This is a genomic window from Nonomuraea fuscirosea (assembly GCF_035917475.1).
Classification (GTDB): Bacteria; Actinomycetota; Actinomycetes; order Streptosporangiales; family Streptosporangiaceae; genus Nonomuraea; species Nonomuraea fuscirosea.
Genome location: NZ_CP109074.1, coordinates 910,373 through 968,043, shown reverse-complemented (window position 1 = coordinate 968,043; position 57,671 = coordinate 910,373). Strand labels below are relative to the sequence as shown.

Annotated in this window: 44 protein-coding genes and 2 pseudogenes (2 of these 46 running past the window's edge); 17 read left to right on the top strand and 29 right to left on the bottom strand. The window is 72.3% G+C overall.

Annotated features, from left to right (window positions below; genetic code table 11):
* Positions 1-779, top strand: the 3' portion of a protein-coding gene (locus OIE67_RS04335; protein ID WP_326636862.1) for a hypothetical protein. 229 nt of this gene lie to the left of the window's left edge; 779 of the gene's 1,008 nt are visible here — the last part of the coding sequence; its start codon lies beyond the left edge, outside the window; it ends in the stop codon at positions 777-779.
* A gap of 47 nt (positions 780-826) precedes the next feature.
* Entirely contained in the window at positions 827-2,104 is a 1,278-nt protein-coding gene (locus tag OIE67_RS04330; RefSeq protein WP_326636860.1) for a maleylpyruvate isomerase family mycothiol-dependent enzyme, read from the top strand.
* Positions 2,105-2,298: 194 nt separating this feature from the next.
* On the opposite strand, the gene OIE67_RS04325 is transcribed toward OIE67_RS04330, so the two are convergent.
* Entirely contained in the window at positions 2,299-3,147 is an 849-nt protein-coding gene (locus OIE67_RS04325; protein WP_326636858.1) for an alpha/beta fold hydrolase, read from the bottom strand.
* A 331-nt stretch (positions 3,148-3,478) separates the two neighbouring features.
* Here OIE67_RS04325 and OIE67_RS04320 point away from each other — a divergent pair, with 331 nt between their 5' ends.
* Entirely contained in the window at positions 3,479-4,636 is a 1,158-nt protein-coding gene (locus OIE67_RS04320; RefSeq protein WP_326645209.1) for a sensor histidine kinase, read from the top strand.
* A complete protein-coding gene (locus tag OIE67_RS04315; RefSeq protein ID WP_106238808.1) occupies positions 4,633-5,292 on the top strand; it encodes a response regulator in 660 nt (219 codons plus the stop codon). Before OIE67_RS04320 ends, OIE67_RS04315 begins: the two co-directional genes overlap by 4 nt.
* Before the next feature lie 18 nt (positions 5,293-5,310).
* Here OIE67_RS04315 and OIE67_RS04310 read toward each other — a convergent pair whose 3' ends face one another.
* Both OIE67_RS04310 and OIE67_RS04305 read right to left on the bottom strand, forming a co-directional pair.
* Positions 5,311-6,111: a hypothetical protein gene (locus OIE67_RS04310; protein WP_326636855.1), complete on the bottom strand. Its 801-nt coding sequence runs from the start codon at positions 6,109-6,111 to the stop codon at positions 5,311-5,313.
* Positions 6,112-6,233: 122 nt separating this feature from the next.
* On the bottom strand, positions 6,234-6,647 hold the full coding sequence (locus OIE67_RS04305; protein ID WP_326636852.1) for an STAS domain-containing protein: 414 nt from the start codon (positions 6,645-6,647) through the stop codon (positions 6,234-6,236).
* Between the two features lie 166 nt (positions 6,648-6,813).
* On the opposite strand from OIE67_RS04305, the gene OIE67_RS04300 reads away from it, so the two are divergent.
* Together OIE67_RS04300 and OIE67_RS04295 are read left to right on the top strand one after the other, a co-directional pair.
* Positions 6,814-7,017, top strand: a complete 204-nt coding sequence (locus tag OIE67_RS04300; RefSeq protein WP_326636850.1) for a hypothetical protein — start codon at positions 6,814-6,816, stop codon at positions 7,015-7,017.
* Positions 7,018-7,035: 18 nt separating this feature from the next.
* Positions 7,036-7,644: a hemerythrin domain-containing protein gene (locus OIE67_RS04295; protein ID WP_106238820.1), complete on the top strand. Its 609-nt coding sequence runs from the start codon at positions 7,036-7,038 to the stop codon at positions 7,642-7,644.
* Between the two features lie 127 nt (positions 7,645-7,771).
* Here OIE67_RS04295 and OIE67_RS04290 read toward each other — a convergent pair whose 3' ends face one another.
* Positions 7,772-8,119: a DUF3040 domain-containing protein gene (locus OIE67_RS04290; protein WP_326645207.1), complete on the bottom strand. Its 348-nt coding sequence runs from the start codon at positions 8,117-8,119 to the stop codon at positions 7,772-7,774.
* 118 nt (positions 8,120-8,237) lie between these two features.
* Positions 8,238-8,642: pseudogene (locus OIE67_RS04285) on the bottom strand (cbb3-type cytochrome c oxidase subunit I); the annotation flags it as partial.
* Between the two features lie 381 nt (positions 8,643-9,023).
* Here OIE67_RS04285 and gdhA point away from each other — a divergent pair.
* Positions 9,024-10,382 (top strand): NADP-specific glutamate dehydrogenase, encoded by a 1,359-nt coding sequence (gene gdhA / locus OIE67_RS04280; RefSeq protein WP_326636847.1) that lies wholly within the window; start codon positions 9,024-9,026, stop codon positions 10,380-10,382.
* A gap of 151 nt (positions 10,383-10,533) precedes the next feature.
* On the opposite strand, the gene OIE67_RS04275 is transcribed toward gdhA, so the two are convergent.
* From OIE67_RS04275 to OIE67_RS04265, 3 genes are all read right to left on the bottom strand, one after another.
* A complete protein-coding gene (locus tag OIE67_RS04275) occupies positions 10,534-13,548 on the bottom strand; it encodes a P-loop NTPase fold protein (RefSeq protein ID WP_326636845.1) in 3,015 nt (1,004 codons plus the stop codon).
* Positions 13,549-13,600: 52 nt separating this feature from the next.
* Entirely contained in the window at positions 13,601-15,124 is a 1,524-nt protein-coding gene (locus OIE67_RS04270; RefSeq protein ID WP_326636843.1) for an MFS transporter, read from the bottom strand.
* A gap of 77 nt (positions 15,125-15,201) precedes the next feature.
* On the bottom strand, positions 15,202-17,103 hold the full coding sequence (locus OIE67_RS04265; protein WP_326636841.1) for a tetratricopeptide repeat protein: 1,902 nt from the start codon (positions 17,101-17,103) through the stop codon (positions 15,202-15,204).
* A gap of 529 nt (positions 17,104-17,632) precedes the next feature.
* Between OIE67_RS04265 and fxsT the strand changes: the two genes are divergently transcribed.
* Positions 17,633-20,137, top strand: coding sequence for an FxSxx-COOH system tetratricopeptide repeat protein (gene fxsT / locus OIE67_RS04260; RefSeq protein ID WP_326636839.1), 2,505 nt, complete (start codon positions 17,633-17,635; stop codon positions 20,135-20,137).
* On the opposite strand, the gene OIE67_RS04255 is transcribed toward fxsT, so the two are convergent.
* The 4 genes from OIE67_RS04255 to OIE67_RS04240 all read right to left on the bottom strand — a co-directional run bounded on the left by OIE67_RS04255 (position 20,125) and on the right by OIE67_RS04240 (position 25,243).
* Positions 20,125-21,453: an HEXXH motif domain-containing protein gene (locus tag OIE67_RS04255; RefSeq protein ID WP_326636838.1), complete on the bottom strand. Its 1,329-nt coding sequence runs from the start codon at positions 21,451-21,453 to the stop codon at positions 20,125-20,127. The two genes, fxsT and OIE67_RS04255, sit on opposite strands and share 13 nt — an antisense overlap.
* A 10-nt stretch (positions 21,454-21,463) precedes the next feature.
* The gene (locus OIE67_RS04250) at positions 21,464-22,618 is read right to left on the bottom strand and encodes an FxsB family cyclophane-forming radical SAM/SPASM peptide maturase (RefSeq protein WP_326645205.1); all 1,155 of its coding nucleotides are present in this window, start codon (positions 22,616-22,618) and stop codon (positions 21,464-21,466) included.
* 235 nt (positions 22,619-22,853) lie between these two features.
* The gene (locus OIE67_RS04245) at positions 22,854-24,287 is read right to left on the bottom strand and encodes an MFS transporter (protein WP_326636836.1); all 1,434 of its coding nucleotides are present in this window, start codon (positions 24,285-24,287) and stop codon (positions 22,854-22,856) included.
* A 230-nt stretch (positions 24,288-24,517) separates the two neighbouring features.
* Positions 24,518-25,243 carry an alpha/beta fold hydrolase gene (locus OIE67_RS04240; RefSeq protein ID WP_106238846.1) on the bottom strand — a complete coding sequence of 242 codons (726 nt, stop codon included), beginning with the start codon at positions 25,241-25,243 and terminating at the stop codon, positions 24,518-24,520.
* Between the two features lie 133 nt (positions 25,244-25,376).
* Here OIE67_RS04240 and OIE67_RS04235 point away from each other — a divergent pair, with 133 nt between their 5' ends.
* Positions 25,377-26,246, top strand: a complete 870-nt coding sequence (locus OIE67_RS04235; RefSeq protein WP_326636833.1) for a helix-turn-helix domain-containing protein — start codon at positions 25,377-25,379, stop codon at positions 26,244-26,246.
* Here OIE67_RS04235 and OIE67_RS04230 read toward each other — a convergent pair.
* The 9 genes and pseudogenes from OIE67_RS04230 to OIE67_RS04190 form a co-directional block, all read right to left on the bottom strand.
* On the bottom strand, positions 26,227-27,087 hold the full coding sequence (locus OIE67_RS04230; protein WP_326636831.1) for a hypothetical protein: 861 nt from the start codon (positions 27,085-27,087) through the stop codon (positions 26,227-26,229). The genes OIE67_RS04235 and OIE67_RS04230 overlap by 20 nt on opposite strands.
* A gap of 21 nt (positions 27,088-27,108) precedes the next feature.
* The gene (locus tag OIE67_RS04225; protein WP_326636829.1) at positions 27,109-27,489 is read right to left on the bottom strand and encodes a peptidase inhibitor family I36 protein; all 381 of its coding nucleotides are present in this window, start codon (positions 27,487-27,489) and stop codon (positions 27,109-27,111) included.
* A 207-nt stretch (positions 27,490-27,696) separates the two neighbouring features.
* On the bottom strand, positions 27,697-28,296 hold the full coding sequence (locus OIE67_RS04220) for a hypothetical protein (RefSeq protein ID WP_326636827.1): 600 nt from the start codon (positions 28,294-28,296) through the stop codon (positions 27,697-27,699).
* 6 nt (positions 28,297-28,302) lie between these two features.
* On the bottom strand, positions 28,303-29,154 hold the full coding sequence (locus tag OIE67_RS04215; RefSeq protein ID WP_181307368.1) for a carbohydrate ABC transporter permease: 852 nt from the start codon (positions 29,152-29,154) through the stop codon (positions 28,303-28,305).
* Entirely contained in the window at positions 29,151-30,110 is a 960-nt protein-coding gene (locus OIE67_RS04210) for a carbohydrate ABC transporter permease (protein WP_106238859.1), read from the bottom strand. Before OIE67_RS04210 ends, OIE67_RS04215 begins: the two co-directional genes overlap by 4 nt.
* A complete protein-coding gene (locus tag OIE67_RS04205; protein WP_326636822.1) occupies positions 30,110-31,438 on the bottom strand; it encodes an ABC transporter substrate-binding protein in 1,329 nt (442 codons plus the stop codon). The genes OIE67_RS04210 and OIE67_RS04205 overlap by 1 nt, the downstream gene beginning before the upstream one ends.
* 98 nt (positions 31,439-31,536) lie before the next feature.
* Positions 31,537-31,926 (bottom strand): annotated as a pseudogene (locus OIE67_RS04200) (cupin domain-containing protein); the annotation flags it as partial.
* Entirely contained in the window at positions 31,920-32,840 is a 921-nt protein-coding gene (locus OIE67_RS04195; RefSeq protein ID WP_326636820.1) for a DUF6807 domain-containing protein, read from the bottom strand. The pseudogene OIE67_RS04200 and the gene OIE67_RS04195, both read right to left, overlap by 7 nt.
* Positions 32,837-33,985 carry a Gfo/Idh/MocA family protein gene (locus tag OIE67_RS04190; protein WP_326636817.1) on the bottom strand — a complete coding sequence of 383 codons (1,149 nt, stop codon included), beginning with the start codon at positions 33,983-33,985 and terminating at the stop codon, positions 32,837-32,839. The genes OIE67_RS04195 and OIE67_RS04190 overlap by 4 nt, the downstream gene beginning before the upstream one ends.
* A 335-nt stretch (positions 33,986-34,320) precedes the next feature.
* Between OIE67_RS04190 and OIE67_RS04185 the strand changes: the two genes are divergently transcribed.
* Positions 34,321-35,340, top strand: coding sequence for a LacI family DNA-binding transcriptional regulator (locus tag OIE67_RS04185; RefSeq protein ID WP_326636816.1), 1,020 nt, complete (start codon positions 34,321-34,323; stop codon positions 35,338-35,340).
* A 53-nt stretch (positions 35,341-35,393) separates the two neighbouring features.
* On the opposite strand, the gene OIE67_RS04180 is transcribed toward OIE67_RS04185, so the two are convergent.
* Together OIE67_RS04180 and OIE67_RS04175 are read right to left on the bottom strand one after the other, a co-directional pair.
* Positions 35,394-36,401 carry an alpha/beta hydrolase gene (locus OIE67_RS04180; protein WP_326636814.1) on the bottom strand — a complete coding sequence of 336 codons (1,008 nt, stop codon included), beginning with the start codon at positions 36,399-36,401 and terminating at the stop codon, positions 35,394-35,396.
* Positions 36,402-36,478: 77 nt separating this feature from the next.
* Complete coding sequence (locus tag OIE67_RS04175) at positions 36,479-36,796, bottom strand: putative quinol monooxygenase (protein ID WP_106238874.1); 318 nt, start codon at positions 36,794-36,796, stop codon at positions 36,479-36,481.
* Between the two features lie 157 nt (positions 36,797-36,953).
* Here OIE67_RS04175 and OIE67_RS04170 point away from each other — a divergent pair, with 157 nt between their 5' ends.
* The 3 genes from OIE67_RS04170 to OIE67_RS04160 all read left to right on the top strand — a co-directional run bounded on the left by OIE67_RS04170 (position 36,954) and on the right by OIE67_RS04160 (position 41,330).
* Positions 36,954-37,847 carry an AraC family transcriptional regulator gene (locus OIE67_RS04170; RefSeq protein ID WP_326636810.1) on the top strand — a complete coding sequence of 298 codons (894 nt, stop codon included), beginning with the start codon at positions 36,954-36,956 and terminating at the stop codon, positions 37,845-37,847.
* A gap of 118 nt (positions 37,848-37,965) precedes the next feature.
* A complete protein-coding gene (locus OIE67_RS04165) occupies positions 37,966-39,054 on the top strand; it encodes a LacI family DNA-binding transcriptional regulator (protein WP_326636808.1) in 1,089 nt (362 codons plus the stop codon).
* Between the two features lie 68 nt (positions 39,055-39,122).
* The gene (locus tag OIE67_RS04160; protein WP_326636807.1) at positions 39,123-41,330 is read left to right on the top strand and encodes a glycosyl hydrolase family 28-related protein; all 2,208 of its coding nucleotides are present in this window, start codon (positions 39,123-39,125) and stop codon (positions 41,328-41,330) included.
* A gap of 36 nt (positions 41,331-41,366) precedes the next feature.
* On the opposite strand, the gene OIE67_RS04155 is transcribed toward OIE67_RS04160, so the two are convergent.
* From OIE67_RS04155 to OIE67_RS04140, 4 genes are all read right to left on the bottom strand, one after another.
* Positions 41,367-42,809, bottom strand: a complete 1,443-nt coding sequence (locus tag OIE67_RS04155; protein WP_326636805.1) for a sulfatase family protein — start codon at positions 42,807-42,809, stop codon at positions 41,367-41,369.
* Positions 42,810-42,882: 73 nt separating this feature from the next.
* Positions 42,883-43,725: a carbohydrate ABC transporter permease gene (locus tag OIE67_RS04150; RefSeq protein ID WP_326636803.1), complete on the bottom strand. Its 843-nt coding sequence runs from the start codon at positions 43,723-43,725 to the stop codon at positions 42,883-42,885.
* Positions 43,722-44,678: a carbohydrate ABC transporter permease gene (locus OIE67_RS04145; protein ID WP_326636801.1), complete on the bottom strand. Its 957-nt coding sequence runs from the start codon at positions 44,676-44,678 to the stop codon at positions 43,722-43,724. The genes OIE67_RS04150 and OIE67_RS04145 overlap by 4 nt, the downstream gene beginning before the upstream one ends.
* Before the next feature lie 8 nt (positions 44,679-44,686).
* The gene (locus OIE67_RS04140) at positions 44,687-46,171 is read right to left on the bottom strand and encodes an ABC transporter substrate-binding protein (protein ID WP_326636799.1); all 1,485 of its coding nucleotides are present in this window, start codon (positions 46,169-46,171) and stop codon (positions 44,687-44,689) included.
* A 253-nt stretch (positions 46,172-46,424) separates the two neighbouring features.
* On the opposite strand from OIE67_RS04140, the gene OIE67_RS04135 reads away from it, so the two are divergent.
* A complete protein-coding gene (locus OIE67_RS04135) occupies positions 46,425-47,435 on the top strand; it encodes a LacI family DNA-binding transcriptional regulator (RefSeq protein ID WP_326636797.1) in 1,011 nt (336 codons plus the stop codon).
* 17 nt (positions 47,436-47,452) lie between these two features.
* Here the strand turns inward: OIE67_RS04135 and OIE67_RS04130 are convergent, their stop codons facing one another.
* Positions 47,453-48,673 (bottom strand): FAD-dependent monooxygenase, encoded by a 1,221-nt coding sequence (locus OIE67_RS04130; RefSeq protein WP_326636795.1) that lies wholly within the window; start codon positions 48,671-48,673, stop codon positions 47,453-47,455.
* A 164-nt stretch (positions 48,674-48,837) separates the two neighbouring features.
* Positions 48,838-51,867, bottom strand: a complete 3,030-nt coding sequence (locus OIE67_RS04125) for an AfsR/SARP family transcriptional regulator (RefSeq protein WP_326636793.1) — start codon at positions 51,865-51,867, stop codon at positions 48,838-48,840.
* 152 nt (positions 51,868-52,019) lie between these two features.
* Between OIE67_RS04125 and OIE67_RS04120 the strand changes: the two genes are divergently transcribed.
* The 3 genes in view from OIE67_RS04120 to OIE67_RS04110 are tightly spaced (at most 46 nt apart) and all read left to right on the top strand, a layout consistent with a single transcriptional unit that may run on beyond the window.
* Complete coding sequence (locus OIE67_RS04120; RefSeq protein ID WP_326636791.1) at positions 52,020-53,348, top strand: SWIM zinc finger family protein; 1,329 nt, start codon at positions 52,020-52,022, stop codon at positions 53,346-53,348.
* Complete coding sequence (locus OIE67_RS04115) at positions 53,345-56,590, top strand: DUF7824 domain-containing protein (RefSeq protein ID WP_326636790.1); 3,246 nt, start codon at positions 53,345-53,347, stop codon at positions 56,588-56,590. The genes OIE67_RS04120 and OIE67_RS04115 overlap by 4 nt, the downstream gene beginning before the upstream one ends.
* Before the next feature lie 46 nt (positions 56,591-56,636).
* Positions 56,637-57,671: the 5' portion of a hypothetical protein gene (locus OIE67_RS04110; protein ID WP_326636789.1), read on the top strand. It continues 1,971 nt past the right edge of the window; the window shows 1,035 of its 3,006 coding nt (coding positions 1-1,035); the start codon lies at positions 56,637-56,639; its stop codon lies beyond the right edge, outside the window.

The window sequence follows — 57,671 nt, the reverse complement described above, 5'->3', positions numbered from 1 at the left end:
ACCGGACCGGGGCCCGCGTCCTCGTCCAGGCGGTGCCGTCCTCGCCCGGCGTGCGGCGGCAGGCCGCCGACGAGGCCCTGCTCGCGCTGCGGCGCGGGGTGCACGTGGTCACGGCCACGAAGAGCCACCTGCTCACCCACTGGCGCGAGCTCGGCGAAACGGCCCGCGCGCACGACGCCATGATCCGGATCTCCGGCGCGACCGGAGCCGCCCTTCCGGCCGGTGACCTGGCCAGGACGGGGCTGCGCGGCCTGGGCTGCGCGACGATCAGGGCCTGCCCGAACGGCACCGTCACGTACGTCCTCGACCGCCTCGCCGCCGGCGACCCGCTGCCGGACGCGATCCGCGAGGCGCAGCGCCGCGGCATCGCCGAGGCGGACCCCACCGCCGACCTGTCCGGCGCCGACTCCGCCACGAAGGTACGGCTGCTGGCGGCGCTGGCCTGGGGCTGGGACCCGGCGTCGGTGCGGGTGGCGGCGCAGGCCGTGGACGGGTCCGGCGCCGCCGCCGCGCTGGACGCGCTCTCCAGGGGGCGCCGGCTGCGCGCCGTGGCGAGCGCCCGCGCCGACCGGCCGCTGCTCGTCGAGGTACGGCTGGAGGAGACGGAGCCGGGTGATCCCCTGTACGCGCTCTCCGGGCCGGAGAAGGCGGTCGTGTTCGGCTGTCAGGAGGCCGGGGACGTGGTGGTGAGCGGCGGGCGGTCGAGTCCGCTGGGGGCGGCGCTGGCCCTCGTCAAGGACACCATCGACGTCACGGCCCCGCGCCTCGGCTTCTTCTAGCCCCGCCCGGCTTCTTCTCGTACGCACGACTTCTCTGACACGCAGGAGTGACCCGTGAGACTACCCCCCCCATCAGCCCGAGCGAGCTCTCCGACGGGAGCGTGCTGCCGGCGCGGGTGCGCGAGGTCGCCGTCCTCACCACGGGGGCCGGGCACGGCGCCGCGTACGAGCTCTACTCCCACAGCCGGGTCGCGGCGGCGGTCGGGCTGCCGGACGACGTGGTCGCGGACCTGGTCGCCGGACGGCGGCCGGCGGGGCTGAGCAGGCAGGAGGCGGTCGCGTACGACGTGGCGGCGGGCCTGCACGACGGCGGGCCGCTGCCCGCGACGCTCTACCGGGCCGCGGTCGGGGCGTTCGGGGAGACCGGCATGGCGGAGCTCGTCTTCCTCATCGCCCAGTACGCCGGGATCTCGCTGCTAGCGGGAGTAGGGGGACCGACCTTCTGGTACGTCGCCGGTCAGCACGAACGGCCGGGCCGCCGCGGTCGCGTCCGGTCACGCGGCGATACGATACGTCGATTCCACCACTGGAGGCGATGTGTCGATCCACGCCGAGCCCGGCCGTTCGGAAGTGATCCTGTGACGGGTACGAAGCGCACCCGCGCCGACAGCATGCGCTGGCTGGCCGAGGGCACAACGATCTTCTTCGACGCCCTGGCCACGATGCCGGACGAGCGGCTGGACGGGCCGTCGGCGCTGGACGGCTGGAGCGGCAGGCACCTGCTGGCCCACGTGGCCGCGAACGCCGACGCGCTGCTCAACCTGGCGTACTGGGCGCGTACGGGCGAGGAGCGGCCGATGTACGCCTCCCGCGAGCAGCGCGACGCCGACATCGAGGCGGGCGCGAAACTGCCGGCGGCGGAGCTGCGGGCCTGGGCCGTACGGGCGTCCGGCGCCCTTGCGGCGCGGCTGGCCGAGCTGGACGAGCAGCAGTGGAGCCGGGAGGTGCGCACCTCCCGGGGGAAGGCCATCCCCGCGAGCGAGGTCCCTTGGATGCGCGCACGCGAGTTCATGGTGCACGCCGTGGATCTCGACGCCGGGGTGACCTTCGACGATCTTCCGGCCGGGTTCCTGGCCGCGCTGGTCGACGACATCTCCGCGAGCCGATCCGGCGCCGGCGGCCCGACGCTGACCCTCACGGCCACCGATCACGACGGCACGTGGACGATCGCCGGCTCGGACACTCCCACCGTCGCAGGCTCAGGCGCCCCCGTCGAGGTCACCGGCACCCTCGCCGGCCTGGCCGCCTACCTCTCCGGGCGTCGAGCGCACGGTGTCACCGGCTCCGACGGCGGTCCGGCTCCCCAGCTTCCTGGCTGGCTCTGAGGCGACGCAGGCCTGCCCTTAGCGGCCGGGCGGGAAGTCCGCGCCCCGCGCGACCGCCTCCTGACCGCCGGCGAGCACGCCCTGCTCCGCGAACTGCTGGACCGCCTGGCCGGCGGCAAGCCCTGACGGCGGGCCGGGGCTGCCATCAAGCCGGCGCTGACGGCGGACCGGCGCTGACAACGGCCCGCGCGCGGCTAGTCCCCCTTCACCGAGCAGACAGCCGCGCCGATCACGGGCGTGACCGCCTCCGGATGCGAGACCAGCGTGAGATGCGACCCGCCGGCGAACTTGGTGACCTTCGAGCCGGCCCGCTTCGCCATGGACAGCTGCGACTCGATCGTGATGATCTTGTCGCCGGTGCTGGCGAAGTACCAGGACGGGATCTTCTTCCACGCCGCGGCCCGTGACGGCGTCTGGAACGCGGCCGTCGAGGCGGCCCGCTGCGTGGCCCACAGCCGCTCGGCGACGTCCCTGGGCAGGTCCGAGGCGAAGGAGCGGACGAAGGCGTCCCGCTTGAGGTACAGGTCGCTGGCCCCCACGGGCGCGTTCGCGTAAGAGGCCTTGTCGTACAGGGTGTCGGGGGCGCCGCCGAGCGCGGAGCCGGACCCGCTGAGCTGGGCGGTGGTCTCGCCCGTGTCCGGTGCGGCCGCGTCCACGTACACCAGCGCCTTGACGTTGGGGGCGCCCGCGGCGGCGTTCGTGATGACGGAGCCGCCGTAGGAGTGCCCCACGAGGACGACCGGGCCGGAGACGGTCTTCAGGAACGCCGCGACGGTGGCGGCGTCGCTGTCGAGGTTGCGCAGCGGGTTCCCGATGGCGCGCGCGGTGTAACCGGCCTTGCGCAGGGCGTCCACCTCTCCGTCCCAGCTGGACGCGTCCGCCCACGCGCCGTGCACCAGGACGACCGTCGGTTTGGCGGAGCCCGCTGGACACGGCAGCGGGCTGCGCGCCCGCGCGGCGGCCGGATGTGTCACGGCCGGCGCGACCGCCACGGTCAGCGTGGCCAGGATCGCCATCGTCTTTCCCGCTGTTGTACGGCTCATCTCGTCTCCCCCATCGGCGCTCGTCCCCCTGTCGCGCGCTGACCAGGGACTTCTTCTTTCCAGGAAGCCGCGCCCCTAACTCGGCGGACGCGTCCCCCGTGCGAGCTACCGCGGAATGTCCACCGCGCGGTGACGATTCGCGAGCTGCGATTTCCTACCGTTCTCGGCAGGACCGCGGCGCTCCGGCCGCGGCCAGTGCGAGGGAGTCGTCATGCGGCTGTTGGAGCAACTCGTGGCCGGCGCGGCGGCCACCCCTCACCGGCGGCAGGGCCGTGAGCACGGTCCCTCGCCGCGGTGGTCGCCGGTCCCGCCCGGCCGCTACGCTCTTGCGGTGATCGCATTCCGGCGGATCGCCGACCTGTGGCAGCGGCTTGACGTCGTGCTCCGCGACCTTTCCTTCGCGCTGCTGCTGGGCGTCGCCGCGCTCGTCCCGGCGCTGCACGGCCAGGGGACGCAGGTCGGTGACCTGCCGGCCCGTCCGTTCGACGCGCTGGCGTACCTGGTGATCGCCCTGGAGTGTCTCCCGCTCGCCGTGCGCCGGCGCCGGCCGGCCGTGGCCCTCGTCCTGGTGTCGCTCGGCTTCGTCCTCGACGGGCTCCTCGCCTACCGCACGTTCGCCAGCATCGCGCTGCCGATCGCGCTCATCAGCGCGGGCGCCCATCTCGAACGGGGCCGGCGCCTCACCGCCGTCCTGCTCTCGCTGGCGTACGTGCCGCTGGCGATCGCGCTCAACCGGCTCGGCTCGGCTGAACGGCTCGACGGGTACGTGGTCTTCTACCTGATCCTGGTGCTCGCGTGGGGCGTCGGCGCCTGGCTGCGCAACACCAGGGCCGCCGAGGCCGAACGCCGCCGTCACGTCGCCGAGGCCACCCGTACCGCCGAACGCACCCGCATCGCCCGCGAACTGCACGACGTCGTGACCCACCACGTGACCGCGATGGTCGTCCAGACCGAGGCCGCCCGCTACCTGACCGCCGCGCCCGACCGGCTCGACTCCACGCTCAGCGCCGTCACCGACACCGGCCGGCGGGCCATCACCGACCTGCGCCACATGCTCGACCTGCTCGATCCCGGCCACCACCCGGAGGCCAGGGCGTCCTCGACGGCCGGCGACCTGCACGCGCTCGTGGAGCAGACCCGCCAGGCCGGGCAGCCGGTCGAGTTCACCGAGGAGGGGACGGCCGCGGATCCGGCCGGGAGCGCGGAGTTCGTCACCTACCGGGTCGTCCAGGAGTCTCTGACGAATGCCCTCAAATATGCCCACGGCGCCCCTACTGTGGTCCGCGTGCGCTACGGCAAGAAGGAGATCAGCGTGGAGGTCAGTACCGAGGGTTCCGGCTCGCGAGCCGGCTCTCCCGGCGGGAGCGGGCGCGGCCTGACCGGGCTGCGCGACCGGGTCGACGCCCTCGGCGGCGAGTTCAGCGCGGACGAGCAGGCGGGCGGCGGCTTCGTGGTGCGCGCCCTCGTTCCGGTGGGGAGCCCGTCGTGACCGCGCCCATCAGGGTCCTGATCTGCGACGACCAGACGCTGATCCGCACCGGGCTGGCGACCATCATCGACGCGCAGCCTGATCTTGAGGTGGTCGGCGAGTGCGGCGACGGGCGCGCCGCGGTCGAGCTCGCCCAGCGCCTCAAACCCGACATGGTGGTCATGGACGTGCGGATGCCGGTGCTCGACGGCATCGAGGCGACCCGCCTGCTGGCCGGCGCCGGCGTGGCGGACCCGGTCAAGGTGCTCGTGGTGACGACGTTCAACCTGGACGAGTACGTGTACGAGGCGCTGCGCGCGGGCGCCAGCGGCTTCCTGCTCAAGGACGCCCCGCCGGCCCAGTTGCTGCACGGCATCCGCACCGTCGCGACGGGGGCCGCGCTGCTGGCGCCCGAGGTGACGAGGAAGCTCGTCGGCAGGTACGCCTCGCGGATCCGTCCCACGGAGGACACCCCGGACAACGTCGCGCTCACGCCGCGCGAGCTGGAGGTGCTCCGGCTCATCGCCGACGGGCAGTCCAACAGCGAGATAGCCGCGACCCTGGTGATCAGCCAGGAGACGGTCAAGACGTACGTGTCGCGCATCCTGACCAAGCTCGACCTGCGCGACCGCGTACAGGCGGTGGTGTACGCCTACCGCAACGGCCTGGTCACCTGAAGCGCCGGCGCCACGCGATCACCCGCGCCTCGGACCCGACGCGGTCACCCTTGTCTCAGGCTCGGCACGATCATCCGGGCGGCCGGACGGACGGTCGTGGGCGGCCGCTCGGGGCGCGGCCCGCTCCGGCAGGTCGGGCACCCGCTGGGCGGCCGTGTAGGCGGCGCCGCGGACCTCGTTCAGCCAGCCCGCCGGCCGCAGCCCGCGAATGGGATGCTGGAGCGGGTCGAACCGCATCGGGCGCTCCGCGTCCGCCCGCGCCGGCGCGGACAGCCGCACCTGGCCGAACAGCCGCCACGGCCCCGCGGGCGCGGCGACCAGCAGTTCGAGCACGACCGGATCGAACTCGACGGCCAGGGCGAGCGCGTCGAACGTGGCGGGCAGCGACGCCGGCGTGTGCAGCAACGCGCCCAGCAGCAGCCGCCGCTCCCCCGCCTGGTACGGGAACAGGCTGGAGTACATCCCCGTCCACCGGGCCGCCGGCCGGAGCACGCGCCGGCTGATCCGGTTACGGCCGGTGCTGGCCAGCAGCAGGTCGGCGACGGTGTCGTCCTGCTGCTCCCAGCGGAGCGCGATGCCGAGGACGTCGGGCAGCGGCGCGGGCACCCCGACGGAGCGGGACAGGCGGGCGACGCCACGCAGGTCCATCGCCTGGTCGAGGAACGGAGTCCCCCACGGGCGCGGGGCCCCGTGCAGCCGCAGGCGCGCGTCCAGCACGAGCCCGGACGGGTGCAGCGGCCGTCCGTGCCGCAGTCGCGCCGCCGTGCCGAAGGCCGCGGCCAGCGCCGACCTCGCAAGGGATGTGCCCGGCTGCCTCATCGGCCCGCTCCTCACCGTCGGTGACCTGCCTGCGGCTCCTGGTGCTACCCCGGGACGGCGAGCGGAATCACGCCGGGCCGGCCGCGCCGGAAGCCTGTCGTCAGGTCAGGGGCGGTCTAGGGTCAACGGGTCGTCGTGGCCTGGCCGGCCGGTCCGAGATCCTGATCGGCCGGTCCGAGGGCCTGGTCGGCCGGTCCGAGGCCCTGGCCGACCGTCCCAAGTGTCTGGTCGGCCGGTCCGAGGGCCTGGTCGGGCAGGACGGTCCGCAGCACCAGCGCCGCCGGCGCGCTGGGGCCGATCAGGGTGAGGCTCCCGCCGAGCGAGCGGGCCAGCCGGCGGGCGGACAGGAGGGCGGAGGCGCCGCTCGAGTCCATGAAGGTGACCCGCCGCAGATCCACGCTCAGCCTGGGGCCGCGCTGGCTGATCACCGTGGCGAGAAATTCGTACAGATCGTCGGCGACGAGCAGATCGGCCTCTCCACCGATGGAGACGACGGGAGCGCCGGCGGACATGCTGACGCTGAGATCCAGTCTCATGAGGGTTCCTCGCTGGTGCAGGCTCACCGCTCGGTGCGCTGAGTCCACTCACGTACCCCCAGCCGATCGTCTCAATCGCCTGCTCACATTTCCCAGACGGCAGAAGTGAGGCCCCGCCGCCGCGCCCACGTCACGCCCGTGCCCCGCGCGGCTGGTGGTGCTGGGGGTGGCCGTCGCCGTGCACGCCGGGCTGTCCCAGCTCATGTACGCCGGGATCGGGGTGGACCTGCCCGTCCCCGTGGAGCAGCGCCGGGGCGCGGCCGAGATCATGTACTACGGCGGCGATCTGGCCGAGCTGATGCTCGCGGTGGCTCTCGTCCTCGGCTGGAAGCCCGCGGGCAGGGCACGACGGGCGCTTGCCGCTGGGTGAACGGGGTAGCGGGCGGCCATGGCAGACGACGTGATCACGCTCATCCTGGCCGACCACCGCAAGGTCGAGGAACTGTTCGCCAGGCTGACCACCGGCAAGGGTGACCGGCGGGCCATCGTGGGCGCGCTGCACGCCCTGATCACCGCCCACGCGCGGGCCGAGGAGGACGTGGTGTATCCGCTCCTCGACGCCCATCACGGTCTGGAGGAGCACAAGGAGGCCGAGGTGCTGCTGGACGCGCTGCGCCGGGCCGAGCCGGACAGCACGGAGTTCACCGGTGCCCGTACCCTGCTGGCGCTCACCATCGCTCATCACGTACAGGAGGAGGAGAGCACGCTCCTGCCGCTGCTGGCCCGCACGACGGACGACCGGCGGCTGCGCGACCTGGGCAAGACGTTCCGGCAGCGCCGGCAGCAGGAGCTGCGCGCGCTGACCGCCCCCAGGAAGGGGCGCGGCGCCGGCCCGTCCTCCCGCGCCAAGGCGCGCGGCGGCCGTGCGGCCTCCGGAGCGGGGCAGGGCCTCACCAAGACGGAGCTGTACGAGCGGGCCCGCGCCGCCGACATCCCTGGCCGGTCGCGCATGAGCAAGAACGAACTGGAGAAGGCCCTGGCGAAGGCCCGTACCTGACCTCCGGCCCGCATCCGGCCATGACTGAGTCGGTGCTCGCGGGTAGTGAGGATGGTCCACCCGTTCAAGGAGAGCTCATGGGCACCCCGCGTACCCCCGCCGCCCGCACCCCCTGCGGCTGGCCGCGTCACATCGGCGGGACGACGATGCCCGCGGTGAGGCCGGGCGCGGGGACGGGAGGCACCGCCGGGGCGCCGGCGTGGCCGGCCAGCAGGACCAGGAGTATCGGCAGCGTGGCCAGGAAGATGACCACCAGCAGCACGTACCAGATCTCACGCCCGCTGGTGCCGGCGTCGGAACGCCCATCGGAGCTTTCCTCGTAGCGCCCGCCGGAGCGCCCGCCGGAGCGTCGCGTCTCCCTCCTGCGGCAGGCGGCGTCGAACGACTCGACGCGGCGGACGAACGCACGGTCCTCGCGGCGGAGATCCCGCTCGATCTCGCCCAAGATGCGGCGTTCCCGGTCCGACAGCTCCATCGCCGTCACCGCGTCAGGTTCCGGAGAGCATGGAGGGGTGTCATGGCGCCTTCTCGTCCACGCCGCCCTCGTCCTCGTCGCGGTCAGGGCGGTCGCTATCGCGCGCATGCACACGACAGCTGACCGCGTTCAGCCGGGGGAAGGCCACGTCCGGCGCGCCGATCCGCAACGGCATGATCACGTTGGCGAACCCGGCGAACAGCGGCGTCGCGAAGAGCAACATCATGATCGTGCCGTGCATGGTGAACAGCTGGTCGTAGGCCTCCTGGGTCACCACCTGCATGCCTGGCTGGGCCGGCTCCGCCCGGATGACCAGCGCCATCACCCCGGCCAGCGCGAAAAGGAGGAACGAGGTGATGAGGTACATGTACCCGATCCCCTTGTGGCCGGTGGACGACAGCCAGGCCGCGATCACCGTCCCCTTGCGCCGTGATCGCACCGGGGCCAGAGGGCGGGTCAGGCGCTCACCACCGGGCTTGATCGTCGTCACATCGTGCTCCGTACACCGTCGCGCAGCGGACATCGGACAAGAGTGATCACACGCACCACCTGCCGGTCTGACAGCCGACCGTCGTCCTCTACCCCTGCCGGCCGCGTCAACACTTATGGGTGGCTTGCGGGCCGGTGTCCGATCACCATCCGGTACTCCGCGCCGCTACGCGAGGCCCAGCCGGCTGCCCGCCAGCATGGCCCTGCTCATCGCGGCGGTCGCGGCGAGACCGCCCACCGCCCCCTTCAGCAGATCGCGCATCATGCGAGGTGGTTGCCCTCCAGATCCGCCCGGAAACGCGGGCGCCGCTGGCAGCGCTGATGGGGACGAGGTGCCGCCCGCCCGATCCACTCCCCCCGGGGCGCGTACTTCTCACAACACACCAAACCGTAAAGTGAGGGCCATTACGCCAACATGTGGGGAGAAAGCATCTTGCACGAAAAGCTGTCGTCGATCTACGACAACGTCCTGCGCCGCAACCCTGGAGAGGCCGAGTTCCACCAGGCGGTCCGCGAGGTGCTCGAAAGCGTCGGCCCGGCTCTCGGCAAACATCCCGAGTACGCCGAATCGAAGATCATCGAACGCATCTGCGAGCCGGAACGGCAGATCATCTTCCGGGTGCCCTGGATGGACGACCGCGGCGAGGTGCAGATCAACCGCGGCTTCCGGGTCGAGTTCAACAGCGCGCTCGGCCCGTACAAGGGCGGGCTGCGCTTCCACCCATCGGTCTACCTGGGCATCGTCAAGTTCCTCGGCTTCGAGCAGATCTTCAAGAACGGCCTGACGGGCCTGCCCATCGGCGGCGGCAAGGGCGGCTCCGACTTCGACCCCAAGGGCCGCTCCGACCGCGAGGTGATGGCGTTCTGCCAGAGCTTCATGACGGAGCTCTACCGGCACATCGGCGAGTACACCGACGTGCCCGCCGGTGACGTCGGCGTCGGCGGCCGCGAGATCGGTTACCTTTTCGGCCAGTACAAGCGCATCACGAACCGGTACGAGTCCGGCGTGATCACCGGCAAGGGCCTCGCGTACGGCGGCGCGCAGGTGCGGACCGAGGCCACCGGCTACGGATGCACCTTCTTCGTGGAGGAGATGCTCAAGGCCCGCGGCACGTCGTTCGACGGCAAGCGCACCGTGGTGTCCGGCTCCGGCAACGTGGCGATCTACACCATCGAGAAGATCGAGCAGCTCGGCGGCGTCGTGGTCGCCTGCTCGGACTCCTCCGGCTACGTGCTCGACGAGAAGGGCATCGACCTCGACCTGCTCAAGCAGATCAAGCAGAACGAACGCGGCCGCCTGAACACCTACGCCGACCGCCGCGGCGGGCACGTCACCTTCGTCCCCGATCGCAGCGTGTGGGAGGTCCCCTGCGAGGTGGCGATGCCGTCCGCCACGCAGAACGAGATCACCGGCCGCGACGCCGCGTTCATGGTCGGCAACGGCTGCGTCGCGGTCGGCGAGGGCGCCAACATGCCGACCACGCCTGAGGGCATCAAGGTGTTCCTGGAGGCGGGCGTCGCGTTCGGGCCGGGCAAGGCGGCCAACGCGGGCGGGGTCGCGACCAGCGCGCTGGAGATGCAGCAGAACGCCAGCCGCGACTCGTGGACGTTCGAGTTCTCCGAGCACCGCCTCCAGGAGATCATGCGCGACATCCACGGCCGCTGCCTGCAGACCGCCGAGGAGTACGGCATGCCCGGCAACTACGTGGCCGGCGCCAACATCGACGGCTTCCGCCGCGTCGCGGACGCCATGCTGTCCCTGGGCCTGGTCTGACCGACCCCCTCGCGCCCCACCCACCGGCGCCAGACCGGGTCAACGCCGCCCCGCTCTGGCCGCCCACCTTCGTTGAGCGTCGCCCCGCGCCGGCCGCTCCGGCCCCTTCATTCCGTGGCCCCTGGATCTGGATGGCTGGGCGAAGCCCCGTTCAGCGCCGTCCCGCCAGGTGCTCGCGTACCTGCCGGTGCACGAAGTGAAAGACGTGCGGCTCGCACTGCCGCAACAGACCCGCCCCTACCGCGGCTTGGAGCAGCGGTGACACGTCCATCGGGCGGACGCCCGCGCGCCGCAGCGTCGCCCTGACGTCCGGATCGTCACCCGGGAACGTCTCCGTCCGCCGCCTGGTCATCTCGGCGGCGATCTCCCTCAACCCTTCGGCCACCGCCACGGCGTCGAACCCGGCCGCCGCCGTCGCGGCGAGCGTCCGCTCGGCGTACCAGGGCACGAAGCGGACGGGCTCTCGTGGCAGATCATCGATCCACTCCGGCGCGCCGGTGAGCACCGCCAGCAGCGCGGGCGAACCCAGCAACTCGGAGGTCAGCCCGAGCAGGCGATCCGGCTCGACCTGGCGGCCGGAGAGCAGCGTCTCCACCCACCCGCGCGCCTCGGACGCCACCACGCCGATCACCTCCACCGCCTCGAACCCCGGCACCGAGGCAGCCCGGCCGGTCAGGATCACGTCGTGTTCCGTGCGCCCCGCCCACTCCAGGAAGCCGTCACGAATCTCCGGGACCAGCGTCTCCAGCCCGTCGAGCACCAGGACGAACCGCCGCCGCACCAGCATGGCGTTGGCGTTGACGAGCGACAGCCCGTACTCGGCCGCCAGCGCGTGGGCGAGCGCCCGCTCGTAGGGGGAATGCCCGGCCGGGTACGCCGTGGGCTGCCCCGCCCGCGGCGGCGGCACGTGGGCCATGTGCTCGGGCTTCAGCTGCGCGAACGGCAGGAACACGGGCACGTGACCGTCCCGGCTCTCCGACAGGCGGCGCGCCAGCCTGGCCGCCAGGACGCTCTTGCCCGTCCCCGCCGCGCCGGTCAGCAGCAGCTTGCCGGTCCGCGCGCTGAGGATCTCGTCCAGCCCACGCGCGCGCGGCGCGTCCTCGCCGCCGAAGCGCACCACCGGATCGATCAACGCGCCGTCGTCGCCGACCCTGCGGTTCAGCTGCTCGCGTACGAGCCCGGCCAGGTCGTCCAGCGGGCCCCGCAGCGGAAGCTCCTCCTGCCTGCTGATCCAGGGCGTGACCACCGGCCCCCCGTCGTCCTGCGACTCCGCGACCAGCACGTCGCTGGGCTGCGGGGAGTCGCGTACCAGGTCGATGTAGGAGCCGGCGTCGTGCGGCACCTGTTCCCCGAGCCCGCGCAGCTGGCCCGCGATGACGGCGACCGTCACGTCCGCGGGCTCCTCCGCCGACTCGGCCAGCCGGCGCAGCAGCGACGGCTCCTCGGTGAGCCGCGCGTACGTCTCCGGCGCCCGGTCCCGCAGCAGCAGCACGGCCGCCAGAATCGAGACGTCGTAGCGGCCGCGGGACGTCCCCGTGGTGACGCCGCCATGCCGATCCCAGACGTGGCGCTGCCCGTCATCCCCGACGCGGTCCCTCACCTCCCTGGCGACGCGGTCCTGGAGGATGAGGACGTTGACGAAGCGCTTGATCGAACGTGGGTTGCGCGGCAGCGCGCACTTCAGCATCCCGCTCGCCGGTGCGATCTCCTTGCCCGCGAGCAGGCGGTCCAGGTAGAGCTCGAAGTCCGCCTCGGCCATCCGCGGCATCTCGAAGGGAAACTGGATGATCTTGTCCAGGTAGTCCCCGACCGGCTCCTCCCCGTACTTCTCCCGTACGGCCGCGATCAGCGGACCCTTGGCCACGCCCAGCACGAACACGCAGTTGTGCCGGTTGAAGTGCAGCTTCAGCGACTCCAGCAGGCCGGTGATCCGGTCGGCGTCACAGCGATCCAGATCGTCGACGAACACGACCAGCCGCTCCCTGCCCTTCGCGGCCAGCGCGGCGTCGATGAGGGAGCCGAGGTACTCGTCCAGCCGCGTGCGCTCGGAACGGATGTGAAAGTGCTGATCGTCGTAGTCCTCGATCGACTTGCGCACGTCGGACAGACTGACCCTGAGCGTGCCCGACAACACGAGCGAGCCGAGCACGTCGGAGATCGTCCGCAGCGTCCTGCGCACGTTCTCCCTGTTCCGCAGACCGAGGTCGTTGACGATGGCGTGCAGCAGCGGCAGCACCGGGTTGTCCTCATGCTGGTGCCGCCAGGGATCGAACCACACATAGGCACACTTGGGGTCCTGCTCGTCGAGCTGTTCGAGCTGCCTGCGCAGTTGCAGCAACATCGAGGTCTTGCCGGTGCCCCACTCGCCGAACACGCCGACCACCATCGGCGGCGTCGCCTCGCGGGCCAGCGCGGCGAGCTGGCGCACGTAGGCGGCGCGGTTGAGCTCGTCGTCCCGTACGGGCTCGTCGCTGTGCGTGAAACCCTCCGACGCGGCGGGCACGCGGCTGGAGGGCGACGGCGACATTCCCTCCTCGGCGACCTCCGCCTCCGTCGCCTCCACCTGCTCCTCTGTCTCCTGCGGCTGAGGCTGGGCGTGCCGGCGACGGCGCCACGAGAGCGGGGCCGACACGATGATCACGAGCAGCAGGAAGCCGCCGGCGTACGGCAGGAACGGGTAGCGCTCCAGGAGCGACGGCTGCGCCGTGACGGCCACCCGCAATCGGTCGACACCGGCCGCCGAGACGAGGACCAGCTGCCCCGCCCCGGCGTGCGGGCGCGTGCCGCGAATCACCGTGAACGTCACCGCGCCTCCGGCCGGGACGCGTGCCCTGTTCCCGCCCTTGAACGCGATGGCGTCGGCGATCGGCCCCGCGACCCGCACCTCGACGTCGGCGGCCGGTCCCGGGTTGACCACGACGACCGGCCAGGTGCCGGTGGGCAGGCGTTCCAGCGCGATGGAGAGCCGGTCCTCGTCCAGGAACTCAGGCGACGCCACGGCCTCCCGGACGGAGGCGACCCGCAGCGGCCCGGCCGGCACGACGGAGACAGCCATCGGCGGCGCGGCCCGCGCCGGGTACCCGGCCGCGATGAGCCCAGCGGCGATCACCGCGGTGAGGCCGACCCTGGCGGATGAGCGCGGCAGCGGACCAAGTCTCCTCGCCATGCTCCGATTGCAACCCAAAGTGGCGCTCCCCGCACCATTCGTCACCAATCGGTTATGTGACGACAGCCTGCGAAGCGGAGATCTGCGGCGCGGCGACGTGCGGGCCGGCCACGTGCCGACCGGCAACGTGCGGGTCGACGACGTGCGGGTCGGTGTCGTCGTCGCCGTTCGGGGAGTCGTCCATTCGCCGCACGACCACCTCGGTCCTGTCCAGCGCGATCTGCGCCGTGCGTACGGCGGCCTCCGCGTGGCGCAGGGCGGTCTCCGTCTCCCGCATGGCGGCCTCCAGCCTCGGCACGGACACCAGGGCGCTCCTGAGCCTCGGCACCGTGGTCATCGCCAGGGCCAGCCCGCCCATCGGGACGCAGAGGATGAACAGCGCGACCCAGGACTCGACCCGCCCGACCAGCAGGCCCGCCAGCAGCGGCCCGAGCGCGACGGCGCTGTAGCTGCCCAGCCGGGACACCGCGGCCACGCGGGCGGCCCGGTCGAGCGGAGCCTGGCTGAGCACGGTGCGCATGGTGACGTTGCTCAGCCCTCCGGCCAGCCCGATGATGAGCAACGCGACCGCGAACGACCACGACGCCTGAAGGAAGAGCAGCGGGATCGCCAGCGCGATCGTGCAGGCCCACAGGTGCACCAGCATCACGGGGCGGTGCCGGAACCGCCGGTCGGTCCGGCCGCGGCGGAGCGACGTGATCGCCCCGATGACGCCGCCGACACCGGACGCGGCCAGGATGGTGCCGGCGAGGGCGGAGGGCAGGTTGTCGTCCGTCGCCTCCGACAGGAACACCACGATCATGCCCTGGACCATGAAGTTGATGTACGCGGTAATGACCGTGGCAGAACAGAGGAATCGATTCCTCCGCAATTCGGTCAGACCGCCGCGCATCTCCCCAAATATCGCACCGAGCGGCTTTCCTCTCCCTGTGATATCGCGAGGCACCCGGCTCAGACTCGCGGCGGCTCCGAAAAGCATGGCCGCATTCGTGATAAAAGAGACAATAGGGCTCACTCCGTAGAGCAAGCCCCCCAAGGGACGCCCCGCCAGAACCATGCCGTGTACGGACGCCTCATGCAGCGCCAAGGCGTTCTCCACCTTGTCCGGCTTGACCGTGGACGGGATGAGCACCGTCTCCGCGACCGACGAGTGCACGGAGAGCGTTCCCTCAAGCAGAGCGACGATCAGCAGCCATCTCAGCTCCAGCACCCCGGCGACCTGCGCGACCACGATGCCCATGACGAGCGTGCCGCGAAGGAACTCGCTCCACACCATGACCCGGCGCGGGCCGATCCTGTCGATCCACGCCCCGGCCGGGATGTACCACAACAGGCCGGGAACGGTCGAGGCGAACATGACCCAGGCGATCGAGGTGGCCGACTGCGTGAGACCGTACGCCAGCAGCGGGTAGGTCACGCCGATGGTGCGGCTGCCCAGCATCGAAAGGGTCGATCCCGCCCAGGACCACAGAAAGGGCGAATTACCCTTAAAAACACTCACGAAGTCCGCTCCACGCCCGTGACCGCTTAAACGCGAAAACGGACGTTGGCGGCCTCTGATTCCCAAATGGCACATCGGTTGAGAGCCGAGGCTCGATATGATAATAGAGCAACACCAGTAACGCCTGTGACAAACTCCGGCCTATTTTTCGATCAGGCTGTGCCAATGAGCCGGTCAGCTGCCGCAGTCAGCTGCGGCGGGAGCGGCCGCCTGCCCCTGCTGTCCCGCGCCCGGCAGGCCAGCCGCGACGCCTCGGAGTCCCGCCCGGCCTCCTTCATCACCCTGGCCGCCCGCAACAGGGTCGCCGCGTCGCTGTCCACGTCGAGCCGGGGCACCGCCTCGACCGCCTTGCGCACGTCGCCGCTCAGCGCCAGCGCCAGCGCGTAGGCGGCCTGGGTGGAGGGCTGCTCGTGCGGCTCGACCTTGCGCAGGTCCTTCAGGGCGCGCTCGGGCCTGGCCAGGTCGGACAGGATCTCGCCTCTGGCCCGCAGGATCTCGGGCCGCTCGCCGCTCTGCCGCATCGCGCTGTCGAGGACGTCCACCGCCCCGCTCTCCCTGCCGACGTACCACAGCGCCCAGGCCAGCTCGGTCCTGATGGCCGGCTCCCTGCTGCGCCTGGCCGCCGACTCCAGCTGGCTGACGGCGTCCTGGTAGGCGCCGCGGTCGAGCAGGATCGTGCCGATGGCGGTCAGGTGGGTGGCGACGATCTGCTCGGATCCCGGCGTCGCGTCGTAGTGGCGGGCCGCCGCCCGGTAGTGCTCCAGCGCGGAGTCGACGTCGTCGCGCAGGTACGCCAGGTCCCCCAGCAGCGACTCGGCCCTGGCCCGCGTCCTGTTGTCGGGCCGCTGGCCGATCTCGTCGCGGGCGTACCGCTCGGCGATGTCGAACCAGCCCTTGTGCAGCGCGGCGGCGGCCACGGCCAGCCGGTCGGCCACCATCGCGGCAGGGACACCGGCGGCGCGCCGCAGAAAGGGCTCCACCAGCCGTCTGGGCATCTCGTAGCGGCACTTCTCGCTGGCGCGCAGCACATGGCGTTCGGTCAAGGCCTGGGCGACCGGCTGCGGCAACTCCTCGCAGGTGTCGTCCTGGCGGGCGATCGGACGTAACAACGCGACCAGTTTGTCCACGTCGCCACGGAAATGGTCGCGGGCCACCTCGTGGACCATCCGATGGGTGAACGAACCCAGCACGTCATCGACGTCCACCAGGTCACCGGCGCCGATGGGCGCGGAGCGGTCGCGGACGGAGTCCCACAGCGCGGTGCAGGCCAGTTGCAGGTGCAGCGGCTCGACGGTGACCGCGGGCTCCGCTCCTTCGCCCCGCAGCCGCTCGGCGAAGGTCTCGTCCGCGCCCGGCTCGAACACGTGGCCCGCCGCTTCGAGCGGACGGCGGCACGCCTCCAGCGCGGCCTCGCGACTGAGCGGGCCCAGCCGGAAGGAGGCACCCCTGGCCAGGTGGGATCGCAGGCCGTCGTGCCGGCGTAGCGATTCGAGCTGCTCGTCCCCGACCACGACGAGCAGCCGGAGCGGCAGATCCTCCTCGGTGGCGGAGAGCGCGTCACTGAGCTGGTCGAGCAGCTGGGCATGGCCGCGCGACGGCCGGCGGAAGGCGGTGAAGACCTCGTCGGCCTGGTCGAGCACGGCCATGATCGGACGGTGGTCCGGGCTCCAGTGGTGCCAGCGCAGGTAGGAGGAGATGGTCAGGCCGGCGAACCGGATCGGGTTCTCGTACGGCGACCAGGCGGCCAGCAGCGCGAAGGCGTGCGGGTCGCCGCCCTCGGGGATGACGGCCGCCGGCACGAAGGGCGGCGGCCGCACCCCGCCCACGGACAGCACGTCGTATCGCGACAGGTCGAGCCTGGGCAGCACGCCTGCCGCGACCAGCGACGTCTTCCCGACCCCAGGGGGGCCGTGCAGGACGGTGAGGCGATGGTTCTGCCAGCGTTCGGTGAGTTCGCGGATCTCGTCATCTCGCCCATGAAATCTGGCGACGTCTTCGCGGCGGAATGGTTGCAACCCGACGAACGGGGCCAGGCCCTTGCCGCTGGAAGTCATGCCACGCTCCGCCGCCTAGTGTCGGGACCGAACAATTCGTTCACCGTCGCATCACCGGATTAGCAGGGGCATCGTCGCCCGGTTGCGGACAGATAAACCTGACCTCACCGTACCGTGCATCCGCCGGCGCCGTCTGTGTCCATGGACATTGATATGCAGGGCGAGCCGCACCGGCACTTTTCCGAACCTCAGATCAGGTCGCCGACGTGAAACCCGCGACCGTCGCGCTCGTGCTGGAGATCCGCTCCAGTGCTCGCGTAAGCACAGGTAGATCGAGATTCCTGAGGTCCTCCAGGGTCGTTTCGTCCACGTCGAGAACGCCGGTCGCACCTTCGCCGCCCATACAGCCTCCCGTCACCGATTTACGGCCGCCCGTAAATCGGGATTAAATCAAAGACGCTTCAGATAACGCCTTAATAGTGATTCTGTGGCTACCCTTCGCCAGAATCAATCGTAGGATCGGAATTCAGTGGGACAAAGAAGGCGAGGCGACGTGAACGAGCAGGCCGTTCCTCCGACGGTGCCCCGGATGCCGCCCATCTGGGGCCGGAAGATCCCAGGTCGCAACAGACACTTCACCGGGCGTGAACCCCTGCTCAACGGGCTGCGAAAAAGCCTGACGGAGACCAACACGGCCGCCGTCGTGCCCCTGCCACAGGCTCTGCAAGGGCTGGGTGGTGTCGGCAAGACGCAGCTCGCCATCGAGTACGCCTGGGCCTACCGCGGCTACTACGACCTGGTCTGGTGGGTCGCGGCCGACCAGCCGCTGCTGATTCCCAGCGCATTGGCGGGGCTGACCGAAGACCTCAAGCTGCCCTCCGCGGGCAGCATGGGCATCGAGGAGGCGGCCGACTCCGTACGCGACGCGTTGCAACGCGGCGACCCGGTGGACCGGTGGCTGCTGATCTTCGACAACGCGGACGATCCCGAGGAGATCCGGCCCTTCATCCCGCACGGCAGCCAGGACGGCCACGTTCTCATCACCTCCAGGAACAGCAGGTGGAGCGGCGTCGCCGAGACCGTGTCCGTCGACGTCTTCTCGACCACCGAGAGCGTCGCCTTCCTGCGCAAGCGCCTGCGCCGCGAGGTGCCCGAGAGTGAGGCCGTGCACCTGGCGCACGAGCTCGGCAATCTCCCGCTGGCGCTGGAGCAGGCCGCCGCCGTCCAGGACACGACCGGCATGGCCACCGACGAATACGTCCGGCTGCTCGCCGAGCAGACAGGAGATCTGCTCCAGCTCGGCAAGTCCACCGAATACCCGCACACGATGACCGCCGCGTGGCAGCTGTCGGTGCACCAGGTCGAGAGCCGGATGCCCGAGGCGGCCGAGGTGCTGCGCTGCCTGGCCTTCTTCGGCCCCGACCCGATCCCGCGCTTCGTCTTCCAGCGCGGCAGGGACAGCGGCGCCGAACGCATGGGGACGGTGCTGTCCAACCCGCTCACCCGCAGTCAGGCCTTCGCCGAGCTGGCCCGCTTCTCCCTGCTGCGGATCGAGCCCGACACCGGCACGGTGCAGGTGCACCGGCTGGTGCAGGCGCTGCTGCGCGACTCGCTCACGCCCGAGGAGCAGGAGGAGTTCCGGCACGAGGTGCATCTGCTGCTGGCCGCCGGCGCCCCCACCGACCCTGAGGACATCTCCACCCAGGAGGAATACACCTTCCTGCTGCCCCATGTGCGCCCGTCCGGCCTCACCCGGTGCCACGACGAGCGCGTGCAGGAGTTCGCCCTCAACGTCGTCCGCCACCTCTACCGCGTGGCCAACTGGCGATCCGCGCGGTCGCTGGCGGAGGAGTTCCGCCAGAGCTGGACCGCGACCTCGGGCGACCGCAGTCCCTTCGTCCTGCGGTTGCGCCGGCACCTGGGCAACGTGCTGTGGCAGCTCGGCGCGAACAAGGAGTCGTTCGACCTCAACGACGAGACCTTCGACCTCATGCGCGAGGTGTTCGGGAACGAGCACGAGGAGACCCTGCGCATGGCCCTCACCTACGCCGCCAACCTGCGCGCCCAGGGCCGCTTCCAGGACGCCATGGAACAGGACGCCGCGTCGCTGGCCGCGCTCGAGGCCAGATACGGGGTGAAGGATCAGACGACCCTGCGCGCCATCAACAACCTGGCGCTCGACCACACCCTGCTCAGCCGCTATGACACCGCCCTGGAACTGCAGCAGCTCGCCTATGTGGAGCAGAGCAGCGCGCGGCACGGGGTCAACAAGTGGGACGTGCAGTCGTTCTGGAACAGCCTGGCCCGGGTGGTGCGTCTGTCCGGCCATCACGAGCAGGCGTGCGACGTGGGCGAGGAGGCGTACGCCTACGGCCTGCGGGAGCTCAAGATCGAGCATCCGCTCACCCTGGCCACCGCCCGCGACCTGTCGATCGCCAAGCGGCGCATGGGATATCTCGACGATGCGTACGAGCTCGTCCAGGACGCCCACACCAGGCTGAACAAGCTCTACGGCCCCGACTACCCCGAGACCATGGCCGCCGCGGTCGCGCTGAGCAACACCTTGCGCCAACTGAACCGCCTGGAGGAGTCCATGGCGCTGGCCAGGGACGTTCACCAGCGATACAAGCAGACCTACGGTGACAGGCATCCGTTCACCTACGGCTGCCAGCTCAACCTCGCCCTGCTCTACCGGCTGCGCGGGGACGCGAAGAAGGCCAGAGAACTGGACGAACAGACCTATGAGGGCATGCTCGACCAGTTCGGCGCGGCGCATGTCTACACCTTCAGCAGCACCATCAACCTGGCCGGCGACCTGGCGGAGCTCGGCGAGCAGGAGCGGGCCTGCGAGCTGAGCCGGCGAACGCTGACCGGCGTGCGCGACTTCGTCGGGCCCGCCAACGGCCTGTCGCTCTCGGCCGCGATCAACCTCTCCATCGACCTGCGCGCCATCGGGCAGATCGACGAGGCCACGGAGCTGTACGACCAGACCATGGCGGCGTACGAGACCATCCTGTCGCCCACCCACCCGGAACGCCTGCACGCCGCCGAGGGCAAGCGCTTCAACTGGGACTTCGACTCCTACAGCCTGTGAGCGGGAGCGCTCCCGTTCGCGGCCTGCCAGGTTCGCAGGTGTGCCTCGGCCTCCTGCCGCGCGATCTCGCGTGCGGCGGGAGGCACCGGCTCCGACAGCCATGGGGTCAGGGTGCGCCGCATCGCTCCGACGAAGTGTTCGCCCTCCGTGGTGAGCAGGCCGCTGTCGAGCAGGGTGCCGGTCACCTGGTGCGCGGCCTCCCGCCAGTGGGCGAACTCGATGTGCGGCCGCAGGTCGGCCTCGTGCGCCCGCTGCCGTCGCCAGAACCCGGCCACGCCCAGGTAGGCGTAGGCGCCCTGGATCAAGCCTGACAGGGGGCGCGGGTCGGGGCGCCAGGGCGCGTAGTAGCGGTCCGGCTCGTCGCTGTCGTCCGGCTCAAGCAGCGTCACCACGTCCTGGATCGCGTTGAGCTTGCCGTGCTGGACCTCGTGCGCGAACGTCGAGGCCAGCCAGCGGCCGTCGGGAGGCGTGGACATGCCGATCGTCCCGAACAGGTCGCCCGATGAGGCGCTGTTCATCCCCTGGGCCGGTCCTTTGATCGGGGTGAGGACCGTGACGAGGGCCTGGGTCTCCTCGGCGATCGTCCAGTGGTGGGCGCGCAGCATCGTCCAGGCCGCGTCCAGGCTGGCCCGCCACGTCCGTAGCTCCGGCTCGCCCAGGCGTCCGCCGACCTCGGCGGTGTCGCTCCAGCGGAAGGCGTCGAGGTCGTCCACGAGCACGCGCAGGCCGGCGTCGGCGGTCTGCAGGCGGCGGAGCGGACGCCAGCCGCGCTGTTCGCCCGCGCCGGGACGCAGGCAGAGCTCCCCGGCCTCCACCCGGCCGTCGGCGCGTACGACGAGGTCCGCGAGCCCGTCGTCCTGGCCGCCGCCCAGGTCGATCCGGCCCAGGGACGGCAGCATGATCGTGCCGCCGGAGACGGGGACCTGGACCTCGCACGGCATGCCCGACTTGAGCGCCGCGGCGGCGGCCACCGCGCCGAGCCGGGCCGGATCGCACTGCCCGTCCGGTGGCGGGCCGCCTTCTTCCAGTGAACGGACGGTGCGGGCGGCCCAGGCGCCCACCGCCGGATGCGCCAGCGTGCCGCGTACCGCCGCCGGGCTCTTCTTCTCGATCTCGGCGAGTACGTCGTAGGCGTGTTCGGCGGCCCGCGCGTGCGGATGGCCGGCCTCGGCGGCCATCCGCATCGTGCCCACCACGTTCAGCAGGCGCTTGCTGCGCTGCGGGGCGGCCAGGTGGCGTACGGCGTCCGCACCGCCGCCCCCCGAGGCCAGCCGGGACAGGGCATGGCCGGGCAGGCGGTGATCGCTGGGGAGCATGCGGGTCCTTTCAGCGAGAAGCGCGGCGGAGGTCGCCGACGAGGCGGTTGTGGATGTGCCCGATCAGCCGGTAGAGGTCCGGGCAGTACACGGACGGGTTGAGGAAGCCCGTGCCGGGCCGGTAACGGTGGGGGTAGAGGCCCGCCCCGCAGACGCGGCCGAACCGGCAGTCGCGGCAGGTGTCGCTCAGCGCGTCGGCGCCCAGTTGCCTGGCCACCATTCCGGGGTGGGTGAGGGCCAGGTCGAAGGGGTGGTCGACCACGTTCAGGCCGGTGACGGGCGCGCCGTGCCGGACGACCTTGAGCGAGTCGGTCTGTTCGATCGTGCCGTCGGTCTCGATGACCACCAGCGTGGACGGCGTCAGCCCGACCGCCTCACTGGCCGACGCGCCGCCCAGCATCAGGGTGACGATCTCCTGAAAGAGGCGGACGACCGTTTCACCGCTGCGTCCGTACCAGTGGTCGAAAACGGCGATCAGCCAGTCGCCATAGGGCGTATTCGACGGGTCGGATGATCGATACGGCGGTGGCGATTCCCAGGTGCCGTGCGGCAGCAGGAAATCCACCATCGGCGGCTCGAATTGCACCAGCGACTCATATGTTTCGACAGGGTCGTTCGCCAGGTCCACCGTGCACAACAGGCCGGTGTAGAGCGGACGGAACTCCGGGCCGCGCAGCAGGGCCAGCGCGTCGGCGACGGCGTCGTAACTGCTGCGGCCGTCGACGTAGCGGCGGTTGCGGTCGTTGGCCCCTCTACCGCCGTCGAGGCTGATGCCCACCCGCACGTCGAGCTCGCGGAACGTGCGCAGCGCGGCCTCGTCCAGGAGCACCCCGTTGGTCTGGACGACGGCGTCGACGTGCAGGCCGCCCGGCGCCGCCGCGCGTAACGTCTCCACGACCTTGCGCAGGTAGGCGTGGCCCGCCAGCAGCGGCTCGCCGCCGTGCAGGATCAGCCGGACCGAGCGCAGGTTGTGGGCGGTGGCGTGCTCGGCGATGCGGCCGGCGACGGCCGTGACCAGGTCGGGGGCCATGACCATGGGTTTGGAGCGCCAGCTCTGGTCGGCGAGCGTGTAGACGTAGCAGTAGTCGCAGGCGAGGTTGCAGCGGCTGTGCACCTTGAGCAGGAACTGCCGGAAGGGGCGGGGACGCCAGCCGTCCTTCAGCATTCGGGCCACGTCGAGAGTGTCGGGCCACTCTCCCGCTGGATCCTCCCCCTGATACGTCAATCCTGTTACACCCCGCACCGCCGGAAATATCCGAGTGAATGACGATGCTATCCGAGACGCCATGCGATGGGGAGAACCAGTTTGCTACCCCTGGCAAATTCCCGCATATTCAGTGACCGGTTTGCGCGGCATTTATTTCCTGTTTTCGGTCGGCACCGGGAACGCGTCCGTCGGCTCAGCCGCGGGCGGTGACCCCGCTCCTGGCCCGGGGACGGTGGCCGGTTACCTCGTGGCCGGCGTCGGGGCGTAGGCGCAGCATCAGCAGGGCGCCGGCCAGTGCGATCGCGCCGGTCAGCACGAACGCGAGCGAGAAGTCCCCCTGCGTGAGCGGGGTCGTGGCCGGGCCGTGCGAGACCTGGAGGATGATCGCGGCGGCGGCCACGCCTAGCGCCACCGAGATCTGCTGGGTCATGCTGAAGAACGTCGAGGCCGCCGCCCGGTCGGCGGGGCCGATGTCGGCGAACGACAGCGTGTTGATGCCGGTGAACTCGATCGACCGGGTGACGCCGGCGGCGAAGGCCACCAGGGCGACCACGGCGAAGCCGGTGCCGGCGTCCACCAGGCCGAGCGCACCGATCGACAGGGCCACCGCCACGCCGTTGCCGGCCAGCACCGTACGGAAGCCGAGCCGGCGCATCAGCGGCGTGGTCACCGTCTTCACGACCAGGTTGCCCAGGAAGTACACCAGCACGACCTGCCCCGCCTCCAGCGGTGTCAGCCGCCACGCCTCCTGCAGCATGAGCGGGAGCAGGAACGGGGTCGCGCTGATCGCCAGCCGGATGAGGTTGCCCGCGTGCAGGGTGGTGGCGGCGAACGTGGGCACCCGCAGCGGTCCCAGCGCGATCAGTGGGTGGGCGGTTCGGCGGAACCACCACACGGCGGCCACGCCCACCAGGCAGCCGATGGCGAGCAGGGCGAGGTCCAGACCGAGCGCCGAAGGCTGCGCCAGCTCGGACAGGCCGTAGATCGTCAGGCTGAGCGCGGTGACGATCAGGACCGTGCCCACGCGGTCCAGCGGCTTGGGGTCCGGCTCGCGCACATCCGGGATGTACGCCAGCACCAGCGCGATTCCGGCCAGGGCGAACGGCACGTTGAGCAGGAAGATCCACGGCCAGCCGTACCAGGTGGTCAGCGCGCCGCCGACGACCGGGGCGATGACCGGCGCGATCAGGGCCGGCCAGGTGATCAGTGCCGTGGCGCGGAGCAGGTCCTGTTTGCCGGCGTTCTTGAGCACGATGATGCGGCCGACCGGCATCATCAGGGCGCCGCCGATGCCCTGGATCACGCGGGCTAGGACGAACTGCCACAACTCCGTACAGGCCGCGCAGCCGATCGAGGCCAGGCCGAAGATCACGATGGCGAGGGCGAACACCCGCTTGGCGCCGTACCGGTCCGACAGCCAGCCGCCGAGCGGGATGAAGGCCGCGCCGGCGACGACGTACGCCGTGATGCCGACGTTCACGCTGACGACGTCCACGCCGAAAGTCTGCGCCAGTTGCGGGAGCGAGGTGTTGATGATCGTGATGTCGAGGTTCTGCATGAAGAAGGCCACGGCCACGATCAGTGCCACCCGCCGGGGTGCGGATCCTTCGGTGGTGTCGGCCGTCATGCGAGTGGAGCGTGAGGGGCGTGCGTCATGTTCTCTCCGGGGGTTCCGGCTGTGCCGGCCTCGCGTCGGGGTCACGAGGCTCATCAGGCCGGATCGGCTGTTCGCCGACCATGGTCACACATGGGCGAGGGGCGGTTGGGCAGCGGGTGTGCGGGCGCGGGTCCGCCGTGGAGACCGGCCGCGCGGCGGGCGTCCGGGAGCCGGCCCGCCGCGGGGACCGCCCCCTCGGGTCAGGCGAGTTTGAGCAGGAGGTCGGTGAGTTCGGCCGGCATGGTGATCATGCAGTCGTGGCCGGTCGGCAGTTCCCAGACCTGGGCGGGGCGGCCGTTCGGCTGCACCTCGGGGACGGGACGGCGGACGACGCCCTCCGGCTTGCCGACGGTGCAGTGGATGTGGGTACGGGGGATCGCCCGCGCGGCCGGGCCGCCCAGCCGGACCGGCTGCTGGAGGCAGCGCACCGGCTGATCCGACAGCATCGTGCGCAGCCAGGCGACGTCCGCCGGGTCGGTGACCCCGAACAGGCCCGCGGGCGGCGGCAGCTCGGGCATCGGCGGCACCCGCCAGCCGTCGCCGGACGCCGCGGCGAGCTCGATCAGTTGCCGCGTCACGGGCATGACGTCCTCCGCGCTCTCCCCGTCCTCCGGGACCATCGCGTCGAGGTAGACCAGCTCCGCGATCCGGTCGGGGACCTGCCCGGCCACGGACGAGATGACCAGCCCGGCGTAACTGTGCCCGACCAGCACCACCTCGGTGAGATCTTCCTCGGTGATCAGCCGGACGACGTCGGCGACATGCGTGTCCAGGCCCACCTCGGGGCCGAGCAGGTGCGCCTGGTCGCCGTAGCCGGTCAGTGAAGGCGCGAACGCCCGGTGCCCGGCCGCCTCCAGCAGCGGGACCACCCGCTTCCAGCACTCCCCGCTGTGCCAGGCGCCGTGTACCAGCAGATATGTCGACATGATGAGCTCTCCTCGCCTTGTGAATCCTTCGCCGGCCACGCTGCCCGCCGGGCCGGGGCACAGCCAGGGCCGCCGCGATCCTGGGGGTGACAGGACCAGGCACGTACGCGGCCCCGGCACATACCGTGGAGGGATGAGCGAGCGATCGAACCCGCTGGGCGACTACGTACGGGCCCGGCGCGAGCTCGTCACCCCCGAGCAGGCCGGCATCCCCGTCCTGGGCGTGCGGCGGGTGCCGGGCCTGCGCAGGGAGGAGGTGGCGATGCTGGCCGGCATCAGCGCCGACTACTACCTGCGCCTGGAGCAGGGCCGCGACCGCAACCCGTCCGTGCAGGTGCTCGAATCCCTGGCCCGCGTGCTGCGGCTGGACGACGCCGCGACGGCGTACCTGCTGAGCCTCGCCGCCGCCGAACCCCGGCGGCGGCGCCGGCGCCGGCCGCGCAAGGAGAGCGTGCCTCCCGGCGTCGCCCAGCTCGTCACCACGCTCGCGCTGCCCGCGTACGTCGAGGGCCGCTACCTCGACGTCCTGGCCGCCAACGCGCTCGCGACCGCTCTGTCACCGCGCCTCGTGCCGGGGGCGAACCGGCTGCGGGACGCGTTCCTCGACCCGGCCGAGCAAGCCCTCTACCCGGAGTGGGAGAGCGCCGGCGCGGGCATGGTCGCCGGCTTCCGCGCGTCCGTCGGCACCGACACCGACGACCCGAGGTTCATCGAGCTGGTCGGTGAGCTCTCCCTGGCCAGCCCCCGGTTCAGCCGGCTCTGGGCCCGCCACGACGTGAACGCGTGCGAGGGCGAGCCCAAGCGGATCGACCATCCCCAGCTCGGCGTGCTCCGGCTGAACCGGGAGCGGCTGGGCGTCGGCGGCGGGCGTACGCTCGTCATCTACCACCCGGACCCCGGCAGCGACGACGCCGAGAAACTGACCCTCCTCGCCGCCGCCACCCAACCGTCACAAGATCGTGAACCGAGCCGGCCGTCGCCGGTCACCGTGCCGCGGCGATGATCGTGCGGGCGGTCTCCAGCTGCCGGTCCTTGGCCGCCTTCAGCGCCTCGAACGCCTCCCGATGGGCGCGGACGGCGTCCTCCTGAAGGCGTCGCTCGGCCGCTGCCCAGACCGCGACGAGACCGGTCCTCGCCTTGCACCGCTCATCCGCCCGCGCCGCCCGGATCTCCTCCTCCGTGGCCGGGCCGCCGTCCAGCCACCGCTGGTCGGCGACGGCGGAAAGGGGGTCGTCGTAGCGCCACCCCTCGGCCCGCATGCACGCGCTCCACGCCCGGAAGACCCGCACGACCTCCGCCTCACGCCGCGACTGCTCGAACGTCCGGGTGATGAGCTGGTTGAACAGCGCTGAGTCCACCTTCGGCGCCCCCTGCCCGATGCGCGCCCGCGCCCGCGGCAGGCAGCCGCCGCGCTCGTCGTACGCGGCCCGCCGCTGCTGCTCCGACAGGCTCGCGGTACGGCTCTCGCCCGCCGCGCTCCGCCGGGCCACGGAGGGGCGGTCGGGGGCGACGTGGTAGCCGTACCGGCGGGCGACCTCCGGTTCGACGACGCCGTAGCGGCGGCGGTTCGGCGGCTCCAGGTCCTCCTCGGCCGACGGCGGCAGCGTCTCCCAGGCCAGGCCCCTGCTCCGCATGCAGTCGCCGACGAGGAGGTCCTCGGCGCGTTCGATGACCGAGAGGTCGGCGGGGGTGAAGTTGTAGCGGTCGAACGGCAACGAGATCGCCCGCGCCTGCTCACCCGGAGGCGGCACCGGGGGCGGCGGCGACGCGCAGGCCGCGGCCAGCGGCAGCGCGGCCAGGAGCGCCGCGACCCTGCGACGCCGCCGGGCGGACATCTCGCTCACCGAACCCTGTGACCCCGGACGTTACGGGCTGACCCGCTTGACGGAGCTCGTCTTGTTGTCGAAGCCGTTGTTCGTCAGGTCGCTGTCGGACGATCCCGGCGCGGCCGCGTAGCCGTAGGAGCCCGAGCAGTTGGCGTTGTTGTAGAACTGGATCCGGCCGGCCGACGGGTTGCGCATGGAGCTGGCCTTGTTGTTCAGCGTGGTCACGTTGGCGCAGGTGTTGTTGCTGGTGAAGAGGAACTCCTGCTCGGCGCCGGCGTAGTCGTCGTGCTCGTACAGGCAGAAGCTGAGCCCGCACGAACTGGCCAGCCGGGCGTCGGCCTGCGCGGTGGCGCCCACCGTCATCAGGCTGGTCAATGCCAGCGCCACGACACCCGCCCGGCGCACCGACGTTCTCTTCATAAACGACCCCGTTCTCCGCTGGGTTGCGATTCGTCAAGATCATGACAGGTGATCCCAGCCTGCGCCAGGGGTCCTGGTCCCACCGGCGGCGCGGGCCTGTCGCCGCCGCCGTCCCTCACCGCACCGCCGGGGCCGGGCTCACGGCCGGACGAACTTGAGCGAGCTCGTCTTGTTGTCGAAGCCGAGCCGGAGGACGGCGGGAAGGGGTCAGCTCCGGGATGGTGGGGAGGAGCGCAGGTCCACCGCCGTGGCGGCGAAGGCCAGCGGCCCCGGCAGCAGCGGGATGAGCATGGGGATCGACCAGGCGAGCAGCGCGGCCAGCAGCACGGCGCAGGCCAGCAGGAGGGTGCCGCGCGGGTCGACGGCCGTGCGGCGCAGCGCCTCGCGCGCCGAGAGCGCGTACGGCTCCGCGAGCGCGGTGGCGCGCAGCCCGACGACCGCGCCGCCCAGGGCGAGCAGGGCCAGGGCGGACGCCATCACGCCCGCCCCCGGCAGCCCGGCACGTACGAGAGCGGCGTCCACCAGCAGGACCACGACGACCACCGGCAGCGCGAGCCCGGCGGCCAGGCCGCGCGCGGACAGGCGGGCGCGCAGGTGGCCGAAGTACGCGCCGGCCGTGACGTGCCCGCCCTCGGCGGACCGCCGGAGCGAGGCCGAGGCGGCGGCGAACGCGGCCGGAAGCGTGACGACCGGGAGGCTGGCGACGGCGGTCAGCAGGCCGACGAGCAGCATGTCCGCGAAGAGCGTGAAGCCGGGGCCGAACAGCTCCCCCGGCTCACGGCGGGGCGCGGAGGGCAGGCGCGGCACGCCGGCTCAGCCCTTCAGCCCGGAGGTGGCCATGCCCTGCACCAGGTAGCGCTGGAACACGAAGAAGAACAGCACGATCGGCAGCACGGAGATCACCGACATGGCGAACATGGGCCCGTACGCCGAGGTGCTGGACTGGTCGACGAAGCTGCGCAGGGCCAGGGTGACGGTGAACTTCTCCGGCGCGAACAGGTAGATCATCTGGGTCAGGAAGTCGTTCCAGGCCCAGAGGAACGTGAAGATCGCCGTCGTGATCAGCGCCGGCCGGCTCAGCGGCAGCGTGATCGACCAGTACGTACGGAACGGCCCGCAACCGTCGATCCGGGCCGACTCCTCCAGCTCACGCGGCAGCCCGCGCATGAACTGCACGATGAGGAAGACGAAGAACGCCTCGGTGGCCAGGAACTTCGGCAGGATCAGCGGCCAGTACGTGTCCACCAGGCCGAGCCGGTTGAAGATGATGTACTGCGGGATCAGCACCACGTGGTGCGGCAGCATCAGCGTGGCCACCATGAAGGCGAACATCACCTTCCGCATCCGGAAACGCAGCCGGGCGAAGGCGTAGGCGGCCAGCGAGCAGGAGAGCACGTTCCCGATGACGGCGCCGCCCGCGATCAGCAGCGTGTTGCCGAACAGCCGGGTGATCGAGACGCCGGACACCCCTTCCAGGGCGGTCGTGTAGTTCGACCACTCCAGGTGGCTGGGCCACAGGTCGAGGCTGGTCACCACCTCGTCGGCCGGCTTCAGCGACGTGGCCAGCAGCCAGACCAGCGGATACAGCAGGATCAGCAGGCTGACGACCGCGATGGCGTGCGGCAGCCACTTCCTCCTGGCCACCCCGAACGTAGCGGCGTTCATCGTCCCTCCTCGTCGGCGTAGAAGACCCAGGACCGCGACGTGCGGAACAGGATCACGGTGACCACGCCGATGGCGATCAGCAGCAGCCAGGCCATCGCCGCCGCGTACCCCATGTGCGAGGCGGTGAAGCCGCGCTCGTACAGGTAGAGCGTGTAGAACATGGTGGAGTCGGCCGGGCCGCCCTTGCCGCCGCTGATGGCGAAGGCGGGGGTGAAGACCTGGAACGACTGGATGATCTCCAGCACCAGGTTGAAGAAGACGACCGGCGACAACATCGGCACGGTGACGGAGACGAACTTGCGCCAGGCGCCGGCGCCGTCGAGGGAGGCGGCCTCGTACAGGTCGGGTGAGATCTGCTGCAAGCCCGCCAGGAAGATCACCATCGGCGCCCCGAACTGCCACACCGCGAGCAGGACGACCGCGAACACCGCCAGGTTCGGGTTGCCGACCCAGCCGCCGGTGTCGATGCCGATCGAGCCCAGGACGTCGGGCACCGAGCCGCCGTCGTTGAACAGCGCCCGCCACACCAGGGCGATCGACATGCTCGCCCCGAGCAGGGAGGGCGCGTAGAACGCCGAACGGTAGAAGCCGCGGCCCCTGCTGCTGAGGTTCTTCAGCAGCATCGCCGCGCCCAGCGCGAGGGCCAGCTTCAGCGGGACGGCCACGACGACGTACAGCATGGTCGTGCCGACCGAGCGCCAGTAGCGGGGGTCCCCGGCCAGCATCTCGGCGTAGTTGCGCAGGCCCACCCACTGCGGCGGGTCGAACAGGTTGTAGTCCGTGAACGACAGGTACAGCGACACGGCCATCGGCAGCAGGGTCAGCACGCCCGCGCCGAGCATCCAGGGCGACAGGAACACGTAGGCGGGCCACTGCTTCTCGCGCACCCGGCGGCGGCCCTCCGTCACCGTACCCCGTGGGGCGCGCGCGGGCGCGCTGGTCGACAAGGTGCTCATTACCTCAGCTCCCGGTTGGCCTCGTCGATGAGCTCGCGCGCCGCCTGCCTGGGGGTGGCCAGCTCGAACATGACCCGCTGGTACACGCGGGTGAAGGCGGTCTGGATGGCGACGTCGCCGCTGGGCGGCGCGGTGGGCGGCGCGTCCAGGCCGTACTGCTCCATCTTCTGCGCGTACTGGTAGATCTCCACCTCAGGGCCTTCGAGGGTCTTGGCCACGTTGGCGGCGATCAGCCGGTTCGGCGGGGTCGATCGGGTGAATCCCTGGATGTCGCCCGCCCGTGGGTCGTTGATCAGGAAGTCGATCAGCTGGGCCGCCTCCTTGGGGTGCGCGGTGTGCGCGCCGATGGCGAGGAGCATGCTGGGCTTGAAGTACGAGCCCGCGCGCCCGCCGGTCGTCGGCACCGGCATGAAGTGGATCTGGTCGCCGAGCAGCGTCGTGTAGCCGGGGAAGGGCGCGTCCCAGGTGAAGTCGGCGGCCGTCAGCCCGCGGCCCATGGGGCTGGTCTCGGTGCTGCCGGCCTGCGCGGTGTCCGCCGCCGACGCGACCGCGCCCTCCCTGCGCATCCGGTCGAAGTAGGTCCAGAACTCGGTGAGGTCGTCCTCGGTGAACCCGAGCCGGCTCTGGTCGGCGTAGAGCTGCCCGCCCCGGCTGCGCAGCCAGGTCTCGAAGATGTCCTCGTTGCCGCCGCCGTCGTTGGCGCCCGTGACCGGCCTCCCGTCGGGGCCCTTCAGCCCGAGGGCGGCGATGGCCTTGTTGGCCTGCTCGAAGTCCTCCCAGGTCCAGCTCGGCCGCGGCGCGGAGACGCCGGCCTTCTGGTAGAGGGCGGAGTCGTAGGCGTAGCCGGTGATGCCGCGGCCCTGCGGGACGGCGTACTGCCTGCCCTGGAAGGTCCCGGTGCGCAGGAAGCCGCGGTCGATCTCGGAGGTGCGGATGGTCCCGTCACCGACGAAGGAGTCGAGCCGCAGGAGCGCGCCGCCGTCGGCGTACTGGGTGATCTGCCGGTAGTCGACCTGGGCCACGTCCGGGATGCCGCCGCCGGCCGCCTGGGTGGCCAATTTCTGCACGTACGCCCCGAACTCGCCGTTCGAGGTGCGGACGGTGATGCCGGGGTGCTCGCGTTCGAAGAGGCGGACGGCCTCCTGGGTGCGCGCGGCCCGGTCGTCGTTGCCCCACCAGCTGAAGGTGAGGGTCACGCCCCGGGACGACGACGCTCCTGCGCCCTCCGTGGAGCAGCCGGTGAGCGTGGACGCGAACGCGGTGCCGAGCGCGGCCAGGACGGCGCGGCGGCTGGGGGGCGGGCGCAGGCAGCCGGGTGGCTCGGGCATGGGGCCTCTCCTGGTCGGATCGTGAAGGGGGGACACGGGCGGCGCTCTCAGATGCCCGGGTAGACGTCCAGGCGGCCGCACATGCCGAAGCGCCCGCGCGCGGCGGGGATGCGGACGGCGGCTGCGTACGTCTCCGGGTCCGCGAGCAGGTCCTGCGGCAGGGTGAGCACCGCGTCCCCCGCCTCGGGCAGGCCGCTGTTCTGCATGACGACGACGATCTCCAGGCCGCCCTCGTTGATCAGGCGATGGATGGTGCCGGGCGTGAACCAGGCCACGACGCCCGGCTCCAATGGCGTCTCCCGGTAGCCGGAGGTGGTCAGGGTCTGCACGGCTCCCCTGCCGGCCGTCACCACGTACCCCTCGCTGCAGGTGAGGTGGAGGTGCGGCGTGCCGCCGCCGGCCCGGCCGTCCACGGCGGGCCAGTCGTAGACGCGCAGCCTGGACACGCCGACCGCCCCGGGGAACCCGTCGTAGGCCGCGCTCACCAGGCGTGCCCCGCGAGGTGCGCGGCGACCTGGTCGCGGTCCCACGCGCCGTCGGCGACGACGACGCGGTAGGCGCGGGCGAGCGTGTCGCCGGGTTCGAGGACCAGCTCCTCGTGGAACGCCCACGAGGGCGCGACGGCGGCGAACGGGTCGCTGCGCACGAACCAGTGCGCCGGGTGCGTGCCCTGCTCGCCCGTGTGGTCGTTGGACGGGGCGTGCTCGAAGACGACCGTGGCGTGCCCGTCGCGTCCGTCGTGCTCGCCCACGTACGCCAGCCAGGGCGCCTGGCTGCCCATCAGGTCGCCGCCGTCCGCCTCGGCGGTGAACACCCGGCCGCCGCGGAAGGCGCGCGGCCCGCGCCAGAACAGCCCGGTGTAGCCGGCCGCCGGGCGGCCATGGGTGGTGGGGCTGCCGAAGCGCAGCGGCTCGGCCCGCCGGTTGGTCACCGCCGACGTCCAGGTCAGCGACCAGCTGCCGCTCTCCTGGTCGACGCGGGCCTCGATGCGGCGCTCCTCCTCGGCCCACAGCTCGCCCCCGTACGGGTGCCAGGTGAGCCGCTCCCGTATGACAGCGCTGTCAACATGGGCGTGCACGTCCTCGAACGCCACGTGGGCCATCGAGCCGACCCGCTCGGGCAGCCGCAGGTAGCCCTCACCGTGCACGTAGGTGTTGCCGCCCCACAGGTTCTGGCCGGACAGGTGGGAGGCCGTCAGCTGCAGGCCCTTGTGCCAGCGGTGGTCGTTGGGGCGGTAGTCGGTGACGAGCCCGCCCGACAGCGTCCTGATCGGATGCAGGTACGGCTTGGGCGCCTCCCACGCGGCCTCGGGCCGGTAGACGTAGGCGAACAGCTCCGTCCCCGTCGCCTCGTACGCCACCGTGATCCGGTCGCCGTGGGCGTGGGTCAGTGCCAGGGTCATGCGTGTTCCTCTTCCTCGCGCGGAGCGGCCGGCGCCCACCCGGGGGCGCCGCCGTGCAATGCGGTGTAGTAGGGGTCGCCGGGGCCGATCTCGCCGGCCAGGACGGGAGCGTCGGTGAACGCCGACTTGTACAGGGCGGTGATGAACTCCAGCGTCTGACGGCCGCCCGCGCCGCTGGTCGGGTGGCGCCGCCCGGCCCTGATGTCGGCGACGAGGGCGCGCAGCTGGGCCAGGTGCGAGCTCGGCTCGTCGGCCCCGAAGTCCTGCCAGGCGGCAACGGTCTCCTCGGGTACGCCGGGGGCGGGGGTGATGCGCCAGTTCGCGTTGCGGTAGCCGTACAGGTGGGTCAGCTCGATCGTGGCCAGCTCGCAGTCGATGCGGATGCGGCTGACCTCGTCGGGGCTCAGCACGCTGTTGACCACCGTGGCCAGGGCGCCGCCGGCGAAGCGGACCTGCGCGGTGGAGACGTCCTCGGTCTCCACGTCGTGCACGAGCCTGGCCGCCATGCCGCGCACCTCGGCCCACGGGCCGAGCAGGTCGAGCAGCAGGTCCATCTGGTGGATGCCGTGCCCCATGGCTGGGCCGCCGCCCTCGGTGGCCCAGCGCCCGCGCCACGGCACGGCGTAGTAGGCGCGATCGCGGTACCACGTGGTCTGGCAGTGGGCGACCAGCGACCGGCCGAACGCCTGCGACCGCAGCAGCCGGCGCACGTGGTGCGCGCCGGAGCCGAAGCGGTGCTGGAAGACGATGGACGCGTACGGCTCCGCGTCGCCGCCCGGCTCCGCCGCGCTGATGGCGTCGAAGTCGGCCAGCGACGGGCACGGCGGCTTCTCGCACCACACCCAGGCGCCGGCCCGCAGCGCGGCCACGGACTGCTCCCGGTGCACGGCGGGCGGCGTGGCCAGCACCACCAGGTCGGGGCGTACATCGGCGAGCATCGCGTCGAGGTCGGTGAAGGCGCCGGGGATGCCGTGCTCGGCGGCCACGGCGCGCGCCGCCGCCTCGTCGATGTCCGCCACGGCGACGACCTCGACCTCGCCCTGGGCGGCCAGCTTCGCGAGGGCGGGCAGGTGGCTGGCGCGGGCGATCCCTCCCGTGCCGGCCACGGCCGTGCGCAGCGGGAGGTTCGAGCCAAGCGGAGACATGCGGACCCTCTCGTGGGGGCAGGGGGAACGGAGCGCGACCGGTCGGGCTGTGACGCGGACCCCGGCCCCGCACCCGCTCCCGCGGGCACGCGGACCCGTCCGCAGGTATGTGCCGGGCCGCCTCCTCATCAGCTGTTCCAACGTTGTAACAGCCGCTTTCACCGCGGGTCAACCCTTCGGTGGGAAAATGAGACGGCGCCGCCTGGGCCGCCGCGCCTTCGTAGCGCCAGGCCCTCCGGCCTGCCCAGAAACCCACGAACCCCCTGTCCGGCCGGGCATAATGCAGGCAGACAGAGGGTGAGGGCCGGGCAGTGGCGGCAGTGACGCTGAAGGACGTGGCGGATCGCGCGGGCGTGTCGATCAAAACCGTTTCCAACGTTGTACGCGGGGTACCGAAGGTGTCGGCGGCGACGCGGGACCGGGTGACCCGTGCCGTGCACGAGCTCGGCTACCGGCCCAACCCGTCGGCGCGCCGGCTCCGTACCGGTCGCAGCGGGCTGATCGCGCTCGCCGTCCCCAACCTGACGACGCCCTACTTCGCGGAGCTGGCCCAGCACGTCCGCGCGGAGGCCGCCCGGCTCGGCCTCACCGTGCTCATCGAGGAGACGATGGGCGACGCGAAGGAGGAGTTGCGCCTGGCCACCGGCGTCGGGGCCGACCTGCTCGACGGCGTGATCCTCTCCCCGCTGCACGTCTCGCTCGACGAGCTGGCCCCCGTCACCCACGAGATCCCCCTCGTGCTGCTCGGCGAGCGCGGCTACGAGCGCGACCGGATCACCGCCGACCACGTCATGATCGACAACGTCGCGGCGGCGCGTGACGTGACCGCGCACCTGGCCGGGCTGGGCCGGACCAGGATCGCCGCCATCGGGGTGACGATCACGCCGTCCGCCTCCGCCCGGCAGCGCCTGGAAGGCTTCCACCAGGCCCTGCACCAGGCCGGGCTCACGTACGATCCGCGCCTCGCGCCCGCGATCAGGCGGTTCGACCGCCCCGACGGCCTGCTCGCCATGCGCGACCTGCTCTCCCTGCCGGCCGGGGTCCGCCCCGACGCGGTCTTCTGCTTCAGCGACCTGCTGGCGATCGGGGCGCAGCGGGCCCTGTACGAGGCGGGCGTGGACTGCCCTGGGGAGGTGGCGGTGGCGGGCATCGACGGGTCGCAGGAGGCGCTCTACAGCACGCCGTCGCTGACCACGGTGATCCCCGACAAGGCCGCCATCGCCTCGCTGGCGGTCAGGTGCCTGGCCGATCGCATCGGGTCGGCGGGGCCGCTGCCGTTCGAGGTGCATCTGGCGCCGTACCGGCTGGTCGCACGGGAGTCGACGGAGGGCGTGCGCCGACCGCTGCCCGTGTGACCGGGGGCTGGGGCGCGGGCTTCCCCGGGCGGCCCTCAGCTGTCCGGCGGTCCTCAGGTGCGGGCGTGCTCGGGGCGGGTGAGCGTGCGGGTGAGCCAGTCGGTACGGGTGCGGCGGGCGGCGGTGGACAGGCCGGCCTCGGGGAAGAGGGCGTCGAAGCCGTGGAAACCGCCCGCCCAGACGTGCAGCTCGGCCTGGCCGCCCGCGGCCCAGATGCGGGTGGCGTACGCCACGTCCTCGTCACGGAAGACCTCGGCCGAGCCGGCGTCGACGTACGTGGTGGGCAGGCCGGACAGGTCGTCGGCCCTGGCGGGTGAGGCGTAGGCGGGCACCTGGTCGTCGGGCAGGTCCCCGAGCAGGGCCTTCCAGGCGAACGCGTTGCTCTCGCGGGTCCACACGCCGGGCTCGCCGGCGTACTGGCGGCTGGAGGCGGTGGTGTTGCGGTGGTCGAGCATGGGGCAGATCAGCACCTGGGCCGCGAGCGCCGGCGCGCCGCGGTCGCGGGCCATGAGCGTGACGCCCGCGGCCAGGCCGCCGCCGGCGCTGGTGCCCGCGACGACGATCCGGTCGGGGTCGATGCCGAGGTCGGCGGCGTGCTCGGCCAGCCACAGCAGGCCGTGGTAACAGTCCTCGACGGGGGTGGTGCCGCCGGTCTCCGGGGCGAGCCGGTAGCCGACGGTGACCACGACGGCGCCGAGCCGGTCGAGCCATTCGAGGGGGATGTCGAGCTGCGAGAACCGGTCGCCCATGATCATTCCGCCGCCGTGGATCCAGTAGACGCACGGCGCTCCGGCTCGATTTCCGGGCTCCGCTTCAGGACGGTCGCCGGGGTCGGTGCCGGCGGCGGCCGTGGGGGTGAGGATCGTCATCGGGATCGGCGCGCCGCCGGAGCCGGGGACGGTGACCTCGCGCCGGTCGACGGCCCGGCCGGCCAGCAGCGGTTCGACCGGCACCGAGGTCATGCGGCGCAGCTCGGTGAGGATCTGCGGGGTGATCTCCTGGACCAGCGGCATGCCGGCGAGCAGGGAGTTCAGCTCGGGGTCGAGAGCGGGTCGGGACATGAGGGTTCCTTTCTGCGGGGGAAAGCGGGGAAGTGCTCAGGTCTGAGGTGGGGCGGGGCTCTGCGCCGGGGGCGGCGTCAGAAGGCGGCCTTGCCGCCGACCGGCACGTAGTCCGTGTACGGGGACTGCGCGGCGACCAGTTCCTGGACCCGCGCGACGAGGTCCTGGGCGGCCTGGCCGGCGAAGAGCCGGTGGTGCTCCTCCTCGCTGGTCCAGCCCTCGGTGACGTGGACGACGTCGGGGTCGGAGGCCGACCGGCTGACGAGGTAGACCAGGCAGTGCTCGCTCGCGGCGGGGTTGCCCTCGTCCAGGCCGGTCAGCAACAGCTCGGCCAGCCGCTCCCCCATGCCGGGCCTGGCGGTCATGGCGGCGTTGAACCCGTATCCGATCTTCACGGCGATGCTCCTTTGCGGATGTACGTTCCTCCAGCCGGGTGATGCTCGCCCCCCAGCCGGCTGACTCCATTCCACCGCTTGAGCTGGCCAGAGGGTAGAACGAACCTCCTCGCTTCTTGCCTGATCCTCCACCTCAAAGGTGTGATGGAATCCGAGCATGGGATTCGACGAGCTCCGCGCGGCGCTGGCCCGGCACCTCCGGCCCGACGAGGCCACCGACATCGACGGCCTGCACATCGCGCGGGCCGATCGTGCGGGCCCGCCGTCGCCCTCGATGTCCGGCACGGTGCTGGCGGTCCTCGCCCAGGGCGCCAAACGGCTCATGGTGGGCGACCGCGCCCTCGAATACCGTCCTGGCAGCTACCTGGTGGCCTCCGTGGACCTGCCCGTGACCGGCTCCTTCGTGGACGTGACCCCGGAGCACCCGGCGCTGGGGCTGGCGCTGGTCCTGGAGCCGCGGGCCATCGCCGACCTGCTCCTGCACGCGGGCGCCCGCGACCTGCCCCACCCTCGGGCGGGGGCGCTGCCGGGCATCGCCGTGGCCGGCATGACGGCCGAACTGCTCGACGCGCTGATCCGCCTGGTGCACCTGCTGGACCACCCGCGCGACCGGGAGGTGCTGGCGCCGCTGGTCAAGCGCGAGATCCTCTGGCGGCTGATCACCGGGGAGCAGGGCGACGCCGTACGCCAGCTCGGTCTGGCCGACAGCAGTCTCAGCCACGTCTCCAGGGCCGTCCGGTGGATCCAGGACCACTACGCCGAGCCGTTCCGCGTCGAGGAGCTGGCCCGGCTGACCGGCATGAGCCCGTCGGCGTTCTACCGGCACTTCCAGACCGTCACCGCGCTGAGCCCGATCCAGTTCCAGAAGCAGATCCGCCTCCAGCGGGCCCGGCTGCTGCTCGCCACCCGCGCCCACGACGTCACCGCCGTCGCGCACCGCGTCGGCTACGACAGCCCCTCCCAGTTCAGCCGCGAATACCGGCGTCAGTACGGCGTCCCGCCCAGCCACGACGCCGCCCGCCTCCATCCCGCCGCCACCTCCGCGCCGTGACGCGGTCGCCATGAAGTGATCATGGTAATGCGGATTATTACTGGGGTTTCACTCTTGACGCCACGGCCGGTGAGGTCGCAGACTCCGTGCTGTCGCCCTTGATCGAGGAGAGGGAGCCGTGGCGAGACGTCTCACGCAGCAGGACATCGCCCGCATGGCGGGAGTGAGCCAGACGACCGTGTCGCTGGTGCTCAACAACCGCGCGGAAGGTGCTGTGCGCATCTCTCCCGAGACCAGGGAGCGCGTGATCCGGGTGATCAAGGAGACCGGCTACATCGCCGACCCGGCCGCGCGCCGGCTGGCCGAGGGCCGCAACCGCATCCTCGGCGTCTTCACCTACGAGGCGGTCTTCCCGGCCACCAGTGCCGACTTCTACCATCCGTTCCTGGTCGGCATCGAGGAGTGCACCGAGGAGGCCGGCTGCGACCTGCTGCTGTTCACCAGCGCTCGGGCCTCGGGCGGGCGGCGGCGGATCTTCGACCAGGACAGCCGGGTGCGGCTGGCCGACGGGTGCGTGCTGCTCGGCCACACGGTCGACCGTGACGACCTGGCCCGGCTCATCACCGACCAGATCCCGTTCGTGTCGGTGGGCCGCCGCGACGACGCGGGCGGGCCGGTGCCGTACGTGGGCGCCGACTACGCCTCCGCCGCCGGCGCCCTGGTCCGGCGCGCGGTGGCGCTCGGGCACCGCAGGCTCGTCTACGTCGGGGCCGGAGCGGGCGCGGAGTCCTGGGTCGACCGCCACCGCGGCTTCCTGGACGCGGTGACGACCCTCGGCGTCGAGGGCGTCATGGTGAACGCCACCCCGGGCGCGGACCCGCCACCCGGCACACCTGGCGTGGGCCCGCCCGGCGTTCAGGGCGGCGCGCCCGGCGTGGACGCGGTGCTCGGGACCGGGGCCACGGTCGCGTTCTTCGAGGAGCAGGCGGACGCCGTCGCGTTCGTGGCGGCGGCCCGGCACCGGATCTCCATCCCGGCAGACCTGTCCGTGGTCACGCTCGGCTCGGCCACCCGGCCGGTCCGCTCCGACATCGACTTCACCGGATTCCGCATCCCCCGGCGCGAGATGGGCCGCAGGGCCGTCGAGCTGCTGACCGGGGTGATCGAGAGCGGCGGCACCCCCCAGGAGCTGCTGCCCTGCGACCTCATCGAGGGCTCCACGCTCGCCGCCGTGACCGGTGGCGGGCCCCGGCCTCCCGCGTCCTGATCGTCTTCGTTCTCACCCGGCCGCGGCACATCTGAGCAGCGGGCCGGGCCGCAAGGGGTGAACCAGCCATGTACTCTCGTCGCGCCTTCGTCACGCTCGCCGCCGGCACGGCCGCCTTACCGCTGCTGCCGGGAACGGCCGCATCCGCCGCAACCGTCACGTCGGCCACGCCGGTCACGCCCGCCGACCACCTGGACCCGACGGCGTTCACCTCGGTCCTCACCGCGCTCCCGCCCGACCCGTACGCCGTCGTGCTCGGCGGGCCGGGCTTCGAGGCCCCGGCCGACGGCGCGGGGGACGCCACGGCGGCGCTGCAGGCGGCCGTGGACGAGGCGTCGCGGCGCGGGATCGCGAACGGGCTCGGCGACATCCTCGGCGGCGCCCGCGACTTCCCGCCCGGCGACGGCGGCGGCGTGGTGCTCGTCCCCGAGGGCACGTACCGGCTGTCGGCCCCCGTGAACGTGCACGACTCCGTCCGCGTGATCGGCTTCGGCCGCAAGCGGCCCCGCTTCGTCCTCGGGGCGAACTCCCCCGGCTACGCATCCGGCACGCCGCGCGACGTGTTCGCCTTCCGCCGGCGCCCGGTCGGCGGCCCCGTCACGTACGCGAACAACGACACCTTCGGCTCCGCGCTGGTGAACCTGGACATCACCATCGAGCCGGGCAACCCGGACGCGATCGCCGTGCGGTTCGGCGGCGCGCAGCTCTGCCTGCTCCAGGACCTCGACATCGACGCCGGTCAGGGCCGTGCGGGCATCGACCACAACGCCAACCTGATCCACCGGGTACGGGTGCGCGGCGGCGAGGTCGGCCTGAACGCCTTCGCCGCCTCGGCCGGCTGGCAGACGACGCTGCTCGACTGCCGGTTCGAGGGCCAGCGCCGGGCCGCGGTGCTGCTGAACAACGACGCCAAGCTCGTCGTCGTCAGGGCGATCGTCGCGCGCACCCCGCGGGCGTTCGAGTCGGCGCCCGGCCAGTGGCAGCATCTCTACGTCCAGGACTCCCACTTCCAGGACGTCGGCGACGTCGCCGTGGTGCTCAACGACAGCGCGTCGATCCCCGGCGCGGACGACGACCGGATCCGCCGCAGCAACCAGCTGACCCTGCTCAACTGCACCACCTCGGCCACCGGGGACCTGCTCCTGCTGGCCGGCAGCGGCGCGCGCACCGCCGCCGGGCGGCCGTCGGCGCTGGTCCGCGAGCTGACGTACGGGCTGCGGGTCGAACGCGCGCTGAGCGGCAGGGAGACCAGACGCGAGGGCGTGCACGCCGACCTCACGGCGGGCGCCCCCGTGGCCAGGGTCCGGGCGAACCTGCGCCCCGACACCCCGCCGCCGCCACCGGTCCGGACGTGGGTGAGCGTCGCCGACGTCGCGGCCGGGATGGGCCGCACCATCGGCGCGGGCGAGGACGACCTGGCCGTCTTCCAGGCGGCCGTGGACCGGCACGACACGGTGTTCGTCCCGATCGGCCGGTACGTGCTGTCCGGCACGCTCAAGCTGCGGCGTACGTCCAGCCTGATCGGCCTGCACCCCCGGCAGACCTGGCTGCTCGCCGCCGACGGCCACCCGAACTTCACCGACCCCGCCGCGCCGCGAGCGCTGGTGTCCACCCCGCGCGGCGGCCGGAACGTCGTCACGGGCCTCGGCCTGGACACCGCCCGGCAGACGGCCGGCGCGGTCAACCTCCTCTGGCGCTCCGGCGCGGACTCCTACCTGGCGGACGTCACCACCCAGTTCGTCAAGTGGCATCCGGCCGACGCCCCGTCGGGCGACCCCGGCTACACCTACAGGGGCGCGCACAAGTACGGCATCTGGGTGAGCGGCGGCGGCGGCACGTTCGCCAACGTGTGGAGCATGAACGGCTGGGCCGAGAACGGCCTGCTCGTCGAGGACACCGACGTCCCCGCCCGCCTGTACGAGATCTCCGTCGAGCACCACGAGACCCGCGAGGTGGTGCTGCGCGGGGTGTCGGGATGGCGGTTCCTCGGGCTGCAGACGGAGGACCACATCTACGGCTGGCGCTCGCAGGCGGTCGAGATCGAGCGCGGCCGGGACATCCTGCTGGCCAACTCGGTCCTCTTCCGCGTGGCCACCGTCCTCGGCCCGCACCCGTACGGGGTGAGCGTGCGCGACAGCCGCCGGGTGACCCTGCGCGGCAACCGCGGCTACCGCGACAAGACGCCCGAGTTCACCCAGTGGGGCGCCGCGGTGTTCGACCACCGCAGCGGGCGCGGCGTCCCCGAGATCGAGTTCACCCTGATCGGCATCGCGTGACCGACCCCGCGGCCGAGCAGCCGGCGACCTACGTCCTCACCAGTCCCCGAGCCGGGGCTGGCTGCGGTCCTCGGTGGCGACCAGGACGTCGAGCAGAGACTCCTGGAGTTCGGCGCGCACGGCGGCGTGGGCCGGGTCGTCCCACAGGTTGTCCAGCTCCGCCGGGTCGCGGTCCAGGTCGTACAGCTCGCCGGTGCGGGCCCGGGTGGTGGAGGGGGCGCCGTGGTAGACGACGATCTTCCAGTGGTCCCGCCTGAGCATCGTGGTGTGCACGGGCTCCGGGTACGGGTGGCCGCTGTTGCGGTATTCGCACAGGGCCCAGCCCCTGACCGGCGCGTCCTGCTCGCCGCGGGCCAGTGGCAGCAGGTCCAGCCCCTGCCCGCGCGGCAGGGGCGGCGCGCCGGCCGCGGCGAGGAACGTGGACGCCAGGTCGATCCACTGGACGAGCTCCGCCCGCCGTTCCCCGGCGGGCAGCCCGGCCGGCCAGCGCATGAGGAGCGGGACCCGGACGGCGCACTCGTACATCATCGGGCCCTTGAGCATGAGCTGGTGGTCGCCGAGCATCTCGCCGTGGTCGCTGGTGAAGACGACCAGGGTGTTCTCGGCCAGGCCCGTCTCGTCGAGGGCGGCGAGGATGCGGCCCACCTCGTCGTCCACGAGACTCACCATCGCGTAGTAGTTGACCTTGACGTCGTGCAGCTCGGACTCGGTGTACTCGACGTAGCCGCGGGCGTGGCCGGCGTACGAGCGGTGCGAGGCCTCGGTGAGCACGGGGGGCTTGCCGGCGAGTTCCTGGTCGCGGGTGACCGGACGCCGCAGCGGCTTGTCCCGGTAGGCGTCGGCGTACTCCTTCGGCGCGCCGAAGCCGTGGTGCGGGTCGAAGAAGTTGGCCACGAAGAAGAACGGCTTGCCGGGATCGCGGGAGCGCCGCAGGTAGTCGATGGTCTCGTTCCCGATCCACCGGCTGTAGTGGAACTCGGTGGGCATCGCGTCGAAGCCGGTGCCCGCGCCGGCCTGGACGGCGGACTCGTACAGGTCGGGCCGGACGGCGCGCAGCCACCGGTGGTAGGCGTTCTCGGACGATCCCGGGTAGGGGTCGTGGGCCCACCGGAACACGCGGAAGCCGTCGTCGAGCCGCGGTTCGAGCCGGCCGCCCGAGCAGGCTCCGCCGACGTGGAACTTGCCGACCAGGCCGCAGTCGTAGCCGTGGTCGGCCAGATCGCGTGAGAACAGCCGCTCGTGGGCGGGCAGGCCGACGCCGTTCGCCCAGGCGCCGTGCGCGTGGACGTGGCGGCCGGACATCAGGCTGGCGCGGGAGGGGCCGCAGACGGGGCTGTTGACGTAGCAGTTCTCGAACAGCACGCCCTGCTCGGCCAGCCGGTCGAGGTGGGGCGTGTGGATCTCGTCGTTGCCGTACGCGCCCAGCGCGTCGAAGCGTTGCTGGTCGGTGCAGATGAGCAGGATGTTCGGTGCGTTCATGGTCCTCAATCGGGGTCGGTCGCGCCGGGCCCGCCCGGCTCGGGCGGGCCCGGCTCGGGCGGGGGTCAGCGCGTCAGGACTTCACGGCTCCGGCGACGCCTTCGACGAAGTAGCGCTGGAGCGCGAGGAAGACGAGGAGCAGCGGGACCAGCGAGATGGTGCCCGCGGCGGCGAGGCCGGACCAGTCGGTGGAGTTGGTGCCGCGGAAGGCGAGCATGCCCACCGAGAGCGTGCGCAGGTCCGGGCGGCTGAAGGTGAAGACCAGCGGCAGGAGGAAGTTGTTCCAGGCCGCCAGGAAGGTCATCACGCTCACGGTCGCGGTGACCGGGCCGGCCAGGGGCAGCACGACGCGGAAGAACGTACGCAGGAAGCCCGCGCCGTCCATGATCGCCGCCTCTTCGAGCTCACGCGGGATGCGGTTGAAGTAGCCGGCGTAGAGCAGGACGGCGGCGACGTGTCCGCCGCCCGCGAGGGCGAGGATGATGCCGGTACGCGAGTTCAGCAGCCCGAGCAGGTCGCTGAGCTCGACCACGGGGATGATGGTCAGGCCGCCGGGGGCGAACAGCGTGGCCACCAGCACGCCGACGACCACGCGCTTGCCGATGAACTCGCGGCGGGCGATGACGTAGCCGGCCAGGGCGCAGCGCAGGACGACCAGGACCACCGTGCCCAGGGTGACGATCACGCTGTTCACCGTGTAGAGCCCGAAGTCGGCGTCCTGCCAGGCCCGCGCGTAGTTCTCGAAGTGCGGCGAGCCGGGGAGCAGGCCGAGCCCGCCGGAGAAGACCCCCAGCGAGTCCTTCAAGGAGGCGGAGACGATCCAGAGCAGCGGATAGATCCACACCACGCAGATGACGGCGAGCACGGCCACCTGGGCCCAGACGCCCAGACGGCGGCGGCGGAGGGCGGCGTTCATGAGCTGCTCCTGACCCGGTTCGCGTAGCGGAGGCCGACGGCCTGGATCGCGGCGAAGACGAGCGTGAAGACCCCGAACAGCACGCCGAGCGCCGCGCCGTAGCCGAGCCGGGGCGTGGTGCCGGCGAAGGCCTGCTGGTAGATGTAGACCTCCGTGGTCAGGGTGGAGAAGAACGGCCCGCCGTTCGTCATGGTCAGGACCAGGTCGAAGATCTGCATGGTCTCGATGGCCGTGAGCAGCGCGATGATGATCAGGAACGGCCTCAGCATCGGCAGCGTCACGTACCGCAGCGCCGCCCAGCCGCCCGCGCCGTCCGTCCGCGCGGCCTCGTAGACCGTGACGGGGATGGTCTGGAGCGCCGCCAGCCAGTAGACGAGGGTGATCCCGAACCACTTCCACATGTGCACGCCCATCACCGTCCACAGGGAGGTGGCGGGGTCGCCCAGGAAGTCGACGGGCTGGTCGACGATCCCGAGGTCGAGCAGCAGCTGGTTCACCGGCCCGCCGGCGGGGTCGAAGATGAACCCCATGACCACGCCGATGATCGCCGTCGTCGTCACCACGGGCACGAACAGCGCGGTCCTGAACAGCTTGGCCAGGGGCAGCCGCGGGTTGTTCAGGACGAGCGCGACCAGCAGGCTCAGCGCGACGCGCAGCGGCACGGTCACCGCGATGATCAGCAGGGTGACCCCGAGCGACTTCCAGAACAGCGGGTCGCCGAACGCCTCGCGGTAGTTGGCCAGGCCGATGAAGGGGCGTTCCGCGCCGAGGCCGTTCCAGTCGAGCAGGGAGTAGTACAGGCCGGAGACGATCGGCCAGATCGTGTACATGCCGAACAGCACGACGGTGGGCAGCAGGAAGACGTACGACCAGCGTTCGGCCCAGATTCTGGCGGCGAGCCCCCGGCGGCGGGCCGGCGCGAGCCGGCCGCCCGCCGGGGCCTTCCGCGTCATGGTGCTCATCACTGCCGGTACATCTCCGCCGTGTAGTCCTCGCCGCGCTTCCAGTTCGGGAACGCCCAGTCGTCGAGGCTCACCCGCACGCCCTTGCCCGACACCACCCGCGTGGCGCGCTCCCGCTCGGCGGTGAGCTTGCCATTGTGCTCGCGCAGCGTCTTCCCGATGTCGGTGATCTCGCTGCTGAGGATGCCCTGGGTGATCTCGCCGAGCGTGGGCCGCTGCTCCTTCATCTCGCTGATCACCTGGGTGACGGCGGGGTTGCGGGAGACGGGGCTGGGCGCGAGGCGTACGTTCCGGCCGAACAGCTCGACCGCCCGCTTGTACGTCGGGTGCACGTCCGCCGTGGCGACGGCCTCCAGGTCGAGGGGCACCTGGTCCATGTAGCCGGCCAGCGCCCGGTTGAACTCGGGTCCTGTGCACTGCGCGAGCAGCTCGGAGGCCGCCTCGACGTGCCTGGACTTGCTGGACACGAACAGCTGGCCCTGGGCGGGAGCGCCGTAGAGGACCGGCTCGCCGTCGGGCGAGGGCACGGGACCGACGCCGACCTTTCCGGCGAACTGCTTGAACTGCCCGTTGACCACGCCGATGTTCCACGACCCGTCGAAGAACATGCCCGCCACCCCGGTCGCCCACCTGGCCCGGGCGGTCCTGGCGTCCAGCGAGGTGGAGGCGGGGAAGACGACCTTGTCGCGGACCAGGGACAGCAGGAACTCCAGCGCCTGGACGAACGGCTCGCTCGCGTAGGGGTAGTCGCCGGTGCGCGGATCCACCAGGCCCATCTCGCCGGCGCCCGGGATGATGGCGAGCGCGGCTCCGGCCGACATGGCCAGCTCGGTCACGTGGGTCTGCATCCGCTCCTGGAACTGCAGCCCCTGGATCCAGCCGTACGCGCGGCCGCCGCCGTCCTTGGTGATGCGCGCGGCGAGGGCGCGGAACTCGTCCCACGTGGCCGGGCCCGCGTCCGGATCGCCGCCCGCCTTCTCGACCAGCTCGCGGTTGAACCAGTTGAGCGTGGCGTACTGGCGGGGGGTGAAGACGGGAAAGGTGTAGAGCTTGCCGTCGAAGACGTGCAGTCCTTCGAGCAGGCTGTCGGCGGGGAGCTTCGCCCGGATCGCGTCCGGGTCCGCCAGGGGGGAGAACCAGCCGCCGGCGACCAGGGCCGCCTCCGACGATCCGAGGCCGGCGACCGTGTGCACGTCGGCGATCTGGTTGCTCTTGAACGCCAGTTGCAGCGCCTGGCCCATCTCGCTCGGGTTGTAGACCACGTGCTCCACCCGGGTGCCGGGGTGGGCCTTGCCGTACTCGGCGAACATGCGCTCGTACAACGGCTTGAGCGGCTGGAAGTGATCCCACCAGCGGATCACGTCGGCGCCGGCCGTGGTGACGGCTTCCTGCTGCGAGGTACGGCTGCATCCGGAGGCGCCGAGCGCGCCCGCCAGAGCGGCGCCGGACAGTCCGAGGAATCGCCGGCGGCCGAGAACGGTCATGGTGGGTCCTCTCCTTCCCGCCGGAAGCGTGGCGCGGGAACTGAGACGAGGGAGCGGGGGATGGTCGAGGCGTCGGACCTGGGCCGATCCGAAGGCGAACGTTCGCCTATGGTGTGCCAGCCCAGGTGGCCACGTCAACCCTTCCGCGTTAGGGTGTGGACCAGTTCATCCCAGCCCGCAGGTGGGGAACATGGCCGCGCGGCCGTGCTGCCACACCGGCGATGCGAACGTTCGCCCTTCGGAGGTGACCACCGTGGCCAGTGTCTCGCTCAGAGACGTCGCCGCGCGCGCCAACGTGAGCTTCCAGACCGTGAGCAAGGTGCTCAACGGCAAGGGCGCCGTCAACCCGGCCACCCGGCAGCGCATCATCGAGGCGGCCGAGGAGATCGGCTACATCCCCAACGCGCTGGCCCGCAGCCTGAAGTCACGCAGCTCGCTGACCCTCGGGGTGATCACCGTCGACTTCAGCAACTCGACGCCGGCGCTGTCCCTGGTCGGCATCGAGCGCGAAGCCCGGCGGCACGGCCTCAGCGTGATCCTCAGCAGCCTGGAGCCCGACGGGTCCGACTGCGTGCGGTACCTGCGCGTGCTGATGGAACGCCGGGTCGACGGGATCATCATGAACGCCCCGGCGACCGAGGAGGACGAGGAGGTCGGGCGGCTGCTGCGGGCCGGGCCGCCGTGCGTCAGCCTGCACGACATCGCCGGCGGCGGGGTGCCGTCCGTCACCATCGAGGCGGAGAACAGCGCGGCGCTCCCGGTCCGCCACCTGCTCGCGCTCGGCCATCGCCGGATCGCCACGGTGACCGGACTCCAGCGGCGGCACAGCGCGCAGCAGCGCACCGCCGTCTACCGGGAGGTGCTGGCCGGGCACGGTGTGCCGGACGATCCGCTGCTGGTCGAGGACGGCGCGTGGGAGGTCGAGGGCGGCTACGCGGCCACGCACCGGCTGCTCGACCGAGCCCCCGACCTCACGGCGATGTACGTGCAGAACGATCTCATGGCCGTCGGGGTCCTCAACGCCCTGCACGAGCGGGGACGTCGTGTCCCCGACGACTGCTCGGTGGTCGGCTGCGACGACCATCCGGTCGCCGCCCGCACCATCCCGCCGCTGACGACCGTGCGCATGCCGTTCTCCGACGCCGGGGCGGCCGCCGTCCGCCTGCTCCTCGATCGCATCGCGGAACGGAGCGCGGCGGAGGAGGAGGTCCTGCCCGTCTCCATGGTCTACCGCGCCTCCACCGCCGCGCCGCCGGCCGGTTGAGGATCCGCCTGTGGGAGTCAGGATCCGTGCGTATGGAGTGACGGCGGGTAGTCGTCCAGGGTCATGGACTCGTACACGCGCCCGCTCTTGGTGGTGAGGCGGAGCAGGGCGCGCCTGGGGCCCGCGGGCAGGGCGGAGATCAGGCGGATGCCCTGGGTCAGCCCCGAGACGCCGAGGCGGGAGGTGGGCACCAGGGTCCTGGCCGCGCTGAGCGCCGCCGCGCGGCTGCCGCGCACGTGTTCCGTCATCGCGCGCTCGTACGCGGGGAAGGCGCGCTCATGATCGCCGCCCGCCCGCGCCAGCTCCCCCGCCAGGACGTACGCGCCGACCACGGCCAGGCTGGTGCTGCCGCCGACGGCCGGTCCCGGACAGTAGCCGGCGTCGCCGACGAGCGTCACCCGCCCCCGCGACCAGGTGTCCATGCGGAGCTGGGTGATCGAGTCGAAGTAGAACGCCGGGGTGTCGTCGAGCTCGTCCAGCCAGCGGTCCACCTCGGCGTGCAGCCCCTCGAACGCGCCGCGCAGCAGCTCCTTCTGCCGGGGCACGTCGTGCCGGTGGTAGTCGAGCTCGCGTTCGCTCCTGAACAGGAACAACGCCCGTGCCTCGCCGAGGTGCCGGGCGCCGTACATGCCGGCGGTGCGGCCGACGCCGACGTGCATGAGCATCTCCCCGTCGCGGCTGAAACCTTCCGGCAGGGTCAGCACCCCGAGATAGGCGCCGATGAAGGCGCCGAAGCGGGACTCCTCGCCGAAGACGAGGCGGCGCACGTTGGAGTGCAGGCCGTCCGCGCCGACGACGAGGTCGAAGCGGCGCGGCGGCGCGTTCTCGAACCGCACCTCCCCGTCGGGCGAGATCGCGGTGATGGAGTCGTCGAAGACGTACTCGACGTCGTCGCGCGTGGCGTCGTAACAGATCTCGCTCAGATCGTCCCGCATGATCTCGACGTGCCGTCCCGACGCGACGCTGAAGATCTTGGCGAGGTCGATCCGGACGGGACGCCGCGCGCCCTCCCCGCGCAGGGTCATCCTCGTCGCGCCGGTGGCCCGCTCCTCGACGCGCGGGAGCAGGCCCATCTTCTCCGTGATGTCCATCGCGGGCCGGAACAGGTCCACCGCGTGGCCGCCGGTTTTGCGCAGGGCCGGCGCCCGCTCGACGACGGTGACGGAGAAGCCGTGCCTGGTCAGCCAGTACGCCAGCACGGGGCCGGCGATGCTGGCTCCGGAGATGAGAATCCGCATGAACCTGCCCTCGTCTCTGTGGCTCCGCCGGCGGCGTGGCCGTCCACTTCCGTTCGATGGCGAAGCGGTCGTGACTCCAGTGTCGTCGCCGGCGCGCGGCGGCGGATTGAACGAATGTTCCCCGGCCCGCTCGTCACGAGGGCGAAGCCGCGTCCGCCGTACGGTCAGGGGGCGTGCCGCTCGATCAGCGCGGCGACCTTGCCGGCCTCCGGCGGGGACGTGACCCGCAGGAAGGTGAGGGCGCGCCGCCAGGCGGCCACGGCGGCGGGCAGGTCTCCCGCGTCACGGTGCACGTCGCCCAGCAGGCGCAGGGCCATGCCCTGGCGGCTCGGGGCCTGGATGGCCGCGCACATCGCGACGATCTCGTTCAGCAGCGCGGCCGCCGCGTCCAGGCGCCGCTGCCGGTGCCACACCTCCGCTCTGGTGAACAGCACCCGGGCCTGACCTATCTTGTCGTCTATATCGCGATAGATGGCGAGAGGCTGTTCCAGGAGACGTTCGGCGTCGGCGAGATCGTGCCGCGCGAGCCGCGCCTCGGCCAGGCCCAGGGACGCGTAGGCGACGCCGCTCGGGAAGCCGAGCGCGTCGAGCACGCCCAGCGCCTGGCCGAAGTGCCCTTCCGCGGCGGCGGGGTCGCCCTGGGCGAGCACGATCTCCCCCAGCACGATCCTGGTGAACTCGCGCGAGCGCACGTCGCCGATCTCGTCCGCCGTCCGCACCGCCCGCCGGATATACGTGTCCGCGAGCTCCAGCCGGCCCGTACGGAAGTGGATCCGGCCGACACCCCGCATGACGGTGATCTCCGTGCTCCGGTCGCCGGCCCGCGTCAGGGCGTCGCCGGCCTGCTCGTAGCAGGCCAGCGCGTCGGCATCGCGCCCCCGCAGCCGGTGCAGCTCGGCCTGGTAGACGAGGGTCAGGGCGTGCCCGTGCCGGTCTCCTGCCTTGTCGAACAGCTCCAGGGCCTCCTCCAGGGCCAGGCCGCAGCCGTCCAGGTCGTCGAGGGCCAGGCACAGCCGGGCGAGCCCGTTCAGCAGGGCCGCCTGCCCGCGCAGGTCGCCCGACACGCGGGCTCTGCGCAGCGCGGTCTCGTGCGTGGTACGCCAGGCGGTGTAAGAGTTCCTGGTCTGGAGCAGGTCCACGGTGCTGGTGGCCAGATCCCAGCACAGCTCGTCGAACCCCAGCGCCGCACATTGGCGCACGCCCGCCACGACGCCCGCCGCCTCGGCCTCGATCCAGGCCATCGGGTCGGCCACCACGTGCTCCGCGGCCTTCGCGTCCGGCCGCCAGACGATCCCGTCGCCGTGGACGACCCGGTAGTCGCCGCCGCAGAGCCGCTGGTGCGCGCGCTGGGCCAGGTCCAGCCAGCCGCTGAAGGCCCGTTCGAGAGCGGCGGAACGTGCGCCGTCCGTCTCGTCGGCCTCGGCCCGCTCGCGCGCGTACGCCCTGATCAGGTCGTGGAACCGGAACCGTACCTGCCCACCGGGCCCGTGGCCGGCCACTTCGAGCAGCCGGATGTCGGCCAGCTCCTCCATCAGCTGCTCGGCCTCGACCTCGGACGTGTCCAGCAGGGCCGCGCCGGCCCAGACCGGGAAGTCCGGCGCTTCCAGCAGCCCCAACCGGCGGAACATCCGCTGGGCCTGGGCCGGCAGGCCCTGGTAGCCGATGGCGATGCTGGCCCGGACCTCGCGGGAGCCGTGGGAGAGCTGGCCGAGCCGGCCGCGGGTGTCGCTCAGCCGGGTGATCAGGTGGCCCAGGTCCCAGTGGGGCCGAGCGGCGAGCTTGGCGCCGGCGATGCGCACGGCCAGCGGCAGCTCGCCGCAGAGCCGGACCAGGGTGCGGGCGTCGGAGGGCGCCTCGGCCACCTTCTCGGCGCCGATGATGTTCCCCAGCAGCTCGACCGCGTCCGCGACGGGCAGGACGTCGAGGTCGATGCGCCGGGTCGCGGGGAGCATGGCCAGCCGCTGCCTGCTGGTGATCAGCACGGCGCAGCCGCGCGTGCCCGGGATGAGCGGGCGGACCTGCGCCTCGTCCGCCGCGTTGTCCAGCACCATGAGGTAGCGCCGGTCGGCCAGGCTCTCGCGGTAGAGCTCGACGCGCTGGTCGAGCTCGGCCGGCAGCCGGGAGGCGTCCAGGCCCAGGGCGCGCAGGAACCGGCCCAGCGCCTCGGCCGCGTCGAGCGGATGCCGCTCGCAGCCGCGCAGGTCGATGTACAGCTGGCCGTCGGGGAACTCGTGCCTCAGCCGGTGCGCGACGTGCACGGCCAGCGTGGTCTTGCCCGCGCCTCCCTGGCCGGAGATGGCGCTGACCGGCACGGCCGTGCCGCCGGGCGCGCCGTGGCCGAGCGCCGAGAGCAGGTTCCCGGTCACCGCGGCCACCTCGTCGCGCCGGCCCACGAAGTCGGCGTGGTCGGGCGGGAGCTGGCAGACCGTGGCGCGCGGTCCGCGCTCGGCCGCTCTCAGGTCGTCGGCCAGGATGACCGCGTGCAGCCGGCGCAGGTCGAGGCCGGGTTCGACGCCCAGCTCCGCGACGACGTGGGTGCGGGCCCGCTGGTAGGCCTCCAGGGCTCGGTGGCGCTTGTCGGTCCGTACGTACGCGAGCATGAGCAGGTGCCAGCCCCGCTCGCACAGGGGCTGCTCGGCGAGGAGCGGCCGCAGGTCGCCGATCGCCTCGGCGGGCATGCCCGCGCCCAGCTTGGCCTCCGCGCCGTCCAGGCGCGCCTCGACCAGCCGTTCCGCCAGCTCCGCCAGCCGCTCGCGCATCCAGTCGTGCACCTGGACGCCCTCGGCCGGCCGCCCCCGCGACAACGCCAGGGCCCCCTGGAACCCGCGTACCGCGGCGACCAGATCGCCCCGCCGCCTATCGGCCCGCGCCCGGCGCACCTCGCGGTCGAAGACCAGCAGGTCGACGTCCTCCTCGTCCGCTTCGAGCAGGTAGCCCGAGCCTCTGGTGAAGAGCCGGAGGTCGGACGCGAGCGCCTTCCTGATGCGGGCGACGTGGGTCTGCACGTTGGAGACGGCGGAGGGCGGAGCCGCCGCCCACAGCGCGGCGATCAGCCGGTCCCTGGGGACGGGCGTGTTGACGTTGAGGAGGAGCGTCGTCAGGACCGCGGCCTCTTTGCCCTTGAGCGCGATCTCCCGCCCGTCCGCCGCCCGCACCTGAACAGGGCCCAGGATGCCGAACGTCGCTCCCGCCATGGCCGTGCCCCCACTGAGTGGATGTGTGGCTCCCCCGACAGAGTTCGATCACTAGTAGCGCGCGGTCAGGGCGGCCGTCAAGGCCGGGGCCCTATGCCCTCGCTCACATCGGCCGAGCCGGTTTGTCGGTGTGTTGATCTACTGTCCCGGCCATGACCTCAACGACGCAGGCGTACACGTACGCCGCGCCCTCCTCCCTCGTCGACGGCCGGCTCGGCCTGGCGACCTCCGGCGGCCGGGCCCTGTCCGGCCCGGCCGTCGCCCCCCGGTTCTTCAGCGGCGTGGTGACCCAGGCCGCCCCCGCCGCGGCGGCCCTGCTCGGCGTCGCCGACGTGGCACTGGCCCGCTACCACCAGCCGCAGTCGCGGCCCGGCTGGGTGCGCGACCCCGTGGTGACGTGCAACGGCGACCGGCTGCGGTTCGAGTCGTTCTCAGCCTGCGGCGGCGTCTACGCCCGGCTCGACCTGCTGGGCGGCGCGCTCGACGGCGAGGTGTTCGACCGGGGCACCACCAACGTCGACGTGAACGCGCCGCTGCGCGAGGCCCTGGCCCGCATCGGCGCGCGTGACCCGCTGCACCTGGGGGTGGGTCTGGACGAGCTGGTCGTCACCACGATGGACGGCGCGGTGGTGGAGAAGAAGGTGCCGCTGCCCGAGCGCTGGCTGCGCGGCTTCGCCGAGGTGCAGGTCATCGCCTCCGGCATGGACCAGCGCGGCGAGCTGGCCGGCATGGCGGCGGTGCGGTTCCTGCGCGGGCTGCCCAGGAAGGGCACGGTGTGGGTGGCGCAGGCGGGGCGCGAGCTGAAGGTCTCGCCGCGTCAGATCCCCGGCTCGGTTCAGCTCGCCGGCCCCAACCGGCTGGCCACCCTGCTGCCGCTGCTGCGCTTCGCGAAGTCGCTGCGGGTGTACGGCCCGGCCGACGCCGCCTCCAGCGCCTGGGAGCTGGAGCTGCCCGGCATGCGCTACACGCTGACCCTCTCGCCCGAGCGCTGGCGCGGCTTCTCCGGCGAGGGCGCGGTGCTCGACGACCTGGCCACCGACGAGGCCGAGAACGACGCCGACGTGGTGGGCATGCTGCTCAACTTCGAGCCCGAGGTCGAGATCGGCCTGCTGGCGGACCGGGCCGGTCTGCCCGCCGACCGGGTGCGGGCGGCGCTGACCCAGCTCGGCGTGGCCGGCCGGGTCGGCTACGACCTGTCGGAGGCCGCCCACTTCCATCGCGAGCTGCCGTACGACAAGGATGACGTGAGCCTGCTCAACCCGCGGCTGGCCAAGGCGCGCAGGCTCGTCGAGGCGGGCGCCGTGCAGCTCGAAGGCGAGTCGGCCACCGTCCGCACCTCGGGTGGCACCCGCCGGGTCTCGCTGGCCGACGGCTCCTGCACCTGCGAGTGGTGGTGGGACCATCGCGGCTCGCGCGGGCCGTGCAAACACGTGCTGGCCGCCCGGATCGTCGCCCGCGCCGCCGTGGAGGTCTCCCGATGAGCCTCTGGACCGAGATCCGTGACCTGGTCGCCCGCGGCCAGGTCACCCTCCTGGCCGCCCGGCTGGTCAAGCTCACCGACGCGGAACGCGCCGAGCTCGGCGGGCGCTTACCCGGCCTGGTCAAGGAGCTGCGCCACGTCCACGCCGAGCAGGTGCGCGCCGCGCACCCCGACGACTTCGACGACGAGCTGGAGTCCTGGGAGATCGGCGACCTGATCGACACGGCCGCCCCCGCGCTGCTGCTGACCGGGGTCGCCGTCATCACCGGTCCGGCCGCCGCCGTGACGTGGATGACCAGCCGCGACGTCAACCGCCGCTGGGCCGGGGAGATCGACGTCATCCAGGTGTGCCGGGTGGCGGCCACCCGTCCCCTGGAGTGGCGCCGCGACGTCGCCGTCCGGCTGGCCAGGCGGATCCGCCGCCCAGGCGACCGCATCGCGCCGCTGGCCGTGGCGCTGCTGCGCGAGTCCGGGGCCGTGCCGCCCGACCACGACCCGCTGGTGGCCGCCTGGCTGGCCGGGCCGGTCGCGGCCCGTGACCCGCTGACGCGCGTGCTGCTGCCCCGGGTCTTCGACACCGACGGCGCGGGCCGTGCCCTGCGTGACGAGCGGCTGGAGCCGCGGCCGTCGCACTGGCTGGCCGCCGCCGTCCGCGAGCTGCCCAGGCAGCAGGTGCTCGACGGTTGCGTGAGCCGTTTCCTGCGCGGCGGCGAGGCGCAGGATCTGCGCTTCTTCGTCCGGCTGCACACGCTGCTCGCCCCCACGCCCGCCGAGTCCGCTCCCCGCCTGCGCGACTACCTGCGGCTGCTGCCGTCCGCGCCCGGCCCGGTCGCCGAGCTGGCCGCCGGGCAGGTGCGCGCGGCGCTGCCGCTCGGCCACGCCGACCTGGTCGAGGCGGTCGAGGCGCTCACCTTCAGGGCCGAGGCCAAGCTCGCTGTCACGGGGCTGCGCTGGCTCGACCAGGCGCTCCGTGCCGCGCCGGAGGCGGCCGGCGACTTCGTGCCCGCGCTGACCACGGCGTACGCGCACCAGTCCTTCGACGTACGCAACCGCGCGGTCGAGCTGAGCCTGAAGCACGCCGAGGTGTTCGCCGGCCACGCCGAGGCGATCCGCGACGGCCTGCACCACCTCCCCACCGACCTGGGCGCGAAGCTGGCCGAGCGGTTCGGCGGGGAGATCCCGGCCGAGGCGCTGCCGGAGCGGAAGGAGTTCCCGCCGCTGCCGGAGCCCGCCGCGCCGCGGCCGTTCCCCGAGCCGTCGCTCTCCTCCGGCGACGGCGAGCGCTGGGTCCGCGACGAACGCCGGCTGGCGGCCTTCGTCGCCGCGGCCGCCGGTGACCGGGAAGAGCTGCGCCGTCAGCTCGGGCCCCGCGTCGAGCAGGGCCTGCCTCACTGGCAGGACTGGCGGCGCAAGGACGTGCGCCTCGACCCGGACGACTGGCAGTCGGCGCTGTGCGCCGAGCTCGTGACCCCCGGCAGCGTGCCCGAGCGGCCGCCGGTCGGGCCGCGGAAGTTCTGGGACGCCGCGAACCACTCCGTACGGGTACGCGTCCTCACCCGTGGCGAGGAGCCCGACGACGAGCCGTCGCCCCGGCGGATCACTGTGGGAGGCTTCCACCGGCCCGGCCGCTACCTCGACGACGACGCCCCGCTGCGTGCTTTCTTCATCACCTGGACCAGCGACGACGGCCCCGCTCATGCGGTGGCCCACGAGGGCGGGCGGCCGGTCCCGTTCGCCGGCGGCCGGATCCACCTGGGCCCCTCCCCCACCGACACCACCGACGCCACCGACGCCACCGACGCCACCGAGCCCAGGGATCCCACCGATCCCGCTGACGCCGAGCAACCGCCGGAGCACGGCGAGGACCCGCGGCCGGATCGTCCGGCGGGGACCCGCGCCCATTACGACGACTCCGCGCAGGCCATGCCGTCCCACGTCCTGAGCCTCGCCTACGACCGGATGGCCGAGCTCGGCGTCGACCCCGGCCGGATCAGGGCGATGCTGGCAGGGGGCCCGGTGCCTCCGCCGGGCGCGGACGAGCCGCTCGTGCAGGTGACCGTGGTCTTCGTCCCGCCCAGGCTGCGTTCGTTCCTGCCCAAGGCGCTGCCCGAGCACGAGGAGTGGCGGCGGCGCAACCACCTGCCCCATCCCCACCACGTCACCCCGCCGCACGACTTCCTGCTCCTCCGCTACGCCGAGCTCCTCGCGGCCCTGCGCGACGGCGTCCTGCCGCCGGTGCTGCTGGCCACGCCGACCTGGATGAGCGGCCATCTCGACCCCGACGTGCTGGTCGACCGGCTGGAGACCTGCGCCGCCGCCGGTGTCGAGCCGGTGCCGTCCGACCTGGCGCAGGCGCTGCTGCGGTTGCCCAGGGGCCGCCACCAGGCCGCGGCCGAGCGGGCGGCCAAGGTCGACTCGGAGGCGGCGCGCTCTGCCGCCCACTGGCTCGCCGGTGACGGTATGGCCGACCCCGAGTGCGGCCTGGTGTGGCGTCACCTGGTCGACGCGTCCATGGTCGAGTTCGGCGACACGGAGCCGGAACACTTCACCTCGGTCAGGTTGCGCCCCGTGCTGCGGGTGACGGCCCCGACCGGCCACCGGCTGATCGACGAGGTGCTGCTGCGCGAGCCGTCCGACTACCTTTACGACGACTACAACAGCACGACGTGGGCCTGGCCCGCCATGCTGCCCTCGCATCGCGAGATCGTGGCCGTCAACCTCCTGCCCTACCTGCTGCGCGGCCACTGGGGCACGTGGGCGGTTCCGGCGGAGCTCGCCGGCCTGGAGATCGCCCAGGGCCCGCCCGGCGAGGCCACCGCGGTGATCCTCGCCTTCCTCCTCGTCCAGGGTGTGCCCGGCCTGGTCCCGCTGATCCTGCGGCTGGCCGCCAAGGGCGAGCTGCCCGCCGAGGCGATCGGCCGCCAGCTCGCGCTGGTGCTGCGCCGCACCTGGCTGGAGACCCGTCCCGCCATCACGGCCCTGACCGAGCTGGCCGAGGCCGGCGGCCACCACGAGGTGTGGCGCATCCTGCGCGCCCTGCTGCCCGAACTGCTACCGCGCGAGGGGCAGCGCGCCAACGTGACCCACACCGAGCTCGTCGCCCTCGCCGCCGACGTGGCCGGCTGGACCGGCGCGCGCGGGGAGATCCCGGCCGTGGCCGCGTTCACGGGCAGCCGGCGCAAGAGCCGCTTCGCCCACGAGTGCCAGCGCCTGCACACCCAGCTCACGGAAGCCACGTCATGACCATTGACCGCACTCGCATGCATGCCCAGCTCACGGAGGCCGTGTCATGACTCTCGACGGCATTCGTACAGAGATCAGGGCTTTCGTGTTCGACCACGACGCCGAGGGGCTGGCCGGGCGACTAGCGCGGCTCACCGACGCGGAGCGGGCCGCTGTCGCCGCCGACGCGCCCGGCCTGCTCGCCGAGCTCCGTACCGACTGGGATGCCGGCTGGGGCGTCGGCGGGCTGGTCGTCGGCGCGGCCGAGGTGCTGATGATGGTGGGCGCGGCGACCCTGCCGGGTCCGGCCGGGGCGGCCACCTGGCTGACGCGGCGCGACCTCAACCCCCGCTGGTCCGACGCGCCGAGCCCGCACCGGCTGGTACGCGCGCTCTCCGGCCGCCCGGCGGCCTGGCGGGCCGATCTCGCGGTACGGCTGGCGCGCCGCGTCCGCCGTACCGACGACCGGTTCGTGCCGCTGGCCCTGGCGCTGCTGCGTGACGCCGGGGTCACCCCGCCCGACCACGAACCTCTGGTGGCGGCCTGGCTGTCGGCGACGGTCCTGGCCGAAGACCCGCTGACCCCTCACCTGCTGCCGAAGATCTTCGAGGCCACCGGCGCGGGCCGGGCCCTGTCCGGCGAGACGCTCACCCCCAAGCCGTCCCACTGGCTCGCCCTGACCGCCCGCACGCTGCCGCGCGAGCAGATCATCGCCGGCTGCGTGAGCCGGTTCCTGCGCGGCGGCGACGGGCGGGACCTGCGCTTCTTCGTCCGGCTGCACACGCTCGTCGCGCCTTCGCCCCAGGAGTCGGCCGGGCGGCTGCACGACTACCTGCGGCTGCTGCCCGTCGCGCCCGGCCAGGTGGCCGAGCTGGCCTGGCGGCAGGTGCGCGGGGCGCGGCTCGATCCCGCGGACGTGGCCGAGGCCATCGAGGCGATGACCTTCCGCCAGGAGACCGGGCTCGCCGTGAAGGGCCTGACCTGGCTCGACCGCCATCTCGGCCGCCATCCGGAACGGGTGCCCGACCACGTCACCGCGCTGACCCACGCCTACGGGCACGCCTCGCACGAGGTACGCGACCGCGCGGTCACCCTCACCCTC

What these genes read in the sequence shown, in the direction of transcription:
- OIE67_RS04140 (WP_326636799.1), bottom strand. Translation starts at nt 46,171, where the DNA reads ATGACCGTTCTCGGCCGCCGGCGATTCCTCGGACTGTCCGGCGCCGCT.
- OIE67_RS04265 (WP_326636841.1), bottom strand. Translation starts at nt 17,103, where the DNA reads ATGACTTCCAGCGGCAAGGGCCTGGCCCCGTTCGTCGGGTTGCAACCA.
- OIE67_RS04205 (WP_326636822.1), bottom strand. Translation starts at nt 31,438, where the DNA reads ATGCCCGAGCCACCCGGCTGCCTGCGCCCGCCCCCCAGCCGCCGCGCC.
- OIE67_RS04160 (WP_326636807.1), top strand. Translation starts at nt 39,123, where the DNA reads ATGTACTCTCGTCGCGCCTTCGTCACGCTCGCCGCCGGCACGGCCGCC.
- gdhA (WP_326636847.1), top strand. Translation starts at nt 9,024, where the DNA reads ATGTGGGGAGAAAGCATCTTGCACGAAAAGCTGTCGTCGATCTACGAC.
- OIE67_RS04190 (WP_326636817.1), bottom strand. Translation starts at nt 33,985, where the DNA reads ATGTCTCCGCTTGGCTCGAACCTCCCGCTGCGCACGGCCGTGGCCGGC.
- OIE67_RS04170 (WP_326636810.1), top strand. Translation starts at nt 36,954, where the DNA reads ATGGGATTCGACGAGCTCCGCGCGGCGCTGGCCCGGCACCTCCGGCCC.
- OIE67_RS04155 (WP_326636805.1), bottom strand. Translation starts at nt 42,809, where the DNA reads ATGAACGCACCGAACATCCTGCTCATCTGCACCGACCAGCAACGCTTC.
- OIE67_RS04195 (WP_326636820.1), bottom strand. Translation starts at nt 32,840, where the DNA reads ATGACCCTGGCACTGACCCACGCCCACGGCGACCGGATCACGGTGGCG.
- OIE67_RS04150 (WP_326636803.1), bottom strand. Translation starts at nt 43,725, where the DNA reads ATGAACGCCGCCCTCCGCCGCCGCCGTCTGGGCGTCTGGGCCCAGGTG.
- OIE67_RS04225 (WP_326636829.1), bottom strand. Translation starts at nt 27,489, where the DNA reads ATGAAGAGAACGTCGGTGCGCCGGGCGGGTGTCGTGGCGCTGGCATTG.
- OIE67_RS04305 (WP_326636852.1), bottom strand. Translation starts at nt 6,647, where the DNA reads ATGAGACTGGATCTCAGCGTCAGCATGTCCGCCGGCGCTCCCGTCGTC.
- OIE67_RS04245 (WP_326636836.1), bottom strand. Translation starts at nt 24,287, where the DNA reads ATGACGGCCGACACCACCGAAGGATCCGCACCCCGGCGGGTGGCACTG.
- OIE67_RS04235 (WP_326636833.1), top strand. Translation starts at nt 25,377, where the DNA reads ATGAGCGAGCGATCGAACCCGCTGGGCGACTACGTACGGGCCCGGCGC.
- OIE67_RS04310 (WP_326636855.1), bottom strand. Translation starts at nt 6,111, where the DNA reads ATGAGGCAGCCGGGCACATCCCTTGCGAGGTCGGCGCTGGCCGCGGCC.
- OIE67_RS04145 (WP_326636801.1), bottom strand. Translation starts at nt 44,678, where the DNA reads ATGACGCGGAAGGCCCCGGCGGGCGGCCGGCTCGCGCCGGCCCGCCGC.
- OIE67_RS04290 (WP_326645207.1), bottom strand. Translation starts at nt 8,119, where the DNA reads ATGGAGCTGTCGGACCGGGAACGCCGCATCTTGGGCGAGATCGAGCGG.
- OIE67_RS04325 (WP_326636858.1), bottom strand. Translation starts at nt 3,147, where the DNA reads ATGAGCCGTACAACAGCGGGAAAGACGATGGCGATCCTGGCCACGCTG.
- fxsT (WP_326636839.1), top strand. Translation starts at nt 17,633, where the DNA reads ATGCCGCCCATCTGGGGCCGGAAGATCCCAGGTCGCAACAGACACTTC.
- OIE67_RS04180 (WP_326636814.1), bottom strand. Translation starts at nt 36,401, where the DNA reads ATGTCCCGACCCGCTCTCGACCCCGAGCTGAACTCCCTGCTCGCCGGC.
- OIE67_RS04125 (WP_326636793.1), bottom strand. Translation starts at nt 51,867, where the DNA reads ATGGCGGGAGCGACGTTCGGCATCCTGGGCCCTGTTCAGGTGCGGGCG.
- OIE67_RS04250 (WP_326645205.1), bottom strand. Translation starts at nt 22,618, where the DNA reads ATGCTGAAGGACGGCTGGCGTCCCCGCCCCTTCCGGCAGTTCCTGCTC.
- OIE67_RS04215 (WP_181307368.1), bottom strand. Translation starts at nt 29,154, where the DNA reads ATGAACGCCGCTACGTTCGGGGTGGCCAGGAGGAAGTGGCTGCCGCAC.
- OIE67_RS04115 (WP_326636790.1), top strand. Translation starts at nt 53,345, where the DNA reads ATGAGCCTCTGGACCGAGATCCGTGACCTGGTCGCCCGCGGCCAGGTC.
- OIE67_RS04270 (WP_326636843.1), bottom strand. Translation starts at nt 15,124, where the DNA reads ATGTGCCATTTGGGAATCAGAGGCCGCCAACGTCCGTTTTCGCGTTTA.
- OIE67_RS04275 (WP_326636845.1), bottom strand. Translation starts at nt 13,548, where the DNA reads ATGGCGAGGAGACTTGGTCCGCTGCCGCGCTCATCCGCCAGGGTCGGC.
- OIE67_RS04130 (WP_326636795.1), bottom strand. Translation starts at nt 48,673, where the DNA reads ATGCGGATTCTCATCTCCGGAGCCAGCATCGCCGGCCCCGTGCTGGCG.
- OIE67_RS04240 (WP_106238846.1), bottom strand. Translation starts at nt 25,243, where the DNA reads ATGTCGACATATCTGCTGGTACACGGCGCCTGGCACAGCGGGGAGTGC.
- OIE67_RS04255 (WP_326636838.1), bottom strand. Translation starts at nt 21,453, where the DNA reads ATGCTCCCCAGCGATCACCGCCTGCCCGGCCATGCCCTGTCCCGGCTG.
- OIE67_RS04210 (WP_106238859.1), bottom strand. Translation starts at nt 30,110, where the DNA reads ATGAGCACCTTGTCGACCAGCGCGCCCGCGCGCGCCCCACGGGGTACG.
- OIE67_RS04295 (WP_106238820.1), top strand. Translation starts at nt 7,036, where the DNA reads ATGGCAGACGACGTGATCACGCTCATCCTGGCCGACCACCGCAAGGTC.
- OIE67_RS04120 (WP_326636791.1), top strand. Translation starts at nt 52,020, where the DNA reads ATGACCTCAACGACGCAGGCGTACACGTACGCCGCGCCCTCCTCCCTC.